Consider the following 57,671-nt stretch of genomic DNA (forward strand, 5'->3'; position numbering starts at 1 on the left):
ATCACCCCTTACCCATCACCCCATCACTTACCATGCTCGCCCAACCCCTCCCCACCCCAACCACCCACCCCATGCTGGCCGCCATCACGCCAGTCATCCTCACCTACAACGAGGCGGCCAACATTGGCCGCACCCTGCAACGCCTCACCTGGGCCAATCGCATCGTGGTCATCGACAGCTTCAGCACCGATGAAACCCTGGATATTCTGTCCCACTATCCCCAGGTAGAGGTGTATCAGCGCCAGTTCGACACCCACGCCACCCAGTGGAACTATGGTCTGTCTCTGGTAGAAACCCCCTGGGTGCTGTCGCTGGATGCCGACTATGGCCTCAGCGATGCCCTGGTGGAGGAATTTACAATGCTGAACCCCGCTGACGCGATCGCTGGCTACTCGATTCCGTTTCAGTACTGCGTGTTTGGTCGGCCGCTGCGAGGCACGATTTTGCCGCCGCGCATCGCCCTGTTTCGGCGCGATCGCGCCACCTACATCGATGATGGCCACACCCAGCTGCTGCGCTGCCAGGGGCCGGTGGCCAGCCTCCGATCGCCGATTTTGCACGACGATCGCAAGTCGCTGAACCGCTGGCTGTGGGCGCAGGATCGCTACGCCCTGCTGGAGGTGCAAAAGCAGCTGGAGAGCCCGTCAGAAAAGCTGGGCTGGAGCGATCGCATTCGCCGCGTGCCGGGCCTCTCGGCCCCGATCATTCTGGTCTACTGCCTGATTTTCAAGGGCGGCGTTCTCGACGGCTGGGCGGGCTGGCACTACGCCTTTCAGCGCATTGTGGCCGAGCTAATTCTGTCGATTCGGCTGATCGAGATGCGATCGCCCCGCTAACCCATCACCCCTGCGGATGCTTCAGGGTCGCCTGTAAGTTCTCAATTGTTCGGCGGGCCTGAAGCAGCTCCTGGTTGACTAGGTGGGTTTGCAGCAGTCTCCGCACCCGCTGGCGCAATACGGCCCAGTGGACGGGCTTGGTGACATAGTCGATCGCTCCCACCGCAAAGGCCCGCTCCACCGAGGGAGTATCGGCCAGGGCGGTGATAATTAGCACCGGGGGACAGCGATCGCCGTAGCGCGTTTGCAGCGCCTCGCAGCAGGTAAAGCCATCCATCTCGGGCATCAGGGCATCCATCAAAATCAGGTCGGGCAGGCGCTGCTGGCAAAAGCCCAGGCAGGCCTCGCCATTGCTGGCGGTTTCAACCCGGTAGCCTTCGGTGGTCATGGCGTGGGCCAGCAGCCGCCGCAGATTGCGCTCGTCGTCTACGATCAGCACCGAAGGCTGGGCATCGTTTGCATCAATTCTGGCAGTTGGCATGGATTGGGCTGGCCATAAGGGACTGGAGGGCCGACATTACCTCACTGAAGGTTTGCTCAATGTCGGCCAGGGCGGCCTGGTGGTCTGCCGCCGACATTTGGGCGTAGCGCAGCTCCAGGTTTTGGCAGAGGGTTCCCAGGGAGAGGGCACCCAAATTCAGACTCATCGATCGCAGGGCGTGGGCCTGCTGCCGAATCTGATCGCCATTCTGCTGGCAAATCGCCTGGCGCAGCTGCCTGAGGCTTTGGGTGGCATCTTCTCGGTAGTTGTCGACCAGTTCAGCCACCAGGGCATCGGCGTCGGCCCCGGCCATATCGCGGATGGCGTTGAGCATGTCTGGATCTAGCAGCGGTGGCAGAGAATGGTCAATTGGCTGAGGACTGGGCGGCTCCGGCAGAGCGGCCCAGCCCGACGGCTGGTAGCCCTGGGTTTGGCCGTAGCGCACCAGGCAATCCGCTAGGGATGTCAGCACGATGGGCTTGCTCAGAAAATCGTTCATGCCGGCCTGCCGACACTGTTGCTGAACGTCCAGGTTAGAGTGGGCCGTCATCGCCACAATCCAGGGACGCTCTGGGCTGATCTGGGGCAGTTGACGAATAGCTTCGGTGGTTTGGTAGCCGTCCATCCCCGGCATTTGAACATCCATCAACACCAGGTCGTAGGGGCGCTGTTGAATCAGGTCAATGGCATCGATGCCGCTGGCCGCACAGTCGGGCTCATAGCCCAGCCATTGGAGCATTTTGGTGGCTACTTTTTGGTTGACGGCCAGGTCGTCCACCACCAAAATGCGCAGGGGCAGCTGGGGGGCCAGGGCCTGGGGCATCACAGCCTCAGCCGTTAGCCGGGTGATATTATCTGCCTCAAACGGGGCGGCATCGTGGCCCCCCCGGCCAGGAATCACAGGGACTTGAATGGTGAAGTAAAACGTCGTGCCGACGCTGAGTTGGGTATCCACCCCAATCTGTCCGCCCATGGCTTCTACCAGGTTTTTGCAGATGGCCAGCCCCAGCCCGCTGCCGCCGTAGCGCCGGGCCACGGAGGCATCGAGCTGGCTAAAGGCTTTGAACAGAGCGTCTCGGCTTTCGTCAGGAATCCCAATGCCGGTGTCTTTGACGGCAAAGTGAAGCTCTACGGTGTGGGCCTCAGCAAAGGACTGCTTCAGGCTCACCGCCAGGGTGACGCTGCCTTTTTGGGTAAATTTGACGCCGTTGTTGACCAGGTTTAAGAGCACCTGCCGCAGGCGCGTTACGTCGCCAACCACGCGCTCTGGCACATCGGCGGCAATGTGCGATCGCACCACCAGCCCCTTTTCCTGGGCCATGGGCGTGATCAGGTTGACCACATCGTGGACACAGCGGTGCAGGCTGAAGGCCCGGCGCTCCAGCTCTAGCTTTTCGGCCTCAATTTTAGAAAAATCGAGAATGTCATTGATCAGCGACAGCAGCATCGAACCGCTGTTGTGAATCGTATCCACAAAGTCTTGCTGCTCGCCATCTAGAGGCGTCAGCCGCAGCAGCTCAGTGAGGCCAATAATGGCGTTGAGCGGGGTGCGAATCTCATGGCTCATGGTGGCCACGAAGTTTGACTTGGCCCGGTTGGCCGCTTCTGCCGTTCGCATCGCAGCTTCAATCTGCTGCAGCGCCTGCTTTTGCTGGGTAATGTCGCGGTACTTCCAGAGGTGCCCTTGATAGTCCTGGTCAATAAAGATAGGGATGTAGTCTCGCTCTAGGGTGCGGCCATCCGCCAGCTCAAGCTCTTCGCCAACTACGAGTTGACGCCGCTCCAGCACCTGGTGAATACCCTTTACTACGGCCGCCGGATCGCGAAACAGAGACGCAGCTTGCCTTAGCAGTTGTTCACAGTCTGGCCCTCTCAGGGCTTCAGGCGACAGAGGTAGGCCAAAAATTTTACAGAAGGTTGGGTTGGCTAAAATAATGTGGCGACGCTCGTCCTCAACTAAAATACCGGTTTGGAGATTTTGGATTAGCGTTGTCAGCCGCGAGGTAGTGGCCCGCAGCTGATAGTCGGCGAGCTTTTGCTCGGTAATGTCGCGCACCTGCCCCAGACAGCCTAGGATGTTGCCAGATGGGCCAATCAGTGGACTGTAGCGCGCTTCAAAGAAGCCTTTACGCCCGGTTTCTGGCACCACAAAGGCCCGATTTTGAGCCACCACCGACTGCCCGGCCATGGCCATGGCGATCAGTTTGTCCTCCCCTGTGTCCTTGAGAAAGGGAAAAACCTCCCAGGCCACTTGCCCGATCGCTTTACTGCGAGGGAGCCCTGAGAGCTTTTCCATTGGCCCATTCCAAACCTGGTAGCGGTAGTTGGTATCGAGGGCAATGATGCCGTCGACGGCGCTCTCGATCAGTCGGTCTGAAAACTGCCGCAGCTGCACCTGCTGAATGGCGTGGAACAGATGCTGGGTGAGCTGGCGCAGAAACGCCTCCTCCAGCGGACTCCAGTGGCGGGGGTGGCTCTGCTGGGCCACCAAGAAGCCCCAAATTTCATGATTCTCGGTGGCATCGTCTTCCCACTGAAAAGACCGCTGCCAGTCAGAGCTAATGTAAATCGGAATCAGCAGGCTGGCTTGGATGCCCAGCGCCGCCAGCATGGTTTGCTCGCAGGGGGTGAGATCGCTATCGGCCAGATTGTCAATGGCCCGCACCTCTTGCAGGGTGGCCTCGGCTAACCACTGCTTTAGGCAGGGGGTGAGGTTGATCGAACCGTCGGGCAGCGGCGGCAGGCCTGGCTTAGCGGCAATCGCCATGGCCCTGGCTTGGCTTTCGGAGTTCAGCTGGTAGATCACCACCCGGTCGGTTTCCAGCAGTCTTTGCACGTCCTGCACGGTGTTTTGGAGGATTTCATCCACACTTTCAGCCTGGTACAGCCGCAGGGCTGTGGTAGACACCAGGTTGAGAAATCCCATGGGGCTAGACGGTTTCATACTGCACCTCGGGGAGCAACAAACCCTGTTCAAAGGTGCGCACCGTAGCGGCGTCTAGGGTGCGATTGTGGCGCAGGCAGTCGACCAGCAGCCGCTGCATTTGGTAGTAGGTCTCCAAGGACGGGCAGGGCGATAGATCGACCAGGGTGGTATCCCATTGGCGGTGGGTGGCAATGGTGTGACTGAGCGATCGCAGCCAGTCTGCCCCTGAGGTTTCGCACCAGCCCGCCAGCGCCGTCGGGTCTTCCAGGGCATCGAACAACTGCCCTTGCAGCCGTTGCAGGTCGTGGGCAAAGCCCTCCGTCAGTGCAAACCGCTGGTGCAGATCCATCGCAAACACCAGGTCAAAGCCCGCCTGCAGCGTGGGGTCGCTCAGCCACCGCTGGCCCCGGTGCAGCAGCCGAGTCAGCGCCTGATCGAAGGCCAGCGAAGCAGGTAGGTCAATGCCCAACTGGGCATCGAGCGCCAGGGCTAAATCGAACCCGTGGTTTAGGCGTAGGCCCAGATAAAAGCCGCGCAGAGCGGCCAGGTGGTGGTGCGTGGCCGATCGCTCGGCTTGAGTTTGCGCCCAGTCGAGCAGAGGGCGCAGTTCGGGATGGGCCGACACATAGCCCTGGCTCTGCTGCCAGAGCGATGCCCACAGCGTTTCCGCCTGGGGTGCCATTTCCACCGTCAGCACAATCACCTCCCGCCAGCGGGTCTCGGGCAGGTGGGCCGCCAGGGCGGTCCAGTCGCTCTGCCCCGCCAGGGCGATCAGCGCCCAGCGGCGGGCCGTAAGATACTCCTGAAAACTCAGGTGAACAAAGGCATAGCTGCCCAGCTCCCGCTCGGTGAGCATGCCGTAGTGCTCGATCAAAACTTGCAGGACGGCTTTGCTGTCGGCCCAGCGCCGCTCCGGGGTGGTCGCCTGGGTGTCTCGCTGGGCCAGGGCGCGGGCGATCAGGCCGAGGAGTTCGGCCTCGTCGAGCAGAACGCTGCCCTGCTCGAAGCTGCGGGCCGCCACCTCGCAGAGAATGCCCAGCAGATCTACGCTAGAGAGCTGCTGCAGCGGCTGGCTGCGGCTGATGCCCCGCTGCTGATCCCACTGGCCCAGCAGCAGATCGAGGGCCTGCTGATACAGCTTGCTGCGCTGGTTGGGAAACTGCCCCGAGCTGTGAAAGACCAGACACATCAGGTGCAGCAAAATTGGGGTCAGAGCCATTTCCCGCAGGCGATCGTTGTCGGGGTGGTGCAGCGCCTCCAGGCAGGTTTGGGCCTGCTCTGGTCCCTGCTTTGGCCCTTGCCCTGGTCGGTTGGCGGCAAACCACCGCTGCACAAATTGCTCAATTTGGGCGGGAGCAAACTCGGCCAGCTCTAGGGTGACTAAGCCATTGAGCTGGGGCATAGAGCCACCGCTGCGCCCCGATAGGATTACCCGCAGCCCGGGATAGGTGTCTAGCAGTGCCTGGATCTGCTGCGTCACCAGTCGATGCTGCGGCGTGGGCAGCTCGTCCCAGCCATCCAGCAGCAGCCAGAGCTGGTGCCGCTGCCACAGCGCCTCAATTTGGGTTGGGGTGAGGCCAGAGGCTAACCAGCGCTGGTTCAGGTACTGCTGCACGTTCAGTTCGGCGGCAGGCACCAGGGCCAGCTGCCGCAGGCGCAGAAAAACGGGCAGGTAGGGCTGGTTTTCGGCCCTTAAATGCCCGTCGCCAATGTCCAGGGCCAGCTGCTGGAGCAGGGTGGTTTTGCCCGCCCCAGGCCCCCCCATCACCAGCACCCGAGAGTGGGGTGCGATCGCCGCCCTGGCCGGGAGCTTGGGCGTGTTTGAGGGTTGCCCCAGCCGCTGGTAGGGGCGCACGTAGGCGTCGGTATAAATTTGTGCCAGGGTGATGGGCTGGTGCAGGTCGAGGGGCAGCTCTAGCAGCTGGCACTGGGCCTGGGTTTGGGCGACCAGGTGCGATCGCACTACCGCCAGGTCATCTTCGCCCTCCAGATCGCTGCCTCCTGAATCGGCAGACCCAGGACTGGGGGTACTGGAGCCAAACGCGGCGCGATCGACAATATCTTCCCAATCGAGATCGAGGGTAAAGCAGATATCAATAAAGATATGGCGCTCTACCGGGCGACCCGAAAAGAACTTCCAGATCGGCTGCCGGGTCTGTAATCCCACCTCGGCAGACAGATATTCCTGAGTCCATCCTTTTAGCTCAAAGGCTCGTTTAGCCTGAGCAATTCCATTTTGAGAAGCTTTAAGCGATCGTTTTGCCATAGTCCCCCCAGAGGACTGAATACACCTGAAGCAGACGTTTATTTGCCCTCCTCTTAGCCCAGGTGCAGATTGCCATCGGCGAGAAAATGTCTGAACCTAAACCAGGTTGGGTATATATTCATCTCTCTTGAGAAGTTGAGAGAAACCGGAACAAAAGCTAAATAAATAGGCGAAGTTACGTAATTTCACAGGGGATTTTTTACCTTCAAAAAATTAATTTTAGCCCCTGCGTGATAATACGGTTTTTGTGTTCTATATGGCAGCCAACGGGTAGGTTAGGGCATTTCTCAGCGCCAGCGTTCGAACGTTTGAAGGTTCTCAACGTCTCTCAGTGTCCTAACTAACACGACGAAGGCTACAGGTATTTTTGAGGAAGTCAAAGTTAACAAAACTTCGGTGCAGCCACCGCCTTTGAAATTGGAAAACTAGGCCAGCGCTTCAAGATTGGCGACGGCAAGGCCGGTGGCGACTCGGTTTTTACATTTGGCAGCTTCCCTGACCGGCGCAGTGGCCGCAGCTATCCTTTGGTGTTGACCAGTGGTGCTACAAGATCAGCGGTCGAGCCGGAGGCAGATGGTTCAGGCCCAGGGGTGAATTACGGAGTGTAAATTAAGGGGTGAACTGCTCGAGGGGGTTGAGCAGTTCCTGAATTTGGGCGGCCAGCTGCTTGAGCTTGGGTGGTTTGCCCAGGTGCTGGGTAGCTCCGGCGGCTAGACAGCGATCGCGATCGCCCGCCGCCGCCAGCGCAATAATCGGTCGATTGGCCAGGTGTGGGGTATCGCGAAGGCGGCCAATTATCTCCGGCCCGTCTACCCCCGCCATGGGAATACTGATTACGATCAGAGCGGGGGTTTCGGCCAGGGCCAGGGCCGCTTCGCCATGGCGGGCCACCCGCAGGCGATACCCCTTAGCGGTCAGGTAGTTGACCATGGTGCTGAGCGTTGCTTCCTGGTCTTCGACCAGCAGAATGAGGGGTTGCTGGCCAGCGCCCGCCGGGGGCGGGGCGCTGGCGGCGGTGGCCGGGCTGGCGGTCCGTGGCCCTGTGCTCAGCTCGTAGGGCAGGTCGATGGTAAAGCAGCTGCCGACGCCGATCTCACTGGTCAGCCCCACCTGGCCGCCGTGCAGCTCGGTAATCTGCTTCACCAGAGTGAGGCCCAGCCCCGTACCTTCATACTGGCGGTTGAGGGCGCTGTCGATCTGAGTAAAGGGCTGAAACAGTTTTTGCCGATCGCTGGGAGAAATTCCAATGCCTGTATCTTTGACGCTAAAGCGCATCATGGCCTGAATTTTGTCGCCGTCCTGGCGCAGCTCCGGGGTGGCTGTCAGGCTGACGCAGCCCCCCTCGGGAGTAAATTTGACTGCGTTGGTGAGCAGGTTGATCAAAATTTGGCGCACGCGCCGCTCATCGAGCATCACGTTAGGCAGATGGGAAGGCAGCTCCCCCATCAGCTGAATGCGTTTTTTGTAGGCCTGCTGCTGCACAAAGGCCAGGCTCGACTGGCATAGAGGAACGATCGCGGTGGAAGTCAGGTTTAGGGTGAGCTGGCCCGACTCAATTTTGGCCACATCGAGAATGTCGTTGATCAGCGCCAGCAGGTGGGTGGCGCTGGTTTCGACGGTGGTGAGGGCCTTGAGCTGGCGCTCATTGACGGCGCCAAACACCTGCTCTTGCAGGCCTTCGGTCATGCCCAAAATGGCGTTGAGCGGGGTGCGCAGCTCGTGGCTCATGTTGGCGAGAAACTCGTCCTTGAGGCGGGTGGCGCGGATGAGTTCGGCGTTGGTTTGCCGCAGCTTCTCCTCGGCGCACTTGCGATCGGTGATATCCGCCAGGTAGCCAATGATTTCCTGGGGTTGACCGTCGGGGTCGTAGACCAGTCGGGCCTCATCCTGCACCCACAGGTAATGGCCATCTCGATGCCGAAAGCGATACTCTATAGCGTAGGAGCCCCGCTCGACAATGGCCGAAATGCTGGCCCAAACGCTGTCAACCTCGTCAGGATGGCAGTACTCACGCCAATCGGTGTAGTTGGCAATAAACGCCTCCGACTCATAGCCCAAAACATCCATCAGGTTTTGGCTGATAAACGTGGGTCTGTAGCTGCCGCTGGGTTCAAGGCTGTAGATGACGGCGGGGCTGGAGTCGAGCAAAAAGCCCAGGCGATCGCGCAGACGCTGGTTTTCGGCTTCAATCCGCTGGCGTTCGGCGTCGAGCCGCGCCCTTTCGCTGACGTCGCGAAAAATACCCTGCACCACCTGCCCCGTCCCCAGATCGATCGTGGTCGCGGTAATATCCACCGGAATTCGTCGGCCATCGGCGCGCAGAATGGGAATGTTAAAGGCCTGAAAATGGGGGGAATCAATCGACTCGCGAAAGAGGGCAATCAGATCTGCCCGGTGTTCTGGTGGATGCAGCTGGGATTGGTGCATCTGGGTCAATTGATCGCGGGAATGGCCAAACAGCTCCTCCGTTCGCCGATTTACCTCCAGAATATGGCCCTCCATATCGGCCACCAGGATGGCATCACTAGCCCCCTCCATCAGGCCCCGGTAGCGCACTTCGCGCTCCTCTAGGGCAGCGGTGCGCTCGGCCACCTGCCGCTCCAGCGATTGGTTGAGTTCCTGGAGCTGACGTTCGGCCCGGTCGCGTTCCTGCAGCGCCGCTTTCTGATCGCTGATGTCCCGCACCAGGGCCAGCACCTCATCGTCCCGGTAGGGCACTATCCGCACTTCTTCAATCTGCATTTTTTCTGCCGTGGACAGATCTTGCTCATAGAACTGGATGGTTTGAGTGCTCAGGGCCAGGGCGATCGCGTCGAGTCGCTGCTGGGCCGCCACCGGGGGCAGCGACTCGCTCACATGGGTGCCGACCAACTCTGACAAATTGCCCACCACATGAAACGTGGGGCTGCTGACAAACTCCAGGTAGATGCCATCTTTGCTCAACCGCGCTAGCAGATCGGGCAGGGCCTCGATCAGCGCCCGCTGGTGGGCTTCACTCTGCTGGAGGGCTAGCTTGGTGCGCTGGCGCTCGGCTTCGCTGCGCTTGCGATCGCTGATGTCGCGAATCAAAAACAGCACCTCGTCGTCACCGCAGCGCACCACCCGCAGCTCCTCGTCCTGGAGGCGATCGCCCCTCACCAGCTGCTGCTCGTAGGTCTGCATCTCGTGGGTTTCCAGGGCCTGGTGAATGGCCTTCATCTTGCGCTCAGCCGCCTCGGCGGGCAGCACCTCGGCCACGTAGCGGCCCACCCGGCTCTGGGAGGGAGAGACAATATCCAGCGGGTGGTTTTGGCTCAGCACGCCGCGGTATTGGCCATCGGCCCCCACCCGAATGAGCAGATCGGGCATGACCGAGAGTATGGCCCAGCTCTGGGCTTCACGCTGGGCCAGCAGGCGCTCGGCCTGAAGCCGATTTTGAGCGGAGGCAATGGTCTGGGCCAGCACCTGTAAGGTCTGCTGGGTATTTTCATCCCACCCGGCGGACCGACCATAGGTGAGAAACCCCACGCAACCCACCACGCAAGTTTTTTGAATGAGCGGAACAGCCAGTACCGCCTCGACATTAAACCGCTGCCAGCTGGCGCGATCGGTGGCCCAGGCGGCGGGCAGAGCCTCCACCTGGGCCACGTCGATCGCCTCTCGCCGCCGCAGCGCCGCCCTGGCCTCGGGAAACGCCGCTGCCGGAATGGCCGCAGGCATTGGGTGCGCTGCGGGACCGCCGGGACGGCACCACTGGTGGGTGACTTGCGTGGCGCCTGGGGTATTGGCGGCAGGCAGCGCCACCACGTAGCCGTGGTCGGCCTGAATGTAGGCTCCGATTTGCCTTAGAGCGCGGATCACCTCAATGTCAAACTGGGCGGCCCCCACCTCCACAAAACGACGGGTCACCTCCACCATCAGGCGGCAGAGGTCGCGCTGACGGATGACCGTTAGCTCGGCCTGTCTGCGGCTGGTCACCTCCAGCATCACGCCCAACCACTGCACATCGCCGTTGGGACGTGGCTCCGGCTGGCCGTGAACCTGTATCCATTTGAGCTTACCCGTGGGGGTAACGATGCGCCACTCGTGGTGCAGGGGGGTGAGGGTGGCGGCGCTGTGGGCAATAGCTGCCTCTACCGCTTCCCTATCCTCCGGATGCCACAGGGCGGCGATCGTGCCACAGTCGGCCAGGGCCGCCTCGGTGGAAACTTCGAAGAGGCTGGCCCCAGTGCTGCTTAGATAGGTAATAGCGCGATCGCCGCTGGCCCGCTGCACCGCCGTGTAGAAGGTGCCCGGCTGGGTCTCCACCAGCCTTTGGAACCGGGCCTCGCTGCCCTGTAGCGCCTGCTCGGCCTGCCGCCGCTTAGCTCGGCGGCGAGCTTGCCGCACCTCCCGCCGCACGATCTCGGGCAGGCGGACCAGACGGTCTTTTGTAATGTAGTCTTGGACACCGGCTGTAATCAGGGCCACAGCCTGCTGGTCGCTAAGGGAGGCCGAGACGACGATAAAGGGTATATCTAACCCCTGCTCACGCACGATGGCCAGCGCCATGGGGGCATCAAATTCCAGCAGATCAGGGGTAAAAAGAATCGCATCCCAGCAGCGGCTGGAGAGCCTGTGGCCCAGATCTGCGGCGGTTTGCACCCGCTCCCAGGTCACCTCTAGGCCATCTCTGCGCAGAACCTCAACGGTCAGCAGCGCATCGACTTCGGCATCGTCAACAATTAAAACCGCTAAAACTTCAGTCATCTTGTCTTTGCAACGCTTGAAGACAAACCAACCCAGGGCGATATAGAGGGGGCCTCATGCCTAGATATAGTACCCGTCCCCTGCTTGCAACCCCTGCTGACCACGTGACCAGCCAGCTTAATTGGCTTAGTTAAGTATTGCCCGGTAGCCCCTCTTGGCCAAGTGGGCTACCGCCCCATCCGCTGCCCTAGGCCTAAAATCACCCGCATCCCCCCTGCTTTCCCAGTCAGGCAGATCGGGCGATCGCTGTTTGCGTGAATGTCTCGCGATGGTCGTCTACAGCGCACCCGTGAAACCAGTCAATTGTCGATTAGCGATCGCTTTGCATGGCAGACGAGGTTGGGTCGAAATGTTTTGGAAAGCGGGTTGCCTGAGGGTCATAGTCGGCACCCCGAAGATCGGTTTCGGCCAAAATAGCGTCGCGCAAATCAGCACCTATTAACGAAGCGCCGCGTAGATCAGCCCTGGTTAAATTGGTGTCATGCAGGTCGGCGTAGCTGAGGTCGGCCCCCCGTAAGTTAGTCTCGCTCAGGTCAGATTCGCTCAGGTCTGAATGGCTCAGATCGGCTCCTTTCAAATCTAAGCCAGTGAGGTTTAAACCACTCAATCTAATCCCTTCAAAGTTTCGCTTGCCAGCTGCGTAAGCCTGTCTGAGTGCCTGACTCGTCGTAATTTCAGCCGTATCATCAAAATTACTCATAGATTGCTTAGATTGATCCAGTCACTTTTGCCCCCTTATGGTGCCAGCATAGCGAGGCGGTTTTTCTCCTCCCCTGAGAACTTAATCAGACTTAAAGACTGCGGGTTCAGGGGAGTGGGTCCATTGGTATCTATGCACCCATCTGACTGATCGTGATGGCGTTAACCCTCATCCAATACCGGAAATGCTTCTTCAGTGCGCCAAAGGCCGCTGTGATTGGCCACAAACCATCTGCGGGTTTTTGGCATCGGGTCATCCCACACCAGGCCAGCGTCCACGGGGGCGAATCCCTTGCCACATAAGCAACGAGCATGGCAGGATTCGAACCTGCGACCGCTAGAACCGGAATCTAGTGCTCTATCCACTGAGCTACATGCCCTTAGGCTGAACTATTTTAGCACCTGCTGGAGGCATTGAGCACCGAGACCTCAGCCGCCGGGTTTCTGCGCGGCGCTACGGCCTGGGGCGCAGGCCAAGGTTGAGGCCAATCAGCCGCTCTAGCCGACGGGCTGATAATTCACGGGGCAAAACTGACTCGCTTACATCGCTAAGATGTTAGGGTGCTGCAACAGGCTTGCAGCCGCAGAATTTTTGATTTTCTCGTACTTTACCTACCGCCCATGACTCAACCCACTGACACCGCCGACACCCTAGACGCGGCTGCCGCTGCCCTCAACCAGGAGTCAGAGGCGACAGGTCTTTCTGAAGATCAGTACCGCCGCAAAATGCAGCGGCGGCAGGAGGTGCAGCAGCAGCGCATCGCCGATCGCACCGTCGAAAAGGGGCTGGTGATTGTCAACACGGGCAACGGCAAGGGCAAAACCACCGCCGCTTTGGGCATGGTGCTGCGCTCCCTGGGCCACGGCTACAAGGTCGCCATTGTGCAATTTATCAAAGGCGCGTGGGAACCGGCGGAAAAGGCGGTGCTGGCGCAGTGGCCCGATCAGCTCACCTTCCACGCCATGGGCGAGGGCTTTACCTGGGATACGCAGGATCGCGATCGCGACACCCGCACCGCCCAGGCCGCCTGGGACACCGCCCTCAGCTACATTCGCAACCCCGAGTACAGAACCATTCTGCTCGACGAGGTCAATATTGCCCTCAAGCACGGCTTTATCTCCGTAGAGCAGGTGCTGGCGGGGCTGGCCGAAAAACCCGCCATGACCCACGTCATACTCACCGGGCGGGGTGCACCCCAGGCGCTAATCGATCGCGCCGACCTGGTCACCGAAATGACCCTGGTCAAGCATCCTTTCCGCGAGCAGGGCGTCAAAGCCCAGCCCGGCATCGAATACTAAATCCCCCCTTTCTCCCTACGGGAGACGCTAACGCGAACGACTCCGCTCAGGGACCAGCACCCATTCACCCGCCCACCCATCCACCCATCCACTCGCCCACCCATCCACTCCCATGGATCGCTACGCCACCCTACGCCGCATTCAGGGCCTCGACCCGGAGCGCGACCACCAGGAGATTTGCTGCCTGCTGGCGGGCTACGAGTTTCCGTGGGATGTCACCCGCGCCCTGGAGGTCGCCCTGCTGCGCACCTTCTGCATTCCCAGCGTGTCGGCCCTGCTCGATCAAACGGGGGAGTTTCGCCACCACGCCCAAAAGCGCTACGACGACACCGGCATTGTGGTATCGGAGGTGCTCAAACACGGCTATGACAGCCCCCGAGGCGAGGCGTTTCTTCAGCGCATGAACCGCATTCACCAGCACTACGCCATCGGCAACGCCGACTACCTCTACGTGCTCTCAACCTTTGTGTATGAGCCGATTCGCTGGTGCGATCGCTTTGGCTGGCGGCCCTTTTGCCAGCAGGAGCGGCTGGCCTGCTACTACTTCTGGCGGGCAATTGGCGATCGCATGGGCATCCACAACATTCCCTCCACCTACGAGGCTTTCGAGCAGTTCAACCGCGAGTTTGAGGCCGAGCACTTTACCTTCGCCGCCACCAACCAGCGGGTCGCCGATGCCACCCGCCACATGCTGCTGTCGTGGTTTCCGGCCTCGGCCCGCTCGGTGGTGAACTGGGGCCTGCCCTGCCTGCTCGATCCGCCCCTGCTCACTGCCCTGGGCTGGCAGCCCACTCCGGTAGCGGTGCAGCGGTTTGCAGGGGCCGTCCTCAAGGCCCGCAGTCGCCTGCTGCGCCGCCTGCCGCCCCGCACCACGCCCGATTTCTTTGTCGATCAGCCCATCCGCACCTACCCCGAGGGCTACAAGGTAGAGGATATTGGGCCGAATAGCCTGCGATCGCGGCTCTAGCAAAACCTCCAACGCTAGCTCTGGGGGTTTTGCCCTATGATGGGAAGCCAAAACCGCTAGGGGTAGACTTTATGGCGTCAGACTATCAGCCCTCGCTGCTCTCCGAGGCCGACCTGCGGGCGGCGGATGTGTCCTGGGCTTACAACCGCCCGGTGGGGTCGGCTATGGCCGCTGACGAACTCCAGAGCTGGAAGCAGCGGGTGGCCCAGTACCAGGCGGCGGTGAGATCGGCCCCCCCGGTGGCCCAGGGCACCCTGTTTGAACTGGCCGAATCCTCCCCTGCCAGCACCCTCGACCCCTTTGCGCTGCCGCCCCGCAATGCCGAGTTCTGGCGCGGGCAGTTTCAGGAGTCGGGGGTGCCCGCCCTCTACTTTGTGGTCGATCACGAGGCGGCGGTGCTGCTGTATGTGGGCGAAACCGTGAAGTCAAACCAGCGCTGGAAGGGGGTACACGACTGCAAGCGCTACATTCTCAGCTACGTGGAGGCCCACCGCGCCCATGGGCTGGCGGTGGCGGTAAATATTGGCTTTTGGCCCTTTGCTGAGCGCGATCGCAAGGCCCGCCAAACCCTGGAACTAGAGCTAATTCAGCGCTGGCGATCGCCCTTTAACAAAGAGAACTGGGTGGCCTGGGGCACCCCCTTCGTCGGCGGCAAGCTAGAGGCCTGAAAATATCCCTGATTGGGAGTGGCAAGTAGAATCTAGTATGAGACGGCGGGCAAAAGAAACAGAAAATGTCCCTGATGCAGAGTAAGAACCTAATTTTGAGCCGCTCACCGCTGCCCATGCTGACGAACTTTTCTTAATTCTGACCACATCCTCTGTTCTTGCCTTTATCGATCCGACTGGAGATCCGCCAACCCTAGAAGCACTTAGGGAAGAATACGCTATTCGTGCCAGGGGACCCTCAGATTTAACCGCCCCTAACGAACGATGGTTCAATATGGCCGTACGTCTAAAGACCCCTCCGTTTTTGCCAATTGGTCGCCTTGAGGCAACAGGGTACGGCGAGTGGGGTGAAGTGGCGTATCTGTTGGGTGAAGCCTGGTGGGGAAAAGGTTTAGCCTTTGAAGCGATGCTCTGGTGGCACGACTATCTCGCCGCTGCTGTTCCCCAAACGCTTTGGTGGGCAGCGGTACATCCAGCAAACCATAGGAGCATTCGACTCCTGACAAGGCTGGGGTATAAGGAGACGGAGTTTGACCAATCGCCACAACTTCGCTCCTATGATGCGGGCGATCGCTGCTTTGTCCGCCCTACCCCTGCATCTCATAGGTCCATTCCCTAAGCTGCGCTAGAGAAGCGAATCTTGAGGTAGTCGTCCTCCATTTTGGCTCCCGACGGCTGGAGGGCCGCCAACGCCTGGGGCAGCACCAGGTTGCGGCGGTGGTTGCCGATGCGAATATTCAGCTCATCGGCAGACTTGCTCAGCTCTACCTTGTCTTTGGCGATGCCGGGCAGGTAGAGTTCCAGGCTGTAGTTGCCCTCCTCCTGCACGACGCGCAGGGTGGTTTCTTTGTAGTAGACCTGGGCCGGGTCTTCGTCGGCGTAAAGAGTGTCTTTGAGGCGGTGCAGCGCCTCCAGGCCGCACAGCTCTTCGGCGAACAGGGGCACCTCCTTCACCGGCAGCGGGTGAAAGTTCTCGTGAATTTCTTGCTTGTACTGCTGCTGCTTGTCCTTCATGCGCTGGAAGAACGGGTCCTGCACCTCGTTGGGGATAATCCGGTTGGCGATCACCAGGTCGGTGCCGACGTTGTAGAGGCTGAGGTAGGCGTGGGCGCGCAGCGATTCTTTGATCACCATCTTTTCGGGGTTGGTGACCAGGCGCACCGAAGTGGTGCCGGCATCGGTGAGCACCTTCTCCAGCTCAATCAGCTGCTCGTAGAACTCGTAGGGGGCGTCCATCACCTCTTTGGTGGGCAGGTTGAAGCCCGCCACGGGGCGAAAGAAGGGCTGCACCAGGGGCCGCAGCACCTCAGAAACCGCCTGGAACGGCTTGTAGAGCTTGCGCATGTACCAGCCCGCCACCTCCGGCAGGCTGAGCAGGCGCAGGGCGGTGCCGGTGGGGGCGGAGTCGATGATCAGCACGTCATACTCGCCTTCGTCGTGGTGGCGCTTCATGCGCACCAGGCTAAAGATCTCATCCATGCCGGGCAGAATGGCCAGTTCCTCGGCCTCGATGCCCTCCAGGCCTCGGGCCTGGAGGACGTCGGTGATGTAGCGCTTCACCGCGCCCCAGTTGCCCTCTAGCTCCATCAGGGCGTCTAGCTCGGCTCCCCACAGGTTGGGCTGCACCAGGCGAGGGTCGTGGCCCAGCTCCATGTCAAAGCTGTCGGCCAGGGAGTGGGCCGGGTCGGTGCTGAGCACCAGGGTTTTGTAGCCCAGTTCTGCGCAGCGCAGGCCCGTGGCTGCCGCGACGGAGGTTTTGCCTACGCCGCCTTTGCCGGTCATTAACAATACCCGCATGTGGGTGTCCTCGCCTTTTTCCTTAGGGTTCCCTATTTCTCTAATCTATAGGGTTTTTGAGGTTTCCGCAGGGTGGGATAGGGCGCAGGTTGGGAGGCGATCCCCGAAATCGCTACTTTTTCTACGCTTGAAGGTTTTTAGCGGAAACCATTCCTGTGGTGGGAGCGAACGGTTATTCGCCTAAGCAAGATATTTATGCTTAATCCAGGGTTTGAGGACGACGTGGGGATGATTTAGTTGGATGACGGCGGCGCATAACTGGGAAGAATAGCCAGACCTGCCGCTGGGTGCATTTCGCTGCCCCCAGACCCCCACGACCAGGGCCGTTCCGCCGCCCTGGACCCAACGGAAAGGAATAGTAGATCATAGGTTTAAACGTCTGTTCTGCAAACGGGTCTGTCAGTGACGTTCAGCTGGGTAGAGTGGGCATTGCCCACCTTCATCTCTAGCTTCCTAGAATTATTGTCTTGAGCGCTGGTCGATCGCTTTCTTCATCTGCTGGGTAGTGGCTCAACCTACTCTCGCTCTCCTAAGCCGCGATCGCATCCATCAGCTCCTCCGCAATATCGAAATTGGCGGTGACCGACTGCACATCGTCGAGGTCTTCGAGGGCGTCCATGAGTTTGACCAGCAGGCGGGCCTGGTCGGGGTCATCCACCAGAACGGTGTTGTTGGGCAGCCAGCGCAGCTCTGCCTGGTGGACGGTTAGCCCCTGGGCCTTGAGGCTGGTGTCGAGGGTTTCTAGATCGGCGGGGGCGCAGAATAGCTCGGCGGCGGGAATGTCTTCGTCGCGGCGACCCAGCACCGTGGTCAGTTCGTAGGTTTCGGCCCCAGCCTCCAGGGCGGCTTCCAGCAGCGTTTCTTCGTCGCCGGGGTGGAGAATAGTGACCACCCCCTTTTGTTCAAACATCCAGCCGACGCAGCCGGTTTCGCCCAGGTTGCCGCTGCTCTTGCTGAAGGCGGCGCGGAGGTCGGCGGCGGTGCGGTTGCGGTTGTCGGTCAGCGCCTCAATCAGCACGGCGATGCCGCCGGGGCCATAGCCCTCGTAGCGGATGGCCTCGAAGCTATTGTCGGCACTGAGATTGCCGGACCCTTTGGCGATCGCGCGATCGATATTGTCGTTGGGCACCCCCGCCGCCTTGGCCTTATCGATGGCCGTGCGCAGCTGAAAGTTGCCCGCCGGGTCGCCGCCCATACGCGCCGACACAATGATCTCCCGCGACATCTTGGCGAAGATTTTGCCCTTGACCGCATCCACACGGGCCTTTTGGCGCTTGATGTTGGCCCACTTGCTATGACCTGCCATACCTCACAGAGGGGTGTACTGCATGCTTGATTTTATCGCCTTAGCGGACAGCTGGGGAGCGATAGCCTTCTGCATTCAAGGGCTTGGCATACATGGCATACGAATTCGTAACCTTTAAAAAATAGGGTTAAGCGTGAGCTGAGGCCAATATCTCTTTTTTAGGTATCTAGGAATGCTACTAGTGGCGCACTATATCCCTTACTCAGGTAGCTACGATTACAAAATACCGTTTCCAGCGAATAGCCATTACGCTTCCGGGACGAAAATTCACACAATCAACGCACAGAAGCATTAGAAATCCGATTGGTTATACTAGCGGCTAAAGCTGAGCCAGGCCAAACGAAGAACTAGCCAGACTTCCCCGAGAATATAGCGAGATGAATAAATCGAACAGCCTGAACAACTAACCAAAGAGAAAAATGTCAAGCCTGAAATATCACGAGAAGCGCCAACTAGAAAAACTATTTAAGATGGAAAATGGATACTTGCTGGATTTTAGCAATCGCACTTTTCAGGAATTTATGCAAGATGTCGCGGGTGTGGATATCTATTCTCTGCAATATGACTATGAAAGTGGATCCAAAGCGAACCGACTTAGGGCATTCTGGAACAATGAGTCTGACGAGGCTGTAGTCCCTGTCCTTGAAGCTCTTATAGATTTATCCTCCGCAGATGCTAACTCCAGCCAGGTTGAAGCGGCACGTCGTATAGTTAACCGTCTGCGATCAGAGACAGTACCACCCTTTGGTAACTCCGTGTCAGGTCAGGAGTCCGTTTTTACTACACCACTTGAACAGAGTTCAAATGCAAGTATCTACGATGTTGCCCTGTCATTCGCAGGTGAACAAAGGCCATATGTGATGCAGGTGGCCGAGGCGCTTCGCTTGGCAGGAGTCAAAGTGTTCTACGACGAATATGAAGACCTATGGGGAAAAGACTTAATTGTCGAACTGGAAAGGGTCTACCGATCTGGATCGCGCTATGTTGTGGTGTTTGTATCGCGAGAGTACATATCAAAGGCTTGGACAAATCACGAGCGCCAAAGTGCTCTTGCTGGCCGGATTCAGCGTCAAGATGACAGTGTGTTACCCGTCCACTTTGATGATACTCAGTTACCCGGTCTACCTCCGTCAATCGGGTATCTTGATGTTCACAATATGCGTTCTGAAGACCTTGCCGCCAGAATTCAAAGGAAGATTAGAGAGACAAGTGAGTTTTCATCGATATAGGATCAATCTAGACCACGGCTGCCTTCAGCGCGGCCCCAATCAGCCCCACCTGGGGATTGAGCACGATGCGCACGGGCACCCGGTCGAGCAGGGGGCTGACCCGGCCCTTGTGGCTAAAGGCTTCTAGAAATGTGCCCTCTTTGATTAGGGCCAGATTTTTGGCGGCAATGCCCCCGGCCACGTACAGCCCGCCGTAGGGCAGCAGCTTGAGGGCCAGGTTGCCCGCCTCGGCCCCGTAGGCAGAGACGAAAATTTCCATTGTCTTTTGGCAGAGGCGATCGCGTCCCTCGGCGGCGGCCTGGGCAATCACGGCGGCGGGGTCTACGGTTTTGGTCGAGAGGCCGGTCTGGCGCTCCCAGGTGGTAATGGCTTCGGCGATCGCGGGAGTTTCGGTGGCAAATTCGCGATCGCGCAAAAACTGGTAGATCGCCACAATCCCCTGGCCCGACACCACGCGCTCCACCGACACCCGAGAGATCTGGTGCTTATCGGTCAGGTAGCGCATGAGCTGAAACTCCAGCTCGGAGCGGGGGGCAAAATCGACGTGGCCCCCTTCGGAGGGAAACACCAGCGGCTGCCCGCCGGTCGCCAGGGCAAACCCCTGCCCCAGCCCGGTGCCCGCCCCCAAAATGGCCACCGGAGCGCTGCTGTCGGGGTCTCCGGCTTGCAGGGTATAGATGTCTTCGTCGGCCAGGCCGAAAACCCCGTAGCCCACCGCCTCGAAGTCGTTGATCAGCTCTACCCGGTTGAGGTTTAGCTCAGCGTTCAGGCGATCGCCCTCCAGCGACCAGGCCAGGTTGGTCAGGCTGGAGGTGTTGTCTACAACTGGTCCGGCGATCGCAAAACAGGCCCGCTCGGGGGGATGCTCCTGCCTGGCCTCCTCGTTGGCCTGGTGCAAAAACTCTTTCACCATGGGCACCAGGTCCGGGTAGGCCTGGCTGGAGTAGGTGCACTCAAACTTGTTTTTGAGCGTGACCTGGCCCGATTGGTTGGGCTCACTGGTCTGAACCAGGCGCAGAATGGTTTTGGTGCCGCCAATGTCACCGGCAAGCAGATAGGTCATGGCTGGGGCGTTCTAATGGGCTGACAATGGTAGCGGGTAGCTCCTGATTTAGCTTACCGCTGCGAAAGCCCTCTAGATCGAGCGTAACGTAGGTGAAACCGCAGGCTTGCAGCGCCTTTACCAGCGCTTCAAGGTCCGCAGCGGCTACAAAATCCTTAATATTCTCGGCTGGAATTTCAATGCGGGCAGTGTCGGCCTGCGATCGCACCCGGAGCTGCCGCAGACCCAGGTGCCGCAGGTACAGCTCGGCCTGACCCACCCGCCGCAGCTTCTCTAGGGTAATCGCTTCGCCGTAGGGAAAGCGCGAGCTGAGACAGGGCTGGGCCGGTTTATCCCACCAGGGCAGACCCAGGGCGCGGGAGATCTCGCGCACCTCCAGCTTGGTGATGCCGACTTCGGCCAGGGGCGAGCGTGCCCCCCGCTCCTGGGCGGCCTGAATGCCGGGGCGGTAGTCGCCCAGGTCGTCGGCATTGACGCCATCGACCACGTAGGGGTAGCCCCGCCCCAGGGCCAGGGGCTTGAGGGTGTCGTGCAGCTCGCTTTTGCAGAAGTAGCAGCGGTTGACCGGGTTGGCGGCGTAGTTGGGGTTCTCTAGTTCGTGGGTGGCGACTATTTCGTGGGCGATGCCGATCGCCGCCGCCTGCACCCGGGCTTCCTCAAGATCCGCAGGCATCAGCGAGGGCGAGTTGGCGGTGACGGCCAGGGCGCGATCGCCCAGCACGTCATAGGCGATCTTGGCCACCAGCGTGCTGTCTATGCCGCCCGAGTAGGCAATCAGCGCCCGGTCCATCGCGGCAAAAAGGGTTTTGAGCTGGTCGAGTTTGGGCGACACCATGGGCTGTGAGCGGAGTTTTGTGTTCAACGGTAGTTCGGGATTGGATGGGGGTTCCCTTCTATCCTAATCGGCCTAATCGGCCCTATGGGCCACGGGGGGGAATCGAGCTGCTCAACGACGATGCGGCGCGATCGCGCCCTTTCTAGCACCGCTGAGATGCGGTCTGGGGCCGCATCCAGCCACCAGTGGCAAGTAAACACTCGCCCTTATTCCCAGGATGGGGCGACCCAATCCTGTATTATCGAATGACCGTTTTTCCAAGATTTTTAGAACCTTAGATAATATTAGGAGTCTTCTACTGTGACTAAAGTTAAAATTGCCACCACCGCCGATGTCAGTACTGACAAAGTTCTAAAAACTAGTGCCGGCGATCGCTCTATTCTCGTGGCCAAGGTTGGTGATAAGTATTGCTCGGTCGCCAATAAATGCCCTCACCTCGGCCTTCCCATGGCCAAAGGCAAACTTGAAAATGGCACGATTACATGCCCCTTCCACGGCTCTAAGTTTGAAATGTGTACCGGCAAAAATGTCGAATGGGTAGAGTCAATTGCCGGTATCTCTTTGCCTGGGGTGGCCAAGAAAATAGTGTCCATGGGTAAAACACCCTCCGATGTGGCCAGCTTTAGCGTTACCCAAGAAGGTGACGATCTGTTTGTTGATATCTAAAAAATTACCGCCACGCCTTTTACCTGGTAAGCGTCCCTAGAACGATGCTGGCTGAGCGAAGTCGGCAGCCTTTTGGCAGGCTTCGCCAACGGGGGACGCCTCCCGGAGGGAGAACGCCACAACCCACCCGAGATGCCCTCTAATCAGCTTTAGAGGCGGCCAGCCGTGCCAGTGGTGAGGCCACGGCAAGGGCTAGGAATCGGCCAGGTTGGTGGCTCTGTGACCGAAAAATGGAGCACCGTTTCGCTAACGCGTTTCACGAACGCTTTGGACTAAGTTAGGCTGTCGATTGTCAGCCCCTTACCCCAGAGCTACCCCATGGAGACACCTTCAACCTACACACCGCCCAAAGTCTGGCAGTGGGAAACCGAGAGCGGCGGCACCTGGGCCAGCATTAATCGCCCGATCGCTGGCCCTACCCACGAAAAAGAACTGCCGATCGGGCAGCATCCGCTTCAGCTTTACTCCCTGGCCACCCCCAACGGGCAAAAGGTGACGATCATGCTGGAGGAGCTCCTGGCCCTGGGCATTGCCGAAGCTGAGTACGACGCCTACCCGATCGCCATCAACAAGGGCGATCAGTTTGGCAGCGGCTTTGTCGCGGTGAACCCCAACTCCAAGATTCCGGCCCTGGTCGATCGCAGCACAACGCCCCCCACCCGTGTCTTTGAGTCGGGGTCGATCTTGCTCTACCTGGCGGAGAAATTTGGCGCGCTGCTGCCCACCGATCCGGCCCAGCGCACAGAATGCCTGTCCTGGCTGTTTTGGCAGATGGGTTCTGCACCTTACCTGGGGGGTGGCTTTGGGCATTTCTACAGCTACGCCCCAACCAAAATTGAATACGCCATCAATCGCTTTACCATGGAGACCAAGCGCCAGCTGGACGTCCTCGACCGACAGCTGGCCGATAGGCCCTACATCAGTGGCGATGCCTACACCATCGCTGACATCGCGATTTGGCCTTGGTACGGCGGGCTGGTGCTGGGCCGTCTCTACGATGCGGCTGAGTTTGTGGAGGCCTCGTCCTACACCCACTTGGTGAAGTGGGCAGAGGAAATTGATGCCCGACCAGCGGTGCAGCGCGGACGAATGGTAAACCGGACCTGGGGCCCGCCCGAGGAGCAGCTCCACGAACGGCACGCGGCCAGTGATTTTGAGCATCGAACCCAGGACAAACTGGAAGCAGCCAGCTAGCCATGGCCTGGGATTTGCGCTGAAATAGGCGATCGGCCAGAGCCGATCCATCGAAAATGTCCGCCCGCGCGGAACAGACGCTGAGAATTGATTGGCGTGAGGATCCCCTGGCCCATACCCCAGCGATGCAACGTTCAGTGGCTAAGGATTGTTTCGTAGACCTGTCCGGCCCGTTCCCAGGTAAAGGTGGTTTCAATCAGCTCGCGCCCGCGCGCCGAAAGGGTGGTGCGCAGATCTGGCCGGTCGAACATCTGGCCGATCGCCGTCACGTATTCATCCACCGTGTTCGCTCGCAGCGCTCGCTGGGGCTGGTCTACGGCGAGACCTTCGAGGCCGCGATCGCTGGCCACCACCGGCACCCCCGCCGCCATTGCCTCCAGGGTTTTGTTCTTAATGCCAAAGCCGATGCGCATGGGCACCACGCACACCGTCGCCCGGTGCAAATATTCCGCTACCGATGGCACTTTTCCGGTGACGGTGACGCCGGGAAGGTTGCCCAAGGCCTGGACTTCCTCCGTAGGCTTGTTGCCCACCAGGTACAGCGTCGCGTCGGGGTAGCGCTGGCGCAGGGGCGGCAGAATCTCCTGGGCCAGAAATTTGGCGGTGTCCACGTTGGCGATGTAGTCCATCGCGCCGACAAACACCAGGCTGTGGCCGCCGGGGTCGGCGCGGCGGTAGGGAAACTGCACCAAATCAACGCCGTTGGGCACCACATGGAGGGGGGTGTGGCCTGCGATCGCCGTGAAAAACTGGCGGTCTTCTTCGGTGGTGATCACCAGGTCGGTGAATTTTTGGGCGTAGCGGCGCTCGTAGCGGCGCAGCAGGGGCAGATTGAGGCGATCGCGCAGGGGCTTTTCCGCCGTGCCGGTTTGCAACTGGTTGACCAGCGTGCCGTAGAGCGAACTGTGGATGTCCACCACCACTTTGGGCACTCGCTGGCGGTAGCTGGGCCGCACAAAGACTTCGTTGACGCTGTGCTCGCAGGTGATGGCATCGCAGTGGCCACCTTCAACCCAGTTGTCGATCCACTGCTGCATGGAGGGGCTGGCCAGGTAGGTGGTGCTGGGGGGCGTGCCCGTGGCCAGAAAGTGGGCAAAGCGGCTGACTTTGCCAGGTATGCCAGGTCGCAGGTCGGCGGCAGTGGGACGGGGAAAGCAGACCAGCTTGGTGACACAGGCGGACAGAGTGGCAACCTCGTCGTCGGATACCTCCGGCGATCGCTGCGTCACCAGCGTCACCTCATGGTTTTGGCTCAGGTGCTTGAGCAGGTAGAACGTGCGAATTTGCGTGCCGCCCAGGGTGGGCGGGTAGGGAAACGTGGCGGAAATCATCAGGATTCGCATTCAACTGGTTCCTCCAGGGGGGCGATCGCGCGGGCGGCGTCAGAGAGCTGGGCCTGGGCCTGCCCCCGACTGCGGGCATGGGCACACCACAGATCCAGCGGGGTAATCGCCATCTCTAGGGCGGTGCCGCGTCCGGTAAGCAGCTTAACGGTGGCCTGAGGCAGTTCCTTAAGTCCCCAGCGCAGCAGGCGGTAGCGGGTTTCTTGGGTAGTGAGCGATCGCGTCAGTTCAACTCCATGTAGCTCATGGAGATAGCGATTTGAGCAGCCGTAGCGATACCACTGGCTTTTCAGGCCTTTCAAGCTATCTCGATGGCGGTGATACACCACGGCATCGGCAGCGTAGACGAGCTGCCAGTCGGTTTCCTGCTGAATGCGCCAGCACAGGTCGGCGTCCCCGCCCGTGGTCAGGTGGGGACGAAAGCACCCGACTGTACCCAATATTTCTGCCCGCACGGCCAGGTTTGCGGTTTGGCCGTAGGGCAAAAAGGCGTGGTTGAGGGTGTTGTGCTGGGAAAGGGTGCCCTGGCGATCGGCGTAGCGTTCGAGCCAGTTGCGGCTGGGCAGGGCCTTGATTTCTCCTGCAACCAGCCCGATGGAATCGTCGGCGAAGGGCTGCACCAGGGCGGCCAGCCAGCCGGGTTCTGGCTGGCAGTCGGCGTCTGTAAAGGCGAGAATTTCCCCCTGGGCGGCGGCAATCCCTGCATTGCGGGCAGCGTAGGAGCTTTGGATGGCGCTGTAGGTGAGGGCGCGGAGGCGAATGCCCTGGGCAGCGGCGGTTTGGGCGGCGGCTTGGAGGATCTGGAGGGTGCGATCGCCGCTGCCATTGTCCACCAGCAGGTACTCAACGCGATCGGCGGGATAGTCTTGCCCCAGCAACCGCTCCACCAGTTCGGGCAAATCGGCCTCGCCGTTGTAGATCGGCACAATCACCGTCACCAAGGGATACACCTTCGGCTCGGTCTCGCTGGTTGTCACTGTGGGAACGGCCATGAGCTGCAACCAAAACTGGTTCCAGTATGCCCATCGCCTGGCTGGATGTCCCGAAGCGGAATCTAGCCCCGAAGCCGCTATACTGCTGAGCGCAACCCGTTGTTGGCGCTATGCGTTCTCGTATTCAATACCCATTCTTTATCGGCCTGGCGATTGCTCTAGGGCTATTTGGATGTGCCCCTGTGCCTAGTCAGGTCGATACGGCGGATGCTGATGCTATCCCTGAAGCACCTGCCAAGCCTCCGATTTATGAAACCGTTAGCCTGCCTGCGGCCACGGTACATGTGGTGACGATTCCGGACCCGGTGCGCTATCCGGTGCGGGTGGCGGTGGTGGATGAGCTGGCGCGGGTGGATGCGATCGCAGCTCAAGCCTGTGAACCCGAAGGATGCGTGGCGGCGGCAATTAACGCCGGCTTTTTTGACCCCAACAATGGCCTCACCACCTCCTACGTGGTGCAGAATGGCGCGCTGGTGGCTGACCCAACCCAAAATGAGCGTCTGGTGGGCAATCCAGACCTGGCCAGCTATATGGATCAGATCCTCAACCGTTCCGAGTTTCGCCGCTACGACTGTGGCGGCACCCCCAGCTACGACATCACCTTGCACCAGGAAGCCGTTCCAGCGGGCTGCGAGCTGGTGGATGCGGTGGGGGCTGGGCCGCAGCTGCTGCCGCAGGATACGTCGGTGGAGGAGGGTTTTGTCGATCGCGGCGCTAACCGCGACGCCCTGGGTAGCCAGTCGCCCAATGCGCGATCGGCGGTGGGGATTAAGGCTGACGGTAGCGTGGTGTTGGTGATGGCGGCCCAGGTGCCGGGGGTGTCGCCCAGCGGTGTGACGATGGCGGAGATGGGGGAGATTTTGGGCGATCGCGGCGTAGTCAAGGCTCTGAACCTGGATGGCGGCAGCTCGTCAACGCTGATTTACCAGGGCACCGCCCACTATGGTCGGCTGAATGCGGAGGGGGAGCTGGTGCAGCGCCCGGTGAAGTCGATTCTTTGGGTGGAGAATCCTCGGTAGGGGCAAACGGTGGTTTGTACCAGCGCAAGGTCTGCGGTTCTCGCCCGGAATTGGGTGCGGCAACGATTTGGGGATAAAGCCAGATCTACCGCTGGGGGCGTTTCGATTGCCCCCAGACCCCCTCGACCAGGGCCGTTCCGCCGCCCTGGACCCAACGGAAGGATGGGGCTTTGCATGGCTAAATGTGGGGAATTGGTCTTTCGCAGTCTGTGGGTGGTCGGTGGGGCGAGCGTTACCTGCTTGGGGTGCGATCGCTCTACAGAATCACATGGCAAATATCCTTTGCAATGTTTCGCCCGGCTCGTCGGTCGCTAGGGGTTTTTGAGAAAAAAACGGTGTAGCGATCATCCTGACAAAAGACAAACTTGTAGTGACTATTGTCAGCCACCAGCTCAAACCCCAGCCTCTTTAGAGCCTGCTTCATTTTCGGATTCATACTTGTATAGTCTTTAAACAGGCTATTGATCTCTGCTTTAATTTCCTCTCGTAAAGAGCCAGAGGAATTGTTGTTAACAACATCAGTAATTACATGCTGGGTTCTGCTGCCACTATGCACGTTGAGGAGTGAATTTCTGAGAACTTCCACCACTATGCTTTTAATTTCTTCTGAATACAGATCGCGCTCTAGAATTGTTAAATTTATGAAATTACCTTGGTTTTCTGTGGCTACTTCTGTTTGTTTTCTTTGGCTTTCCTGGAGTAAAGAAATGGTGTTTTCCAGCTCCTCAATTTTTGCTTTGTATTGCTTAGCTTCATTCTCTATCTCTTTTTCAATCTCATTATAGAGATGGTTGGCAGATTGCCTTTCGTTCTGGTTTGCCAACCGCAGCTGATACAGTTCACTGCGTAAATTTTTGACCTGCTCATTCAGATCTCTGACTGACGCATCACGATTGGCAAGAGTCTCGCGCATCTGCTCAAGCTGATCACGCCTTTGATCGGCCTCTTGTTGGCGGGTTCTGAGTTGCTCCGCCGTTTCCTGATTTACTGCGTGCAATTGATCGAGTTGATTGTTCAGGGCGTTTATTTTGGCTTGCAGTTGCCTGACCTGTTCATTGCTTTCGACAAGGATTTTGCGCGTTGACGCAAAACCTCTGATTGTTGTGTTGGCTGCGTTTAGTTGTCTTTGCGCTACAGAAGTTTCCAGTCTTTGGCGCTGGAGCTGTTTCAGCGTTAGTGCATTTGTGGTAATTAATACAATCGCTAGTAGGAAGAGAAGATATATCATTGGTAAGGCCAGATCGACCAAAGATCTTTTGCTTGATCTTTATTATGAATAATGGTAGCGGTCTTCATTCGTTACGCACGAGTATAGCCCAACCAAACCCAGGGCAAGGGCCGCCACCCCACTCATTTACCCGCCCCCAAACCATGCCCCTCAAATATTCAGCGGTGGTGGAAGGCAGCCGGTGAGTGGTATTCGTTGAGAGGTGTTTAGCTTGCGATCGCCTGAGTGCTGGCGACCTCAATCTTCACCGCTGGTGACTCCAATCTCGCCACTGGCGTAGCGAAATCCTCTGGGAGGGATTGCGCTTTTGGCCTTGGGACTTCTACCGTCGCAACGAACGCAACGTTCGCTCTAAATGACCACCTTGCAGGGGGTTCCGGGCAGCTTTTTCACGGCGATAACCCGACCAGCCCAGGCCGCTCGCAACTAAGACTAATGTTCCAACCAAAACAAACGTTTGAGGCCAGAGATAAGCCTGTACCGGAGAAAAGAGACCTAACAGAGTATGCACGCCCAAAGTACCGAAAACCAGGGTAAGGGGAGCCCAGCAAAACCAGGGAAACGCCAAAATGCTCAGCGGATAAAGCCACCTATTCTTTGGTCGCCCATAAATTCTCGCCCAAGCACCTAGCCCCAGCCCAGCAACAGCGCCAGCAACAGCGCCAGCGTTAGCGACAGCGATAGCGTCAGCGTTAGCGTCAGTGACAACAAAAGCGCCAGCTGAAGCGACAGCTAAAACGACAGCAACAGCGCCAGCAACAGCGCCAGCAACAGTACCAGCACCAGCGACAGCACCAGTGACCGTACCAGCAACAATGAAAGCGACAAAGACAGCTAAAGCGCCAGCAACAGTGATAGCGACAGCACCAGTGAGAATGTCAACAGCAACGACAGTGACGAAGACAGCTAAAGCGCCAGTGATATAGTCAGGAACAGGGACATGACCAGAACGAACTCCATTGTCTATTAAAATGCCAAGCAGTATCTCTACTTCAGGAATGACTATTTTACGCTGATAGAGCTGCTTAAGTCCATTACTGAATCTGAACATCAACAAATTAGAGATGCCTAAGCTCCAAAACATGTTGGACTCAAAAGGTTCTTTGTTGTCCTCTAACAAAGATAGCCAAAAGACAATAACTATCCAGATACATAAACCTAATATCCCTACAGCCTGAAATTCATAGTAGTGAAAAATCAGCCAACCCATCTCGAAAATAGCAATCCCGGAAAGGATGAGTGAAATTCCTAAAACACCAAGGTTATATCGCTTACTTGCCCTTAAAGTAAACTCAATTTTATTGAACAAGCCATCCCAGTGACTTTGATCTACTGAAGGCAAAGATGAAAAACACTTCAATAAACTCAGGCGATTGAGAGTTCCTACGCCCAGCATCATTTCAAACCACTGAGGCGGTGCCTGAACTTTTTCCATTAGGGTGTTGTCAACTTTAGCCAGAGATTGTAATTGCTGAGGATTGAGTAAAGCAGTTTCCTGGGCCAAGAGTGTGTCTGCTTCTGGGGGCCAACTATCAAATGTGGCTTTGACCTCATCTCCCCATATCTCGCGAACCGATACACCACAGAGAGCGATAACAAATCGGGGATCGAACGTTTCGACATGAGGATTCCTATCTTGAAAGATAACTGGAGAGGGATCTACTAGATAAGTAGAAATCACACTGGTTAAAGTTAAGAACCCAGACGAGTGATCACTCAAGAATGGTTTCCAAACCCATGAAAGTTTGTAATTATTTTTTTGGTCATCAGGGCACACAAAGAATTTTAGCCCTTCTTCAATGGATGGCCTTTGCATAAGACTGGCGAGTGACCAGGCCGCTTGAGTTTTTATATAACTTTGCTCAGATCTAAAAAGTGCATCGGCTAGTACCCTACTTGCTTCTGGTGTACCAATGGCAAAAAGATCGTCTAGGATGTTAGCAGCCTGTTTTAAGTCATTGTCAGTTATTATACGTGCTAAGGCTGGTACTGCAATATCACCCATCTTGACTAAAGATGACCGAGTTTCCTCACGGTAGTTATTTGTCAAAACCTCTGCCGCCATCGGCAAATTGGTCATGGCTAAGGCACGAGCAGTGCTAAATCTTAATGACGATGAGCTGTTTTCAGATACAAGAGTATTAGCAAGAAATATAAAAACTTCTCTCCCGCGCGGTCGTAAATCAGCCGCGACTGCTCCAAAAGCAGCATACAGAGCTTCTTTATCTTGATATGTTGATAGTTGCCCTAACTGCTGTTTGAAGTGGGCAATAATAATTGTGGATAAATTTGGATCGACTTCTTGCGCATCGGCTAAACACTCAAATCCAGTCAATGGGTCAGCGTTGTAAATAGCCTTAATTAATCGAGTGCTGTCTCCAGACAGACCGCACCAAAGCTTCACCACTTCTCGCCAGGCCGTAGGCTCCTGCTCAAAACGCTCAATCAGCCCATTGACATCATTCTGCAGTGCCACCGCTGCAAAAAATTCCTGCACAGTCAAATGCGCAAACTGATATTTGTCGCCGCTATCGATTTTGAGGAACAGGCCGCTTCGCTCGACGATTTCATCCAAAATGAGTTTGGCAGAGTCGGGGCTCAGGTTCAAATCAGGTAAAACGGACCTCAGTTCGGCTAAAACAGTTTCGTAGTCAATGCTGCGACGATCTTGGCGAGCCTGCATGCCCTGATCCTGGTTATAGAGGGCTAAGTGCTGTAGAATTCGGCGCTTGTCGTTTGCCCGATACTGGTTAAAGTCTTTCTGCCACTGGTCGAGCAAAATATCGGTAGATTTTTGATAGAACTCGGCTCGCGAGTGGGGCAGCACAAACGGTGTGTCGGTATAGAGGTAGGCAATAATCGTCAGCAGCAGCGGGTTGCGAGCCAGAGCCATAATCCTGGGGCGATCTTGCAGGGTCTGCAATAGCTGATTGATCGACTTTTCTGGCGGCATGTCTTGCTGCCAGCTTTCGAGAAACCGCCGAATCTGCTGATCGCTAAACTCGACCACCTCCAGGCCCTGGTCAGCTGTAGCGTCAAACTCACCGCCATAGACTTGGGTACGGCAGGTAACAATGGCGCGGCAGTCACTATGCTGATTTAGCAAATCATTAATGCGCCGGGTAACCGTAGAGCGAGCATCGCGACTGACTTCATCCAGGCCATCGAGCAGCAACATCAGCTTGCCGCTTTCCAGACTTTGCTCAATGAATCGCCTAGCCTTGGGGAAGTCATTGCGCTTAAAGGCATCAACCAATTCATCGATAAGTTGTTCTGCCGTTAGCTTGGGGTCATTAACGCGGTGCAACTCCAGCAGCACCGGAATTGGGCGATCGGCTAGCAGGGTGTGCAGTCGCCCGGTGCCGTAGGCCAGAGCCAAGTTTCTCAGCAGCATAGTTTTTCCAGAGCCCGGCGGGCCTTTTACGACAATGCGCTTGTGATCTTTTAAGCACTGATAGGCATCAACCTCTGAGTCTTCCTCCTCCCCCGCCACTTTCAGCGGCACGAAGATCTCCTCCATGCTCAATGCAGAGTAATTGACTCGAAAGGGAATTTTGAGTTCTCTATTGGTTTCAAATACTTTAGTGCGGTAGCGGCGCAGTGCTACCGCCTCAAACAAAGGCGTCCCGGCGTATCTGGCGTAAAACCAGTTATCAATCTTTTGATAAACACCTTTGATGAACTGGGTCACAGAATCCTTAAGGACTGCGCCGATGATCCCTGCCACTAAAATCAGGCTGCCGATTACAACCCCATCTTTCGGCAGCAGACGTCTTAGCAGCCCAGGCTTGTTAGCCTCTTCAGCTTCAGAGTAAGCCTCGTCGTATACCTGCCGAATCTCAAACGAACTGACGCCAAACTCGTTATTCGTGTAGGCATCGCTGAGTATGGTATCTGTCCCATCTTTTCTAGATATGCCATTTTTCTGGTCTTTTGCCGCTTGCTGCTCAATTACCTGAATAAACTCGGCTCGCGTGGTGGGTGCCGGTGTTTGGGCCAAGATGGCGAGTGGAGCAGACAGACCAATCGTTACCAGCAGAGAAATGATAAAGAATGCGATGTAGAGTTTCCGGGTCAGGTAACTAGACAGCTTGAGCAAGCTGGCGCTGAGGTCTTTCATTAGGGCGTCTGGAGCTAAGGTAGGGAGGCTGACGTTCAAATCTTATGTAATCTCTACCAGAGTTAGCAGGTAGATTCCGTACCTTTGATGATGTACGTGCTCAGAGATACCCTGCTGAAGGCCCCATTAATTTGGCCTCATCGCTTCCTTAACCCGTAACTGGCACTCCGCCAACTCCGCTAAGGCAATCTCTGTCAGTCCAAATAAGGGCGATGACTGCTGGCGCTGCTGGTCAATAGACAGATATACACGCGGAGGAAAATGGTAGGGACGCGAATTTTAGCCAGGGAGGGGCGATCGCGGCACAATCCGGCTCTCCAGCGGCGAGGCTGCATCGATGCCGGGCAGTTGCGATCGCGCCCATTCATCGTCCCGACGCTCCAGCGTCATCTATATCAGGGTGCAGGAGCGCCAGGGGCGTCGTCCCCACGCTCCGCGTGGAGACGAGGGGAAACTCTGACGATTGCTTTCCACCAGCCTTTCATTTCTATGTAACGGCCCCCTGGCACTCTGCACCAACCTCGCGTCACTCGATGCCAGCCTTCTGTCACTCAATAACAACCTAGCGTTACTCGATAACAGCTTCCCGTCACTCAATGACAGCCTTTCGTTATTCGATGCCAGCCTCTCGCTACTCAATGACAGCTTCCTGTCACTCGATACCAGTTTCTCGTTACTCGATGACAGCCTCTTGTTACGCTGCACCACTACGCTAAAAATATTCTGTTTAAATCAAGCGGCGACGGTTTTTGAGATTTACTCTAAAGAGCAACCTCTAAGGGTGCAGCTACGCTATGCAGGATAAGAGCAAGAGCATAACACTAGGTCAGTTGGAGTACTGGGCCAAGGTTGTGGCCATTGCCGGGGCCATTTTGACAGCGGCGATCGGAGTCTATCAGTTGAGCGCATCGGTCAGCCAAAGCCGCGCCGAACTGGCCTGGCGAAAAGCCGAAATGTCGCGTCAAATAATGACCGAATTTCAAGCCAGCAGCGCGGCTCAATCCCTGCTGATGATGGACTATGAAGACAGTGTGAGAGAGTTTACGTCCGCAAAGGGAGAGAGCTTCTTGATTGGAGCGAATGATGTCTATGCCGCACTGGAAAAAGATGACGCTGAGCTGACAGCCAAGGATTTTTTTATTATCGATCGCTTTGACGAACTGCTGTATTTTATGGGTCAGCTTGAGGCGGCGGCCAACTCAGGCTTAGTAGATGTCCGGGATGTTCGTTATCCTCTTAGCTGGTACGTCAAGCAGAGATTTTGTCCACAGAAAAGCCAGATCGAGGCTTACATAATGGATTATGCCGCTCCAGAAACCCTGGCGTTTTTGGAAGGTTTACCGGAATGGCAATCCTGCTCACTTTAACGGCAAAGATTATTGGAAGAGCGAGAAGCCAAGCCAGCTGGATGCATGCTGCTTTGCGCACCTTGCAGTTAGAGGCGCTCGATACCGTGAGCGGTGCATTGCGGCCAAGGCCAAGAGCCTGTGGGCTTTGCGCCAATTTTGTAGCCGCTAATGCACCCTACGCGCGGGTCTATGATCGACTGGACCCACCCCGCCCTGCGGGCACCCCGCCCTGCGGGCACCCCTCCCGAGAGGGGAAGGGGTTATCCCAAACTGAGGTTGCCGTCAATCCAGCTGTTCTTCGCCGATGTCGGTCAGGGCTATCGGCACATGGTGAGTCGGGTCGCGCAACTCTTCCACCAGGGCCTGAATGTCGGCGGGGGGTGGCGGGGTCAACCGCGACACCACCAGGGTGACGACAAAGTTGAGTATCATGCCGACGGTGCCGATGCCCTCTGCCGAAACATTGAAGAACCAGGTGGGCATGCCCGCGAACTTGACCCCAACGATGTAGAAAATCGTAAATGCCAGGCCGGTAATCATCCCGGCGATCGCGCCTTCTTTATTAGTGCGCTTGTCAAAAATGCCGAGAATAATCACCGGGAAGAAGCTGGCGGCGGCCAGACCAAAGGCAAAGGCCACCACCTGGGCCACAAACCCCGGCGGATTGATGCCGAAGTAGCCCGCAATGGCGATCGCAAAGCCCACCATCACCCGACCCACCATCAGCCGCTTCGCCTCCGAGGCGTGGGGGTTCACCATGCGGTAGTAGACGTCGTGGGCAATGGAGCTAGAAATCACCAGCAGCAGGCCCGACGCGGTAGACAGGGCGGCAGCTAGGCCGCCCGCTGCCACCAGGGCCACCACCCAGGGCGCCAGCTGGGCCACCTCGGGGTTGGCCAGCACTATGATGTCGCGATCGACGATGATCTCGTTGCTGGCTTCCTCGGGGGTGAGCTGAAAGCGGCCATCGCCGTTCTTGTCCTCAAACTGCAACAGGCCGGTGTTTTCCCACTTGGTGGCCCAGTCGAGCTGCTGCACCTCCGCCACGGTCTTGTTGTGCAGGCTGTCGATCAGGTTGTAGCGGGCAAAGCTGGCGATCGCAGGCGCAGTCGTGTACAGAATGGCGATAAACAGCAGCGCCCAGCCCGCCGAGTAGCGCGCCGCCCGCACGTTTGGCACCGTGTAGAACCGCACGATCACGTGGGGCAGGCCCGCGGTGCCCACCATCAGCGCAATGGTGATGAACAGCACGTCCAGCATCGACTTGTTGGCAAAGGGCTGGCTGTACTCGGCAAAGCCCAGATCTACCTGCACCGCGTTCAGCTTTTCAACGATGTCGCCAAAGGTAAAGCCCAGCTGGGGCACAAAGATGCCGGTCAGCAGCATCGAAATCGCGAAGGCGGGAATCAGGTAGGCGACAATCAGCACGCAGTACTGAGCCACCTGGGTCCAGGTGATGCCTTTCATGCCGCCCAGAATGGCAAAGAAGGCCACAATCACCATGCCGATGACGACGCCAGTGGACACATCCACCTGCAAAAAGCGGCTGAAGACAATGCCCACCCCGCGCATTTGCCCGGCCACGTAGGTCATGGAGACAAAAATGGCGGCCACCACGGCCACCGATCGCGCCACGTTGGAGTAGTAGCGATCGCCCACAAAGTCGGGCACGGTGTACTTGCCAAACTTGCGCAGGTAGGGAGCCAGCAGCAGGGCCAGCAGCACGTAGCCACCGGTCCAGCCGATCAGGTAAATCGAGCCGTCGTAGCCCAAAAACGAAATCAATCCGGCCATGGAAATAAACGAGGCCGCCGACATCCAGTCGGCAGCGGTAGCGGCCCCGTTGGCCACCGCAGGCACGCCCTGCTCAGCCACAAAAAATCCTTTGGTATCGCTCACCCGCGATCGCCAGCCGATATAGATATAGACAATAAACGAAAGGATGACGAGCACTGTCGTCCACGCTTCAACACTCATGGTAGTTATCCGGTGGTAGTAAGGTCAGATGCAAATGGGGGAATCCGGCCAGGCGGGTCTAGTTGACCTGAGGTTGGGTTAAGTTGGGGAAACAGACTCACCGTCCCCTCCTGGGAGGGGCTAGGGGTGGGTCTGTCTCGACGCTTGAGCAGCTCATCGGTGAAACGTGGCTGCTTTGGCGTCATCGTTTTGACCCACCCCGCCCTCCGGGCACCCCTCCCAGGAGGGGAAGATGTTATCCCAAACTGAGGTTAGTCAGGCTTTTTGCCGCTGCCGTTGCCGTACTTGCGATCGAGCTTGTCCATCTGAATGGCGTAGATAAAAATCAGCACCACAAACACGTAGATAACCCCCTGCTGGGCCATCCAAAAACCAAAGGGAACTCTACCCAGGTTGAAGCTGTTTAGGGGCTGCACAAACAGAATGCTCATGCCTAGGGAAACGACCGCCCAGACGATGAGCAGATTGCGGATCAGCGCCTTATTTTTGCGCCAGTAGATCTCGCGAGGGTTTAGATCATTCATGGCTGGTTTATTCCAGGGATTTTTTGGTTGACAAATGCGATGAACAAAGCTGGGCTCAAGCTTTGGTCTTAGCTCTGCCCGCATAAAATTGCGCCGATCAAGCAATATCGACGGCACATCCTTGCTGAATAGGAGGTATCCTACCCCGCGAGAATCCAGCAAAATCCCAAAGGTGTAAATTTCGTTACAGAATTTCTATTTGGGGCGGCCATTTATAGCTGTGGCCAGTCTGATTGAGACAAGTCTCTATGAACGTTTGAGCGCTCAATCGTTTGAGCGCTCAAACGTTCATAGGGTTTTTGGATGTCCTGACCAACGTGACTACGGCTATAGGAAATGATTTTTGACCCACCCTACCTCCTGATTGACTGACAAGCGTTCTGAGGTAGGTTGGGTTGAGCTGGCGAAACCCAACAAAACCCTTGCTAGTGTTGGGTTTTCACCCCTGGAGACGCTTCGCGAACACTTCGCTCAACACCAACCTACGGCGGCTACGGCAGCATAAGGGTTTCAGAGGTTTTGTCAGTCAATCAGCCCTACCTCTCCACCCAAACACCTAATCGCCGCTCAGGCGGGCTTCTGCGATCGCCCGATTGCGCTGTAAGTCCAGCTCTAGCTCTACCAGGTCGCTGAGCTGGGCGGTGAGCAGTTCAATGCGCTTGCTGGCGGCCACTTTGCGGTGCAGGGCGGCGCGGGCCAGGTCTTCGCGGCTGTTGTCCAGGGCCTTTTGGGCAACGCGGTGCCACTCGTCGGCCTCTTTGTAGGCGGCCTGCTGGTCGGCCAGGGTGGTGTTGTAGGCGGTGGCGATGTCGCCGAGGGCTTTTTGGAAATTGGCGCGAGCTTCTGCGGGGGTGGTGGTGTGGCGATCGCGATCGGCCAGGCGCCGCAGCTCCGGCAGGTTGAGCTGGTCAACGCGCAGGCCAAAGTTAGCGAGCTGGCGGCTCTCGCTGCGGCCCGTGGTGCACCAGGTGGCGAAGTGTTCGCAGTTGTTTTGCAGCAGGTCGTACTGGCGTTCGCCCAGGCGGCTGGTGGCCCGCTCGATCACGATCTCTGGCGTATAGATCAGGCTTTGCCGCACGGGGTAAACCCGGTTGCCCCACGAAAACGCGTCGTAGCTGGTGCGCGAAATTTCGGCTTCCTGCCTGGCTTTGCTGTAGTGGATAACGGTGCCATCGCCGCCGTCGATGCCGTGGTGCTGGTACAGGCCTGGCACCATCCCCAGGTCGCGCAGAACGTAGATTTGCTCACCTTTGGCCATAGATACTACTAGCTCATAAACCACTCTTTTCTGCAAGGCTACACACTACTTTGGGCGAAAGGGTTCCAAGAATATGAAGTAAATATTGGTCGTGTTTCTTACATTCAAAGCAATTACCTGAAAAAGAAGCAAAAAATCAACAGCATAAAAAACCTTCCAGGAACTTTCCCAAAAAGCATAATGAGACGACAAAATCAAAAGATACAAGAAATTCAAGAGAATGCCATATATTTCCAAAAAAAGAAGAAAAGTAAAAGTGATTATTGTCAATTGATAAATACTTACAGGCCTTCCCGAAATCTTTCTATTTTTGGTTAATCTATTCTTTATAAGATCTATAGCACCACCGTTGCTGGTTATCAGCAAAGTGATAGATGCTATAGAAAAACCAAAAAGTACGCCCAAAACGCTTAAAAGGCTACCTACAAGATTTGACATCTCATCTGTATAAGTGCCTGGACTCAGCACAAAAAAATACAGTAAGCAGGAGAACACAAGAGGCAATATCCAATCAAAAACAAACTCTCTTTTGTCAAGAGTTGCTGTGTAATCCCTTACAGGTACAAGGAATTCTAAATAGAGCCATTTACTAGGCATGTCAGCTTGCTCTACAGGTCTATGTCTCGAACCAGTTGAACCAGTTGAGATAGTATCTCTTCCGTCCTAATCTCTCCTGTTAGTATATTTGTTTCAAGCTCTAAGTGCTCTATTTTTTTAAGTATTTTAGTATCCAAAATAATGCCTGTGTTATTTTGATTCACTCCTTCGATTCGAATTCTATGGACTTTACTTCCATCCGCTGTCATTTTGTCAAATGCATCTTCAATGAATTGCTCAATTGTACTACCCCTTTCTGCCTTGACTCTGACAATTATTTCTTCTTGAACTGAACGAGTTCTATCCGAAAGATCATAGTAATCACTTCCGAGAAGTCTTTTGTCAGTATATATATTGCCAATGACTACCCTGCTCAATTGACGAAGCTCTTGCCGAAAATCCTTTTTTGCAATTATGGAGTGCTTGACGGTGTATTTTTTTTGAGTCCCAGAAATTTCATGAAATCTCGAGGCATATTCATCTAAGTAGTATTCAATCCGATTGATTGTCAAGCCGGGCTTCACAGTTTCTAGCAAAACGATAATTTCGTCATCATAATATCGAAATACTGCATGAACCTGACTGCGCTCTCCTTCATTAAGCTCTTTGGGATTCTCTCTCTCCTCCAATGTTTCTCTCTTAACCAGCGGAGGGTTTGCTCCATAACTTGCCCTCTTAAACACAAGTCTTTGGATGTCCTTCTCGCCAGGTGTATCCTGAATGTCTCCTAAAAAGTAATAACTTTTTTGATCTATTTCACGACGGCGCATAGGCTTTTTTAAGCCGTTTATATAGCTAAGTACATCTTTAATAACGCCCGTATCTAAAGATTTTGTTTGATCTGAGTTTAGAGATAACTTTAGAGAGTAAAATTCTATTTTTCTTGTTATGGGCACTTAACTGCTTCTCCATAAATACTGTTGTGACACATGCTAAATCTTCCAGTTTGGAAAGAGTGTCGGTTCTAGACTTCTTTTCAGAGTTATTGCAGCAGCCCTGCTAGTCCCTAAGGAATATAGGAATACACACCCTTAAAATTTTAGCTCTCTTGTTAGCAAGTCTATGGTAAGACGACCTCCGGCGGTCGGAACTATTATCTGAAAACCATCGTGATCTATCTCTGGATTGCCCGCCAGCCAGAAGCCCTGAGCGGCCTGCTCTACCACCTCGGCCCGAGATTGACCAGTGATTTCCACAATATCGTCAAAGCTGTGCTGGGCTGCGACCTCGCCCTCTGGCCCCATCACCATAATGGCGTAGGGGCTGGCCACGTTAATCCATTCATCCAGCAGCACCACCGTGCCTGCGTCGTTGACCAGGGCGAGGCGGGGGCCGTAGCTGTGGGGCAGGGTGTGCGACCAGACCTGCTGGCAGCGATCGCCCGTCGCCTCAAACAGGCTAGCCGTCGTGCGCCTGGCTCCCGAGGCATCTTGCCCCAGGGTCAAAATCAGATGATAGTTTCCCGCCGCCGACACCAGATGGCGCAGTTCTGGCGGGTAGGCAATGGTGTCCTGGCCAAGCATAGGCAGCGATTGCGACAGCGGGCTCGACTGGGGCTGGGTCAGCGGGGGGAGCGCGGTGGCGATGGTTACGGCTTGGTCAGGCAGGGCGATCGCGGGCTGGCCCCAGAGTATCGCGCCAGCCAAGGCGCCGCCCATCAATGCCCCTAGCACTATTGCCTCCGGGGCTGCCAACCCAAATATCCCGCCAGCAGCAGCGCCGTAACCAGGCTCATGGCCGGGCCGTTGGGAATGGAGCGCGGGGGCGCCGGGTCGACAAAGGCCGCTTCGGGTTGGAGAGCGAGATAGGTGACCGGGGGCAGAACGGCTAAAGGGTCGCCGGTGGGCGTTAGGTCGGGGGATGGCGCGGCCCCTACCGCAGGCGGCGCGGCGGGTGGGGCGACCGGAATGCTGTCGGCTGAAAGCTGTGGGTTAGAGCGAGTCAGGCCGCTGCCTCGGGCCACGTCAATCTGGCTGCTGGTCAGGCGATCGAGGCGGGCACCGTCGGGGGTAATGTCACCGACGGTGCTGGGCGTATTGCGAATGCCGCCGTCGGTCATCAGGTTATTTGCGCCGCCGGCCCCAAAGCCAGTGTGCGTGAGGCCCAGGTTGTGGCCAATTTCGTGGGCCACCGTGTCGAGGCGGCCAGCGTCGTTGTTGAACCCGAGAATACTGTCGTTAATTAAGACGCCATTTTGGTCAATCCACCCCAGACCCAAGGTTTCAAACTCGTCTGAGGGAAAAATATTGTCCACAAACCACATGCTGATGGGGCCGGAGGTGCGAGTCGAGAGCGGGTTGCGCCCAAAGGCTCCGGCCCCGCCCGCAAAGGAAAGTTCGGCAAATTCATCCTGGTTGTCGATGGTGAGAAAGCGGCTGGCGTTGAGCCGGTTGGGGGCCAAAAAGCTGATGTCGAGGTTGGCCTGGGCCCAAATCTTGCGGGTGGCCTCCTCAAAGGTGGCCAGGTCGGCGCAGACGAGGCCAAAGTCGTCGCACACCTGAATCGGCTGAATGCTGACAAACCGAGTCGGGCCGCTGCTGCCGCCCTGCTCCTCAACTCCGCAGGAGACCAGCGCCGCCGAGAGGCCGCAGACGAGCAAAAACCGGGGCTGAAAAGGCGCGTTTACCATTGAGGGTAGAGAAGGTTGGCTCGGCAAAGCTTTCAGACCACCATACCGCGGGCAACCGTAGAATCAGGGAGATCAGCCAAAAATTTTCTGTAAAATTCCCTTTTTTTGACGCTGGCCGAGCACCAAATGTTGCAGCATTTGCCCTTGCCAAAGCGGCAAATGGTCGCTAGCCTGCTGGAGCTGCGCCACCTGGGCGAGGTCGGAGGCGGCTTCGGCCCCGCCGCCGGTCAGCCAGCGGGCAATGGGGTGATCCCACCCCTGAAGAAACTCGTCGAGCATAACCCGGTGGCTGTCGTCGATGGGGAAGGGGGTTTCGCTGGCCTCCGCCTGGGTGGTTTCGTGCAGACCTTTGCGAGGTTTGGTCTTGGCGGCCAGGGCTTTGGCGGTGAGCGATCGCCAGGTTTCGCTCAGCAGGGGTGGCAGCACCGCCAGACTGGCCGCCTGGGCCATGTCCTGGGCCAGGGCGATCAAGTCGCAATCGCCGGTTTGATCGCCGTAGCTGGCAAAGTCGGCCAGCAGGGGCCGCAGCAGCTCGCGCTCTAGCACCGTGGCAAGGCCCGCGATCGCCGGGTCGGTAATCGGATCGCTAGCGGTAGCCAGGTGGGCTACGGCCAGGGCCAGATCGCTCTGGCTCTCGGCGCTGAGGCAAAACCAGACGCGATCGCTCAGGCCCTGGCGCACCTGCTGCTTGGCGTCGTCCAGCTTCAGGGCTGGAGCGGCCGCCGCCGAAGCGGGAGCCACGGGCGGCGAGGCGGGCTTGGCCGGTGGCTGAACCGCTGGCGCTGGCGCATCTGGTTTTGCCGGGGCGGGTTTGGTGGATTTGACTGAAGCCGTTGGCACCGAGGCCGACTGCACTGGCATAGCCGGAGCTGGCGTTTTCACCAAATCCGCTGTCTTAGGCTGAACAAAATTACTAGGATTACTCTGTATGCGATCGGCCTGGGGTGGCATGTCCTGCCTGTGCGCGGCCCTCAGGGCCGCATTCTCAGCCTGCAACTGGTCTAGCTGAGCGTCTTTCTGGCTCAGCAGGGCATCCTGGGCGGCCAGCTGAGTCTCGGCTTCGGCCAGCCGCAGCGCCAGTTGCTGTAGCTCCACCGCCGCCACCCCGGCCCGCACCAGGTTGCCGTAGTGGGGTTCGCTGAGGTCTACGGGCTTGGCCGACTCGCCCGGCAGGTAGAGCCAGCCCTGGGGGTCGCCCCGTTTCACCACCAGCCTCTGGCCCTCGGGGTTGCCGATGGTGAGGGTGGCGGTGTCGGCGACGGTGGTGGTGGTAGCGCCATAGCGGCGGTTGCTGAAGGTAAACTCGGCGGCCTCCGGGGTTTCTGGCTGGGTAGAGGGAGCTGGGGCGGCGGCCGCTGGCGGCGGGGCGAGTGCTGGCGCGATCGCCCCTGGAGACTCCTCCTCAATAGCCTCTACAGCGTCCTCTACTGGGGGGGCCATCTCCGCCTGCGGGACCGCTGGGCGATCGTAAACTTCAGCTTCTCGAACCTCCAGCCGTGGCCCCACACTGCCCGCCAGAGAGCCATTCCCCGATGGATTGGGCAACGATAAATTGGGCAGCGATGGGCCGACCCGCGCAGGCCGCGTAGAGTTCGCGTTTACCCCGTCAGCGGGGTCAAAACCCGCCGCCGGACGCACCCCCACCAGCTCTAGCTCGACGCTGGTGGTGCCCTGCCATTCGTTTTGCTTCAGCTTGTAGGCGACATCGAGGCGATCGGGCAGGGGGTAGTACTCGCCCCAGCGCCAGGCGATCGCCTTGATCGTCTGGTCGCCGCCCGTTTCTCCCAGCACCAGCTTCAGGTGGTCGCGGTTGCGGCCCACGGTTTCCTGCTTGATGACCCGCAGGTTGGGCGTCCAAAAGACTGGGTCGGGGTTCTCAATGCCGCAGGGGTGCAGGTGATCGATCTGGTCGAACAGCCCCTGGTGAATATCGCTGAGCTGGGCCTGGGCGTCAATTTTGACCAGGGGCTTGAGCAGATCGACCGAAAGCGTCTGGCAGGTGTAGTGGGACAGCCGCGTGGTCACCTGGCGCAGCCGATTGGCCAAAAATGAAAAGCCCCCCGCTGCCCGGTGGCCGCCAAACTTTTCCATCAGGTCGTGGCAGCTTTGCAGGGCGGCAAATACGTCAAATTCTGGAATGCCCCTTGCCGATCCGCGAATGACCTTGTGGTCGTCATCCTCGTAGGTGCCAATGAAGACGGGCACGCCGTAGCGCTCCACCAGCCGCGAGGCCACAATGCCGATGACGCCGTGGTGCCAGCCCGGCTGCACGACGACCAGCACGCGATCGCGCTCAATATCTACAGTGCCCAGGGCTCGCTGTTGCTCACACCAGGCGATCGCCTCCTGCTCAATGCTCTGGCACAGCTCCTGGCGGGTGGCGTTGATCTGCTCGCACTGCATGGCCCGCTCCAGCGCCACTCCCACATCGTCGGTGGTGAGCAAATCGATCACAATCTGCGGTTCGCTGATCCGGCCCACGGCGTTGATCCGCGGCCCCAGGCGAAAGCCAATGTGCTCGGGCTTCAGCGGTTTGCTCTGGTCGGCCAGCCCTGCCACCTGAATTAGCGCCTGAATGCCGAACAGGCGCGACCTGGGCAGCAGGCCCAGCCCCCGCCGCACCCAGCGCCGGTTCACCCCGGTCAGCGGAGCCAGGTCAGCGATCGTGCCCAGGGTAAACAGCTCCAGCAGCGGACCGGTGAGATCTTGGGTGCGGCCCAGGGCCTGGGCCAGGCACACCGCCAGAATGTAGGCCACCCCAACCCCCGCCACCCCCCGGTAGGGCGAGGTTTCGGGCAGCAGCTTGGGGTTCAAAATCGCGTTCGCCGGGGGAATCTCGGGCGGAATATCGTGGTGGTCGGTGACAATCACCGCCAGGCCCAGTTCGCGGGCGCGGGCGATCGGGGCCACTGCCGCAATGCCGTTATCCACCGTGAGAATGATGCTCACCCCCTCGGCGTAGCAGTCCTCCACGATGCGGGTATTGATGCCGTAGCCCTCGGCCATGCGGCTGGGGATGGTATAGCTGACGATTCCCCCTAGTGCCCTGAGCGCCCGCAGCAGGAGGGCGGTACTGGTCATGCCGTCGGCGTCGTAGTCGCCGCAGATCGCGATCGCCTGCTGCGTAGTCATCGCCGTTACCAGTAGCTCTAAACTCGCCGCCAAATCGGGAAACTCCGCCAGGGGCGACGGCAGCTTCTGCCGCTCGGGGTCGAGAAAATCGGTCGCCTGGGCTGGGGTGGTAATGCCCCGGTTGATCAAAACCTGCGTGAGCAGCGGCGATAGCCCTGTAACCTGGGCCAATGATGCGGCTAACGATGCATTTGCCGTTGCCACCTGCCACCGCTGTCGGGGCAAGCCAGTTGTTGCAGAGGGCGAAATCGCAGAGTCGGTCACAACACAGGGGACACTAGATCATGTGCACTTATCATAGCGGGAGATGCTGGTTTGGTTAAACTCGGCCTGCCGCCGCAGCGATTCGTAACCCAGCCAGTTTAGAGCACTATGCCAGATATAGCCGACAGAGCAAACGTCTTTTAGATCAGCAAGCACTCGTCAAAAACTGGGTTTTGAGCACCGTGCTGCGATCGCCGATCAACCTTGTCAAGCAGTGGCTGAGGAGCTACCTAAGGAAATTTGCGATAGATGTCTTGGCGATGGCGCACTCGGCGAAACTCAATGACCTGGTTTTCTTGATCAATCCGTAAGCCCAAACGGTAAGACCCAAAACGGACTTAATAGAAGTCATCGTATCCCTTTAGCTTTTCAACTTTGCCAGCGCTAAAAGGATTTTTCTGGACCGCACTACCAAACACAAATTCTTCGATTTGCTGCCTAACTCTTTCTGGAATTTTCGCTAGCTCTTTATAAAACGTTTTTGTATATCTAACCTGCCAATCCATCAGCCTTCCTTGGCTAGAACTGATTGATAATAGGCTTTACCTGCTTCTGCATCCAGCCATTCATCATCGTCAACCTCTTCCATAAGTTGACCTAGGACTTGATCTTCTAACCAGTCCATTAGAATCTCGGGTTGAGTATTTAAAAGCTGAGCTAGCGTAAAAATTGATACCTGAGGTTCCTCAGAAAAAAATAGAACACCAGGAATACTCTTAGCTTTTAAAAACCTTAGGAATAGGTCTGGCTGAGTGCCCAGTATCGAAGCCGAGGTAGAAAGATCAAGCGTTAATGATGTGATCATTGCATCTAAGCTCGATGGACATAGGAGAGCTATCAACTAAAAAGAAGATTACTCAACATTTATGGTGATTAATGGGCGGAGCGAGACTCGAACTCGCACAACCGAAGTCGCCACATTTTGAGTGTGGTGCGTCTACCAATTCCGCCATCCGCCCTTGGATGAACCCTCATTATACCGATCTGGCTGGCTTTTCACCAGTGCAAAATAATCTTGGCTGCTGGCCCAGCGATCGATCTCTCTGGCTCGCAGCACCGGCACCGGGTGGGTCAGCCCCTGGGTGCGCACCTGCTTCATGGCATCGCCCAGGGCATCGGCGCTGATGGCATCGTAGGCGTGGGCCTGATCGATAAAGGCATCCACATTCAGCTGATCCACCAGCGAGGGGGAGCCACCGCAGAGCTTCATCATCAGGGAGGCGACAGTGCGGGGGTCCTGGGCCACCAGCAGGGCGGCGCGATCGCAGGTAAACTCCGCACAGCGCACCCACTCCATCAGCTGGTTTTGCAGGCTCTGGGCTAGCACCTCGCCCATGGGCAGCTGCCCGGCGGCCAGGGTAATCAGGTTGGCCAGGGTGAGGTAAACGCTGTGCTCACACTTCAGGTGACCCAGCTCGTGGGCGATTACCGCCTGGGTTTCGGCAGGGGTGAGCAGTTCGAGCAGCGCCGTGTGGACGACGATGAAGGGCTGCTCGCCGCGCATGGCAAAGGTGTAGGCGTTGGGCACTGGGTTTTGGCGCACGTAGAGCTGCGGCACCTCTAGGTCGAGAATTTGGCAGGCTTCGACCAGCGACTGGTGTAGATCGGGCAGCTGGCGATCGCTCACCTGCAAACTAGAGGCCAAATGGTCGAGGTGAAAGAACCGCTCCGCCAGGGGAGCCAGGGCCATCCGCACCACCACATCTAGCCCCGGCAGCTGCTTCAGGGCGCGGGTGGCTTCAAGATCGAGGGGATGGCGGAACTGGTCGGCGCGCAGCCCAACCAGGAGGGTTTTGCCGGTCATAGTTTGGGGGCTATTCAGTGCTTTCTATCGTAGCTTGGGGAAACAGGCTTGGTGGCTGGCCCGCTTCCGTTGTCCCCCCAAGTTCGCTACTATACGTCTCTGGCTGCTGTGGCCATTAGTCTGCCCCAAGGAACCGTTGTGACGCCCCAAGAATTTAGTCTGCTACTCGTTGCGGTAATTGCCAGTTCCCTTGGGCAGCTTTTCCTCAAGCTGGGCGCTTTGCAGCTGGGCCAGGTCACCAGCGCCAATGCCCTCCACCTGATTCTGAGCATGGCCACGACGCCAACGGTGCTGCTGGGCCTGTTTGCCTACGGGGTGGGGGCCGTGGCGTATATCCTGGTGCTCACGCGGGTCAACCTCAGCGTGGCGGCTCCGTCGGCGTCGTTAATATACGTGGCCTCGGTCGTCATGGGGGTACTCGTTTTTAAGGAAGATCTTTCCCTGGGTCGCCTGGTGGGGCTGGGGTTGATTATGGCTGGGGTGGTGTTAGTCGCCTCTCGGTAACGGCCATCAACACTGCGCTGGCCCACATCCCGCGCTTGATAGTGGCCAAAGCAGGGCCGACAATAGTGACAACCTCGGCCAGGCGATCGCCGAGGTGAGGTCAAACTCCCCGTAAGTTGCGAAGCGTTTGGAGACTCGATTGGGCATCCATGCCGGAAGCGCCCCAGTGCCATGATTGTGACCGTAGCCAGCTTTAAAGGAGGCGTGGGCAAGACCACCACCGCCATTCACCTGGCGGCTTTTTTGCAGGGCTATGCCGAAACGCTGCTGATCGATGCCGACCCCAACCAGTCGGCGCTGGCCTGGGCCAGCCGGGGAGAGCTGCCGTTTTTGGTCGTTGACCAGTGGCAGGCGAGAGATCTGCCCAGCCCCCACGGCCACGTGGTAATCGACACCCCGGCTCGGCCCGTTGCCGACGATTTGGCCCTGCTGGCCAGCACCTGCGACCTGCTGATTTTGCCCACCACCCCCGACATTTTGGCCCTCGACGCCCTGGCCCTGACGGTGCAGCACCTGGCCGGGCTGCCTGTCGCCCCCTACCGCATTCTGCTGACAATGATTCCGCCCCACCCCAGTCGGGCCGGGGCCGAGGTGCGAGAGATGCTGACGGCCACCGGGCTACCGCTGCTGTCGGGAGGCATTCGCCGCTACGCCGTTTTTCAAAAGGCCGCCCTGGCCGGTACGGCAGTCTACGACGTGAAAGACCCTAAGGCCGAACTGGGCTGGCAGGACTATGTGGCGATTGGTAAGGAGATTTTAGCCCTCTCGTTGGAGATTGAGTGATGGGGGAGATGGGGGAGATGGGGGAGATGGGGGAGATGGGGGAGATGGGGGAGATGGGGGAGATGGGGGAGATGGGGGAGATGGGGGAGATGGGGGAGATGGGGAGATGGAGGTGACATAGAGAACTCTTTTCTGCATCTTTGCTTATCCACTACTTCCCTACCTTCCCCACCTTCCCTACCCCCTCATCCCCCCATCCCCCCCATCCCCCCCATCCCCCCATCCCCCCATCCCCCCATCCCCCCATCCCCCCATCCCCCCATCCCCCCATCCCCCCACCCCCTACGCCAACCCGCCCCTTTCCCTTCGGTTCTCACCACCTGGGATGGATGAGAGACTCGTTAACAGTTCGTTACAATAAGCCCATGGATGGGAAGCGCGTCTCAAGAGTCAGCTCCCTTTCCTCAGGTTTTGATTACGAGGTGCCCTATGAACGGCAACTTAAGGGTTGGGAATCTATTTGGTATTCCCTTTTATGTGAATGTGTCTTGGTTTTTGGTGCTGGCCCTGGTGACATGGCAGTACGGTAGCGGGCTGGCCGCTGCGTTTCCGCTGCTGGGTGGGTCGCTGCCCTGGGTGCTGGGTCTGGCGGCAGCGCTGCTGCTGTTTGCCTCGGTACTGGCCCACGAGCTGGGTCATAGCTTTGCGGCCATGCAGCAGGGAATTGGGGTGAACTCGATTACGCTGTTTCTGTTTGGTGGTTTGGCGGCGCTGGAGAAGGAATCTGATACGCCGAAGGGCGCGTTTCAGGTGGCGATCGCTGGTCCGTTAGTCAGCTTCGCTCTCTTTGCCCTGTTCTCTGTGGCCGGGCTGGTGCTGCCCCTCTCTGGCCCGATCGCTGGTATTGTGGCGCTGCTGGCCTACATCAACCTGGCCCTGGGTGCCTTCAACCTCATCCCCGGCCTGCCGCTGGATGGCGGCAACGTGCTGAAAGCGCTGGTGTGGAAGATTACCGGCCAGCCCTACAAAGGTCTGGTGTTTGCCAGCCGCGTGGGCCAGCTGCTGGGCTGGACGGCGATCGCCCTGGGTGCCGCCTCGATTGTGGGCCTCAGCCCCGTAGGCAGCATTTGGACCCTGTTGATTGGTCTGTTTCTGCTGCAAAACGCTAACCGCAGCGCCCAGTTTGGCGAAGTGCAGGGCCGCCTGGCGGGTCTGACTGCTGAAGACGCCATGGCGCAGGATAGCCCCCTGGTCGAATCCCATACGTCGCTGCGGGAATTTGCCGACAACGCTTTGCTGGCCGCACCTTCCGCCTGGCGCAAGTTTTTGGTGGTCGACGAAGCGGGGCTGCTGGTGGGTACGGTGCTGGTGGATGACCTCAAGCGGGTGCCCCGCGAGCAGTGGGCCGACACCACCGTTGCGGCGATTATGGAATCCGCTGGTGACGTTGTGACTGTGGGCGTTGAGCAGCCGCTGATGGAGGTGATCAAGACCCTGGAGACCCGCAATATTCCGGCGCTAGCGGTGATTCGCAACGACGGTTCCCTGGCGGGCCTGCTAGAGAAAACCTCGATTCAGGCGCTGCTGCAATCGCCCCAGGCGGCATAGCTGCGGCTTATCGCACATTAGCTCCAACGCAGATCAGATTTGTCTGGTCTGCGTTTTTTTGTGCGATCGCGCTGGCTCCAGCGAAGGTGAACTAATGGTGTGTGGGTAAACGCAGGCCTGTAGAGTGGGCACTGCCCACCCTACTTTAAGAACCCAGGGATTTAATTCACCACTAACGCAGCTGTCGGTAGCGGAGCAGGTAGCTAAATACCTCCCCCTGCTCTGGGGTAATCAAAATCCCCGAGTCGGGAATGGTCACCAGTCGGCTCCACTCTCGCTGCTCGGCATAGGTCAACACATGCAGGTGGTGAATTGCCCCCCGCACGCCATCGGGCGAACCGATCACTAGATGGCGCAATCGCTCGCGCCCTGGCTGGGCGTTAGGGGTGACAAGGCGCAGGGGATTGAGATCCCCGGTTTCTTGAAGAAACCGGGGATCTTGACGGGTAAAACACAACATAATCGGGTTCCTTTCCGATGAGACGACGGGGAAGAAACCCAAAAATTTGGCCGCCCCAGACATGTGCAGTTCAGGGCGGCCAGGTAAAATCAACCTTAGCCTCCGAGACAGCTAGTACCTGTCGACGGGGTTAGCCGCTGGTTGGTGCTCGAACACCTTCCAGTGGCGTTAGACCAAATTTTTGGGACGTTCAGACTGCACGCACACAGCCTTAGCTCAGTAAAGTACCCCATTCAGACGCCCAAATCAAGTCAAAATTGCTACCTGCTGAGATGTCTGTCGAATTTTCCCTGATTCTCTACCATTGTCCTTTGACCGCTTAGCTCTGGGAGTCTTTTCTATGACTCAGACCTCATCGTCGCTGGTACTTGGCGTTGACGAATTTCGTGCCCGTTGGCAATAACCCCCACTACGAACCGGCAGATGGGAAATGTTATGCCGCGTTAGCCTCGGCGGATTTTGGCAATGCCACCGATATATTTGCCCGCTTGCAGCTTTTTATGATTCAAGTTCATGACACTCTCGCAAAATCTGGTTCAGCAGAGCGGGTGCAATCCAAAAATTGGCTTCTCGCTGCAAACGCTCTATAGCAACTTGCATGGAAACTACTGCACCCTCGTGCCAACCTCTTAGCAAGATGCCTAGAACGCCTGTAATGGCTAAGTCCAAAGACCTTGCAGATTGTCGGGCTTCTTTTTCATCGAGCAAAATTCTGTCAGCCGATACCTCTATAGCTAAGGCGATCGCTTCAGATTCTCCCTGATGAAGTTGCCTTCGCAGTAGAGCAATGAGGGATACATTGCTTACCGTTTGGGGCACGAGCTAGCCTTCATCTATGGCTTCTCGCAAGCGGCTAGAACCGGGTAAGGCTTGATCTACTTTCAATTCTGCAAGAACAGCCTGAGGGATCAGAATTTGCCCAAACTGCTGGGGTAGCAGAAACAGATGGTCAATGATCGCCAGGTTGAGCAACGGTGAGGTGTTACTGACGACGGGCATATTCTATATCTTCTGCGAGTTCGGTTTCAGAATAGTGCCGAGGGATCTGGCGCTCTCCTAAAAGCTGGCTAAATTGCCAGTGGTCTAGGTTGGCTAGTTCGCGGGCTTTGCCAAAGGATAGTAGCTCTTGGGCGTAGAGGGCGAGGGCTAGTTCTTTCAGCAATTCGGCTTCCATACGGCTCTCCGGTAGCCGAATGGATTGAATGATGGATTCAGGAATGGAAAGTTGCATAGTTCTAGATTGTTAAAATATGCCGCCACAAAAAGCTGCTTGTTTAAGCATAGCTGAGGACTCGTAAGGTGGCTTTATGGGTATCTCCTGTATCACCAACCAATACCCTCTGATGCGAACTGCGGAGCGAATACGGCGATAGTGTTTAGCCAGGGTGGGGGGATCTCTGTCCAGTGTACTGAAGCGATCGCTGAATATCTTCAGGCTCTAGATAGGGGTAGTCTTCGATGATTGTCTCTGGTGTTTGGCCATTGGCGACCAGGTTTAGAACTAAGGAGACAGGCACTCGCATGCCGCGAATGCAGGTTTGCCCTGCCATGATTTTGGGGTTAAAGATGATGCGATCGAAACTCTTAATGGTGAGTGGTGCATTGCGGTCTAGGGGAGATCTAGCTTTTGCAGAATAAGGTTTCAGCCGCGAATGCACCCTACGGTTGGAACAACTATAGCAATCCGGAATGATTCGTGAAATATATCAGTATAATTACTGAGGATCCAGAATTCTGATGCGAGGTGTGATGGTCATGCCCACCCCCCAGACTAAGCTCAGCAAAACCATTGCCATTGAAGAACTCAAGGCCTTTATCAGTGCTGAACGTGATGGTCGCCAAGTGAAGAAAGCATTGGCCGTCAAACTGATCTATCAGGACTATGGCTATGAGGCCATCACCGCGATTCTCGATGTATCGCTGGGAGCCCTGAGCAAATGGAAACAAGCCTATGAGCGGGACGGCTTAGCCGGGTTCCGCCCTCAGCATAAAGGTCGCAGGAGTTATTTGACCCCGCTAGAGCGAGAGGCCGTATTGCAGTGGTTACAGGCTAAAGCGATCTGGGAACTGAGTGAGCTGGAGTATCATCTGGCCGAGACCTACGACGTGGTGTACGAGTCTAAGCAAAGCTACTACGACTTGTTTGAAGCGGCGGGTTTGAGTTGGAAAAAGACCAGTAAAGTGAATCCAAAGGCGGACGCTAAGGCGGTGGCCGCAAAAAAGCCGAGATCCAGCGGCTATTGGCACGTTACCGAGACGAGATCGAAGCCGGGCAGTTGAGAGTGCTCTTTGTCGATGAATGTCATCTCATGAGTGGTGACCTTCAAGGCTACGTGTGGGGACGAACGGGGGAACGGGTTGAGGTGCCTATTGTGAACGAACGAGAGCGTCAAACGTATTATGGAGCCTTAGATTTGCTCAGCAAGCGCCTGATTGTTCAAGGGCACGAGAAAGGGAATACGACCAACACCATGGCGTATCTCAAATTTTTGCAAACGCAATGGCCAGAGCAACGGTTACTCTTGCTCTGGGATGGGGCAAGTTACCATCGCTCCCAAGAACTCCAAGACTTTCTAGGCCAAATCAATGCTGGATTAGAGCCCAAAGCCTGGAAAATCCATTGTGTTCGATTCGCACCCAACGACCCGAGTCAAAATCCCATCGAAGATGCTTGGCTACAGGCTAAAACGTGGCTAAGACGGATGTCAGGGCTGCGTCCCTGCTTCTCGGCGCTCAAAGCCCTCTTCGAGCAGTTTTTTAGGCTAGAGGTGTTTAATTTCCCAAAAATGCATCGATACGGATCCTTTTCATGAACCAAATAGGACTGCTATACTACGGGTGTTTTGATGCCACGCCAATCTCGCGATCTCAAATCTGGCTTTTGCTACCACATCACCACCCGGTGCAATAACCGCGACTTTCGCCTGACCCGGTTTGAATGCAAACAGGTTTTGCTGGGGGCCATTAAGCGATGTCGAGACAAGTTTGGCTTTAAGCTCTATGCCCTGTGCATTATGAGCAACCATGTGCATTACCTGCTAGAGCCTCAACAGCCGGAAGATTTGCCACTCATCATGCACTGGCTGAATTGGTACACAGCCATGTGCTTTAACCGCTTGTTGAATCGCACTGGTCACTTTTGGGAGAAGCGTTATCACAGCACCGGCTTTGCGATTACGGATAAACGGCGAGCCCTGAATACTCTGCGCTATATCCATGCCAACCCGAAGGCTGCAAACATGCAGCAGGGATTCTTTTACGATTTCAGCAATTACGGTAGTTATGATCGGCTTACCGAGGATGGTATCACTCAGTGGCATCCAGCCTTTTTAGCCTTGGGCACAACGCTGGAAATATGTGCAGCAGCCTATCGCAAGTTTTGCAAAAAATACAGGCCGAAACCCAAACCCGAGCGCAAAAGCCACTGGGGTAGCCAAAAACTGGCGCGACTACGGCAGAAGATGAAGGCGAAAAAGGTTAGCCCTGGGCAAAAAAGCCTGTGGGAGAGCTGGACTTTATCGCTAGATGAGATAGTGCCGGTAGGTAGCGAAGAAATTTGTGCTGGCGAACTGTCTCACCCCTGACATTGCCGCTGCGCGATTCACGGATACAACCTGACTTTCGGTGCCAGGTAACGGATCTCCCAAACACCTCATTTTCCGTGTGGAGGCGGTCTGAAATAAATCTTTTGTATCGGGCTGAAGCGCTTATCTGCTACAGTTTACAATGCGCGATGCGAGAGAAGAATCCCACACACAACAGTCCACCCAACCTCGAAATCAAACCAACGGCCCACCTTGGACCAGGGAGGTGGCCTTTTGGTGCCGAAGTATCAAAAGTTAAGCGATCATAGGAAAAACTTACCTGTCTCCAGCCTACTCGTTCTGCAAAAAGGATAAACGTATCTAAATCGTCTCCTTTCAGCCTAACACCACACCGCAGCAAAATACGGCGTATGAGAGTAGGTGTTCTTTCTGTTACGCTGCTGACCCATGAACGGTGGTCACTCTCTAAGCGTCCACCTACCTCAATCCAAATTTGTTTCTGAACGCTGAAGCCAAACTGGCTCTGGCTAAACTGCACCCAGAGGTCGTCGATGGCTAGCAAGTCATCACAGGGAAAGTTACGAATGTCATCAACGTTGAGATAGCCCTGGCTTTCTCGACTGGCCACCTGCAACATCACTTGCAGGGTTTCTTCATCTGCTTTGCGCCACTGGTGCGCTGCCAGATAAGTAGCCAATTGAGCGTATCGAGTCGGCACCCAAAATCGCACCAGCCGAATGCCGCTCTCCGCCAGGTGCTGGTCAGCTTCGATAGGGTGCTGTCTCAGTTCTTGGTCTGTGGGCAAGCGATAGCAAGCGGTCGTTTCGCCAATCGTAGCCGAGGGTAGATACGTGCCTAGCCAGGCACAAAAGTGATACGCCTCTTCTCGGCTGATGCCCCTAGCCGGTTGACTGGCTTGACCCGGTGGAACCTTCCTATAAGTCACGGGCAGAGATACTTTTGTTGATAAAAGTGCTTTTACCTCGGAATGCTCTAGAAAGCGCTGATACTCTGCCCAGGTCACGTAACTGTTGTCAATTTGAAGGGCATCGTCAACCCGAACGAACCGCCGCAAACGGCGAGTTAGCTTCACATCAACGGCCAAATTAAACTGTCCTGGGTTAGTCGATGTTAGTCCTGCCTCCAAAGCATTCAGCAAGGCCTGCCGTACATCAGGATCGACTTCAGCACCTTCTTCAACACAGTCGTAGGCCAGGGCCAGAGCCGAGAGCGATTCACGAGTTAGGGCCGCTTCAATCAGCTCTGTGGCATTACTCTGGGCGGCGTACAGCCGAATGGTTTCATCCCACCAGGCGTCTTCAAAATTAGCGACGAGCAAATGGCTACGGTGGGTGTCTTTAATTTCGGCTGCGGCCAGATATTCTTGCAAACTCTTGTGGGCAAATTCATACTGTCCACGCTCGCGTTCGACTAGCAGACCGCTCAGATCTTCCGCCTGTTTGATAAATGCGGCTCCATCGGCATCTTGCCCGGCCACCGCCGCCAGCTTTGCTTGAATGAGCTGAGTTGCCAGGGGCAGCTTAAACTCACGGGTTTTTTGCTCCATGAGTCCCAGCGCCAGGGTTTGCAATACCGACTTCTGCTGGTTCACGGTTAAGGTGGCGGTCAACCCTTTGGCATCAGCCCTGCGCCCCAGCAGCACATCGCAAATCTCGGCATATAGCTCTAGCCGACTGCCGGGCAAGGCTCCCCGAAACCGATGTACGGTGGCAATCATAGTTAACAGCAGCGGGTTCACGGCCATCGCTGACAGTGGGGCATTGTGGCTGATGCGACCAATCAAATCATTCGCTTTTTGGTTGGCCTCGGCCTGCACGGCTGGGGTATTGCGGCCCAATCGGCTTTTGATCTCGTGCTGCCGATACCAGCTCTGCACAAACTGTTTGACATCGGCAAAGGTAAAAGGTTGCACCTCTACCATGGCTCTGATCCGCTCCACTGGGGCGCTGCGGTAGCCAAAAGGGCGTGATGTAACAATAAAGGGCGTCGGATAGGTCTGCATCTGGCGATCGACCCAGCGGCTAACCTGCTGACGTTGGGCCTCGTCTGCTACTTCATCTAGCCCATCCAGCATGACCAGGCATCGCCCTTGTTTGAGCTTGCTAGCAAACCAAGACGATCTGGGCTGAAGCTCTTTAACCAGGGGCTGCTGGTGAATAAGTTCGGCCAGTGTAGGAGGCTGGTCACTGGTAATCTTGTCTCGCACATCCCTGAGATAGATCAGCACCGGAATCAGGGCTGGAGCCTGTCGGTGCTGCTGACGCTGGCGATTGTGAGCATAGGTGAGAGTCAGGTATTCCAGTAAGGTAGTTTTGCCTGATCCCGGTGGGCCAAGAATCGCCAGCCGGCAATCGGTACGGTCTTTACCTGCTTGAGCTAAGAAATCCCAGATGTCTAGACGGTTGACATTACTTCTTGGCAACAGCATCCCGGCTGAAACTTGATTCAGGCTTTCAGGTGCCACCTGCAACGAGACAAAAACCTTATCGAGATCTAAAACAAAGTCGCCCTGTGTCTTTAGCCCCTTGGTGCGATAGTCGCGGTAATGGTCGATAAGGCTGGTGTAGTAGCGCCTTTTGAACCGATCCGTCACACTCCACCAGAGACGGGGCACCCAGCTAGCCAAGACCCAGTCCAAAAATTGGTCAAAGTAGGGCAGCACCTTGCTACCGATCTTGACCAATAGCCAAACCCCAAATGCAATGCCCAGAAAGAGCCTAAACTCGGGCCAACGAGATTCTCTAGCGTGGTCGGCAGCAATGGCCACAAAAATGCCAGGGAGTCCCCAGCCCACCAGCTTGTTGTCTAGAAACTTTTGTACCGGTTCCCACCAGTCAGGCTGATTGCCGGGGGCTTGTTGGATCATGGCAAGAAACTTGAAGGGGCTTGTGCCCAATTTTAGCTGGCTGCTCGTTTAAGAAGACGATCACGCCTCAAGGCCCGGTCTTAAATCATTGCGCCTCAGCAAGCTCAACACCTCCCTCTGCTCTGGCGCGATCGCCTATTGCAGCACTCCACCGCTTTATTGTCAGAGCTACATCCTTTAGTGTGAGGCCGCAATGCTTTAGTGCAGCGGCGCAACATTCGATTGTTAGGCCGCAACTCTTTAATGCGATCGCGCAACTTCTTATTGTCAGGCCGCAACATCTTAAGTTGTGGCGCGACAATGCTGCTGCGATCGCGCAACCTTTTAAGTAGTCAATACACAATGCTTCTGTCATAGAGCAACTTCGAATAGTTACCCGCTGCACCCTTACCTGCTCAATGCACAATGCTTCTGTCATGGCAGCAAATCAATCATTCCCCCGCTGCATCGCCACTGTTGGGCCAAACCTCGCTGCGACCCGCTACAACATTCATCCAGGCTTCATCAAAACTGCTAGTGTTTGGTCACAATCTTTCAAATCGAGGCCGCGATCGGCTTCTTGCACCGGGCAATCTTGGCAATAGACGAGACAACGCCTCGCCCCAACCGTCGTCTCGCGCCGCCTGACCTAACCTTCGTCACTATCCCCAACGCCCGCTATCCCTCCTGAGAACCATTCAGGCAGGCGGTTTGGCTCTGCTCGCTATAAACCCATTACCACAGGTGTATCCACCATGCCCGTTGTCAACATCGCCCGTCGCTTGCCCGTCAAAACTATCAGCAACGATATCGACTCCCTCAACGGCCTCGGCACCGTCGAAGGCTATATCCCCGTTCGCACCGATGCGTCGCCCGCAGCCCTCAAGACCAGTTTCAACACCATGCTAGCCATGCAGCAAAAAGAAACCGAGCTGCAAGCCATGGTCAAAGCCGCCGCCGATGCCGCCCGCCAGGCCGAGTGGGAGTTTCACAACTCCATTTTGGGCATGAAAGAAGCCGTGCGGGCTCAGTTTGGCCCCGACAGCAACGCCGCCCAGGCCGTCGGCTACAAGAAAAAGTCTGAGTACAAGCGCCCCCGCCGTCGCAGCGCCTAGGTGCCAGCGTTCTTGACCGTAGATTTCCCCCTGATGTCTGGCCCGTAGTTCTCCTATGGGCCTTTTTATGGGCAGACCTTTTGCCCTTAGGGTGGGCATTGCTCACCATTGCCCCTTTGCGCCAGGCATCCCGATTCTTTGGGACTGTACGTGAGCAGCGTTTGCCAACAGCTCGATTTGGCGCAGGGTGTGTTCCCGGCCCAGGCTTACTCTGCGATCGCGCAAAATCTTTGCCCTGGCCGAAACGCACCCTACGCCTCAATTCAGCTAGGCCGCCGAGCAGAGTTTGCGCTCAACTCAGTCGAAGCCCAGCTCTTGCTTTAGCTTGGCCAGCGCGGTGGCGCGGGTTTTTTGCAGGGCCGCCGCCGCTAATTCGTCGGTGTTGGCAGCGATCGCGCACTGGGGGTAGTCGGTCTCGATCATCAGCCCGTACTCCAGCCCCTCGGTCACCGCCTGGTACGAGGCTTCGATAATGTTGGTGGAAACCCCCAGGGTGGTCCAGCGCTGGGTGCCGTTGCTCGACTCGACTAAAACGCGGGTTTTGGCCGCCGTGCCCGCGCCGCTGTCGATAATGCGCACCTTGTAGTCGGAGAGGTGGAAGTTTGCGATCGCCGGATAGAACGTCAGCAGCGCCTTGCGCAGGGCCGTATCCAGGGCTGCCACTGGCCCATTGCCCTCGGCGGCAGCCAGAATTTCTTCTTCCTTTACCATCACCTTGATGGTGGACAGCGACTGGCTGCTGTGGTCAGCGCCGTTGCCCTGGTGCTGGCAGTTAATGTAGAAACCCTTGAGGTCGAAAAAGCGGGGGCGATCGCCCAGGGCTTCGCGCATCAGCAGCTCAAAGCTGGCCTCGGCGGCCTCGAACTGGTAGCCCTCGTGCTCCAGGGTTTTGATCCGGGTGAGCAGCTGGCGCGAGGCCGGGTTGTGGCGATCGAGATGGATGCCAAAGCTGCGGGCCTTGGCCAGCACATTGCTCAGCCCCGCCTGGTCAGACACCACAATGCGGCGGCTGTTGCCCACGCTGGCCGGGTCGATGTGCTCGTAGGTTTTGGGCTCGCGCTCCACGGCGCTGACGTGAATGCCGCCCTTGTGGGCAAAGGCCGAGCGGCCCACGTAGGGGGCGTGGTCGTCGGGGGCCAGGTTCACCACTTCGCTGATAAAGCGGCTGGTTTCGGCCAGGGTTTCGAGCCCGGCAGGGGCAATGCAGGGGTAGCCCAGCTTGAGCTGCAAATTTGGAATTAGGGTGCAGAGGTTGGCGTTGCCGCAGCGCTCGCCGTAGCCGTTGATGGTGCCCTGCACCATGGTGGCCCCAGACTCCACCGCCGCCATGGCGTTGGCCACCGCCGTGCCGCTGTCGTTGTGGGTGTGAATGCCGAGCTGGGGTCGGGGAGCGGGGAGGTTTTGCAGCCAGGTATTGACGGCAGCGACAATCTTGCCCACATCCTGGGGCAGGGTGCCGCCGTTGGTGTCGCACAGCACCAGCCACTCGGCCCCGGCCTCTACCGCCGCCCCCAGGGTTTCTAGGGCATAGTCAGGGTTCGCCAAATACCCGTCAAACCAGTGCTCGGCGTCGTAGATTACCCGGCGGCCCTGGCTGCGAAAGTAGCGAATGGTGTCGTCGATCATGGCCAGGTTTTCGGCCAGGGTGGTTTGC

General features: G+C 57.2%; 44 protein-coding genes, 2 tRNA genes and 3 pseudogenes (1 of these 49 cut by a window edge). 17 read left to right on the top strand and 32 right to left on the bottom strand.

What is annotated here, in order from left to right:
* The first annotated feature begins 71 nt into the window (after nucleotides 1-71).
* Complete coding sequence (locus tag LEPTO7104_RS0122300) at nucleotides 72-836, top strand: glycosyltransferase family 2 protein (protein ID WP_026072978.1); 765 nt, start codon at nucleotides 72-74, stop codon at nucleotides 834-836.
* A gap of 4 nt (nucleotides 837-840) precedes the next feature.
* Here LEPTO7104_RS0122300 and LEPTO7104_RS0122305 read toward each other — a convergent pair whose 3' ends face one another.
* The 6 genes from LEPTO7104_RS0122305 to LEPTO7104_RS0122330 all read right to left on the bottom strand — a co-directional run bounded on the left by LEPTO7104_RS0122305 (nucleotide 841) and on the right by LEPTO7104_RS0122330 (nucleotide 12,316).
* Complete coding sequence (locus LEPTO7104_RS0122305) at nucleotides 841-1,317, bottom strand: response regulator (RefSeq protein WP_017300812.1); 477 nt, start codon at nucleotides 1,315-1,317, stop codon at nucleotides 841-843.
* Complete coding sequence (locus LEPTO7104_RS37245; protein ID WP_083887114.1) at nucleotides 1,298-4,261, bottom strand: ATP-binding protein; 2,964 nt, start codon at nucleotides 4,259-4,261, stop codon at nucleotides 1,298-1,300. The genes LEPTO7104_RS0122305 and LEPTO7104_RS37245 overlap by 20 nt, the downstream gene beginning before the upstream one ends.
* The gene (locus tag LEPTO7104_RS0122315) at nucleotides 4,248-6,509 is read right to left on the bottom strand and encodes an NACHT domain-containing protein (protein WP_017300814.1); all 2,262 of its coding nucleotides are present in this window, start codon (nucleotides 6,507-6,509) and stop codon (nucleotides 4,248-4,250) included. Before LEPTO7104_RS0122315 ends, LEPTO7104_RS37245 begins: the two co-directional genes overlap by 14 nt.
* Nucleotides 6,510-7,118: 609 nt before the next feature.
* Nucleotides 7,119-11,237 carry a PAS domain S-box protein gene (locus LEPTO7104_RS37250; protein ID WP_017300815.1) on the bottom strand — a complete coding sequence of 1,373 codons (4,119 nt, stop codon included), beginning with the start codon at nucleotides 11,235-11,237 and terminating at the stop codon, nucleotides 7,119-7,121.
* Nucleotides 11,238-11,547: 310 nt separating this feature from the next.
* Complete coding sequence (locus LEPTO7104_RS0122325; RefSeq protein WP_026072979.1) at nucleotides 11,548-11,937, bottom strand: Alr5209 family pentapeptide repeat protein; 390 nt, start codon at nucleotides 11,935-11,937, stop codon at nucleotides 11,548-11,550.
* A gap of 306 nt (nucleotides 11,938-12,243) precedes the next feature.
* Nucleotides 12,244-12,316: transfer RNA gene (locus LEPTO7104_RS0122330), tRNA-Arg, on the bottom strand.
* Nucleotides 12,317-12,557: 241 nt separating this feature from the next.
* Between LEPTO7104_RS0122330 and cobO the strand changes: the two genes are divergently transcribed.
* The 4 genes and pseudogenes from cobO to LEPTO7104_RS43720 all read left to right on the top strand — a co-directional run.
* Nucleotides 12,558-13,235 (top strand): cob(I)yrinic acid a,c-diamide adenosyltransferase, encoded by a 678-nt coding sequence (gene cobO / locus LEPTO7104_RS0122335; RefSeq protein WP_017300817.1) that lies wholly within the window; start codon nucleotides 12,558-12,560, stop codon nucleotides 13,233-13,235.
* 112 nt (nucleotides 13,236-13,347) lie between these two features.
* Complete coding sequence (locus LEPTO7104_RS0122340; RefSeq protein WP_017300818.1) at nucleotides 13,348-14,202, top strand: oxygenase MpaB family protein; 855 nt, start codon at nucleotides 13,348-13,350, stop codon at nucleotides 14,200-14,202.
* A gap of 71 nt (nucleotides 14,203-14,273) precedes the next feature.
* Complete coding sequence (locus LEPTO7104_RS0122345; RefSeq protein ID WP_026072980.1) at nucleotides 14,274-14,870, top strand: hypothetical protein; 597 nt, start codon at nucleotides 14,274-14,276, stop codon at nucleotides 14,868-14,870.
* Between the two features lie 106 nt (nucleotides 14,871-14,976).
* A pseudogene (locus tag LEPTO7104_RS43720) lies at nucleotides 14,977-15,489 on the top strand (GNAT family N-acetyltransferase); the annotation flags it as partial.
* Here the strand turns inward: LEPTO7104_RS43720 and LEPTO7104_RS0122350 are convergent.
* Together LEPTO7104_RS0122350 and LEPTO7104_RS0122355 are read right to left on the bottom strand one after the other, a co-directional pair.
* The gene (locus LEPTO7104_RS0122350; RefSeq protein WP_017300820.1) at nucleotides 15,486-16,667 is read right to left on the bottom strand and encodes a TRC40/GET3/ArsA family transport-energizing ATPase; all 1,182 of its coding nucleotides are present in this window, start codon (nucleotides 16,665-16,667) and stop codon (nucleotides 15,486-15,488) included. The pseudogene LEPTO7104_RS43720 and the gene LEPTO7104_RS0122350 sit on opposite strands and share 4 nt — an antisense overlap.
* Before the next feature lie 529 nt (nucleotides 16,668-17,196).
* The gene (locus LEPTO7104_RS0122355; protein ID WP_017300821.1) at nucleotides 17,197-17,973 is read right to left on the bottom strand and encodes a YebC/PmpR family DNA-binding transcriptional regulator; all 777 of its coding nucleotides are present in this window, start codon (nucleotides 17,971-17,973) and stop codon (nucleotides 17,197-17,199) included.
* Nucleotides 17,974-18,392: 419 nt separating this feature from the next.
* Between LEPTO7104_RS0122355 and LEPTO7104_RS37255 the strand changes: the two genes are divergently transcribed.
* Complete coding sequence (locus LEPTO7104_RS37255) at nucleotides 18,393-19,202, top strand: toll/interleukin-1 receptor domain-containing protein (protein WP_017300822.1); 810 nt, start codon at nucleotides 18,393-18,395, stop codon at nucleotides 19,200-19,202.
* Nucleotides 19,203-19,209: 7 nt separating this feature from the next.
* Here the strand turns inward: LEPTO7104_RS37255 and LEPTO7104_RS0122365 are convergent, their stop codons facing one another.
* Nucleotides 19,210-20,265, bottom strand: coding sequence for a glucokinase (locus tag LEPTO7104_RS0122365; protein WP_017300823.1), 1,056 nt, complete (start codon nucleotides 20,263-20,265; stop codon nucleotides 19,210-19,212).
* Complete coding sequence (gene larE, locus LEPTO7104_RS0122370) at nucleotides 20,243-21,100, bottom strand: ATP-dependent sacrificial sulfur transferase LarE (protein WP_017300824.1); 858 nt, start codon at nucleotides 21,098-21,100, stop codon at nucleotides 20,243-20,245. The genes LEPTO7104_RS0122365 and larE overlap by 23 nt, the downstream gene beginning before the upstream one ends.
* A gap of 300 nt (nucleotides 21,101-21,400) precedes the next feature.
* On the opposite strand from larE, the gene LEPTO7104_RS0122375 reads away from it, so the two are divergent.
* Together LEPTO7104_RS0122375 and yghU are read left to right on the top strand one after the other, a co-directional pair.
* On the top strand, nucleotides 21,401-21,766 hold the full coding sequence (locus LEPTO7104_RS0122375; RefSeq protein WP_017300825.1) for a Rieske (2Fe-2S) protein: 366 nt from the start codon (nucleotides 21,401-21,403) through the stop codon (nucleotides 21,764-21,766).
* A gap of 318 nt (nucleotides 21,767-22,084) precedes the next feature.
* Entirely contained in the window at nucleotides 22,085-22,960 is an 876-nt protein-coding gene (gene yghU, locus LEPTO7104_RS0122380; protein WP_017300826.1) for a glutathione-dependent disulfide-bond oxidoreductase, read from the top strand.
* A 134-nt stretch (nucleotides 22,961-23,094) separates the two neighbouring features.
* Here yghU and LEPTO7104_RS0122385 read toward each other — a convergent pair whose 3' ends face one another.
* Entirely contained in the window at nucleotides 23,095-24,303 is a 1,209-nt protein-coding gene (locus LEPTO7104_RS0122385; protein ID WP_040695597.1) for a glycosyltransferase family 4 protein, read from the bottom strand.
* Nucleotides 24,291-25,295: a glycosyltransferase family 2 protein gene (locus LEPTO7104_RS0122390; protein WP_017300828.1), complete on the bottom strand. Its 1,005-nt coding sequence runs from the start codon at nucleotides 25,293-25,295 to the stop codon at nucleotides 24,291-24,293. Before LEPTO7104_RS0122390 ends, LEPTO7104_RS0122385 begins: the two co-directional genes overlap by 13 nt.
* A gap of 182 nt (nucleotides 25,296-25,477) precedes the next feature.
* On the opposite strand from LEPTO7104_RS0122390, the gene LEPTO7104_RS0122395 reads away from it, so the two are divergent.
* Entirely contained in the window at nucleotides 25,478-26,314 is an 837-nt protein-coding gene (locus LEPTO7104_RS0122395) for a phosphodiester glycosidase family protein (RefSeq protein WP_017300829.1), read from the top strand.
* A 256-nt stretch (nucleotides 26,315-26,570) separates the two neighbouring features.
* On the opposite strand, the gene LEPTO7104_RS37260 is transcribed toward LEPTO7104_RS0122395, so the two are convergent.
* Nucleotides 26,571-27,563 (bottom strand): hypothetical protein, encoded by a 993-nt coding sequence (locus LEPTO7104_RS37260; protein ID WP_155523736.1) that lies wholly within the window; start codon nucleotides 27,561-27,563, stop codon nucleotides 26,571-26,573.
* A 301-nt stretch (nucleotides 27,564-27,864) separates the two neighbouring features.
* A complete protein-coding gene (locus LEPTO7104_RS37265) occupies nucleotides 27,865-31,662 on the bottom strand; it encodes an NACHT domain-containing protein (protein WP_017300831.1) in 3,798 nt (1,265 codons plus the stop codon).
* 794 nt (nucleotides 31,663-32,456) lie between these two features.
* Here LEPTO7104_RS37265 and LEPTO7104_RS0122410 point away from each other — a divergent pair.
* The gene (locus tag LEPTO7104_RS0122410) at nucleotides 32,457-33,029 is read left to right on the top strand and encodes a hypothetical protein (protein WP_017300832.1); all 573 of its coding nucleotides are present in this window, start codon (nucleotides 32,457-32,459) and stop codon (nucleotides 33,027-33,029) included.
* A gap of 264 nt (nucleotides 33,030-33,293) precedes the next feature.
* Here the strand turns inward: LEPTO7104_RS0122410 and LEPTO7104_RS0122415 are convergent, their stop codons facing one another.
* From LEPTO7104_RS0122415 to LEPTO7104_RS38575, 12 genes are all read right to left on the bottom strand, one after another.
* Complete coding sequence (locus LEPTO7104_RS0122415) at nucleotides 33,294-34,988, bottom strand: sodium:solute symporter family protein (protein WP_026072982.1); 1,695 nt, start codon at nucleotides 34,986-34,988, stop codon at nucleotides 33,294-33,296.
* A gap of 251 nt (nucleotides 34,989-35,239) precedes the next feature.
* Entirely contained in the window at nucleotides 35,240-35,512 is a 273-nt protein-coding gene (locus LEPTO7104_RS0122420; RefSeq protein ID WP_017300834.1) for a DUF4212 domain-containing protein, read from the bottom strand.
* Nucleotides 35,513-36,068: 556 nt separating this feature from the next.
* Nucleotides 36,069-36,770 carry a lecithin retinol acyltransferase family protein gene (locus LEPTO7104_RS0122425; protein ID WP_017300835.1) on the bottom strand — a complete coding sequence of 234 codons (702 nt, stop codon included), beginning with the start codon at nucleotides 36,768-36,770 and terminating at the stop codon, nucleotides 36,069-36,071.
* Between the two features lie 45 nt (nucleotides 36,771-36,815).
* Nucleotides 36,816-37,367, bottom strand: a complete 552-nt coding sequence (locus tag LEPTO7104_RS0122430; protein ID WP_017300836.1) for a hypothetical protein — start codon at nucleotides 37,365-37,367, stop codon at nucleotides 36,816-36,818.
* A gap of 11 nt (nucleotides 37,368-37,378) precedes the next feature.
* On the bottom strand, nucleotides 37,379-38,263 hold the full coding sequence (locus tag LEPTO7104_RS0122435; RefSeq protein ID WP_155523737.1) for a hypothetical protein: 885 nt from the start codon (nucleotides 38,261-38,263) through the stop codon (nucleotides 37,379-37,381).
* A 135-nt stretch (nucleotides 38,264-38,398) separates the two neighbouring features.
* Entirely contained in the window at nucleotides 38,399-39,025 is a 627-nt protein-coding gene (locus LEPTO7104_RS0122440) for a hypothetical protein (RefSeq protein ID WP_017300838.1), read from the bottom strand.
* Nucleotides 39,026-39,039: 14 nt separating this feature from the next.
* On the bottom strand, nucleotides 39,040-39,996 hold the full coding sequence (locus LEPTO7104_RS0122445; protein WP_017300839.1) for a zinc-dependent metalloprotease family protein: 957 nt from the start codon (nucleotides 39,994-39,996) through the stop codon (nucleotides 39,040-39,042).
* A gap of 72 nt (nucleotides 39,997-40,068) precedes the next feature.
* Complete coding sequence (recJ, locus tag LEPTO7104_RS43285; protein ID WP_264308717.1) at nucleotides 40,069-43,392, bottom strand: single-stranded-DNA-specific exonuclease RecJ; 3,324 nt, start codon at nucleotides 43,390-43,392, stop codon at nucleotides 40,069-40,071.
* A gap of 338 nt (nucleotides 43,393-43,730) precedes the next feature.
* The gene (locus LEPTO7104_RS0122460; protein ID WP_017300841.1) at nucleotides 43,731-43,898 is read right to left on the bottom strand and encodes a type II toxin-antitoxin system RelE family toxin; all 168 of its coding nucleotides are present in this window, start codon (nucleotides 43,896-43,898) and stop codon (nucleotides 43,731-43,733) included.
* Nucleotides 43,898-44,197 carry a hypothetical protein gene (locus LEPTO7104_RS0122465; protein WP_017300842.1) on the bottom strand — a complete coding sequence of 100 codons (300 nt, stop codon included), beginning with the start codon at nucleotides 44,195-44,197 and terminating at the stop codon, nucleotides 43,898-43,900. The genes LEPTO7104_RS0122460 and LEPTO7104_RS0122465 overlap by 1 nt, the downstream gene beginning before the upstream one ends.
* Nucleotides 44,198-44,269: 72 nt before the next feature.
* Nucleotides 44,270-44,351: transfer RNA gene (locus LEPTO7104_RS0122470), tRNA-Leu, on the bottom strand.
* Nucleotides 44,330-45,196 (bottom strand): M48 family metallopeptidase, encoded by an 867-nt coding sequence (locus LEPTO7104_RS38575; protein WP_026072984.1) that lies wholly within the window; start codon nucleotides 45,194-45,196, stop codon nucleotides 44,330-44,332. The genes LEPTO7104_RS0122470 and LEPTO7104_RS38575 overlap by 22 nt, the downstream gene beginning before the upstream one ends.
* Nucleotides 45,197-45,334: 138 nt before the next feature.
* Between LEPTO7104_RS38575 and LEPTO7104_RS0122480 the strand changes: the two genes are divergently transcribed.
* From LEPTO7104_RS0122480 to LEPTO7104_RS0122500, 3 genes are all read left to right on the top strand, one after another.
* Nucleotides 45,335-45,700 carry an EamA family transporter gene (locus LEPTO7104_RS0122480; protein ID WP_026072985.1) on the top strand — a complete coding sequence of 122 codons (366 nt, stop codon included), beginning with the start codon at nucleotides 45,335-45,337 and terminating at the stop codon, nucleotides 45,698-45,700.
* Nucleotides 45,701-45,871: 171 nt separating this feature from the next.
* Entirely contained in the window at nucleotides 45,872-46,483 is a 612-nt protein-coding gene (locus tag LEPTO7104_RS0122485) for a ParA family protein (RefSeq protein WP_017300844.1), read from the top strand.
* Between the two features lie 429 nt (nucleotides 46,484-46,912).
* The gene (locus LEPTO7104_RS0122500) at nucleotides 46,913-48,031 is read left to right on the top strand and encodes a site-2 protease family protein (protein WP_017300847.1); all 1,119 of its coding nucleotides are present in this window, start codon (nucleotides 46,913-46,915) and stop codon (nucleotides 48,029-48,031) included.
* A 172-nt stretch (nucleotides 48,032-48,203) separates the two neighbouring features.
* Here LEPTO7104_RS0122500 and LEPTO7104_RS0122505 read toward each other — a convergent pair whose 3' ends face one another.
* The 4 genes and pseudogenes from LEPTO7104_RS0122505 to LEPTO7104_RS38585 form a co-directional block, all read right to left on the bottom strand.
* Complete coding sequence (locus LEPTO7104_RS0122505; protein WP_051158622.1) at nucleotides 48,204-48,491, bottom strand: hypothetical protein; 288 nt, start codon at nucleotides 48,489-48,491, stop codon at nucleotides 48,204-48,206.
* 498 nt (nucleotides 48,492-48,989) lie between these two features.
* A pseudogene (locus LEPTO7104_RS44020) lies at nucleotides 48,990-49,490 on the bottom strand (PIN domain-containing protein).
* On the bottom strand, nucleotides 49,474-49,722 hold the full coding sequence (locus LEPTO7104_RS0122515) for a UPF0175 family protein (protein ID WP_017300850.1): 249 nt from the start codon (nucleotides 49,720-49,722) through the stop codon (nucleotides 49,474-49,476). The pseudogene LEPTO7104_RS44020 and the gene LEPTO7104_RS0122515 overlap by 17 nt, the downstream one beginning before the upstream one ends.
* A 145-nt stretch (nucleotides 49,723-49,867) precedes the next feature.
* Entirely contained in the window at nucleotides 49,868-50,080 is a 213-nt protein-coding gene (locus LEPTO7104_RS38585) for a DUF433 domain-containing protein (RefSeq protein WP_040697303.1), read from the bottom strand.
* Nucleotides 50,081-50,285: 205 nt separating this feature from the next.
* Here LEPTO7104_RS38585 and LEPTO7104_RS43725 point away from each other — a divergent pair.
* Together LEPTO7104_RS43725 and LEPTO7104_RS34940 are read left to right on the top strand one after the other, a co-directional pair.
* Nucleotides 50,286-51,304 (top strand): IS630 family transposase gene (locus LEPTO7104_RS43725; RefSeq protein WP_155523829.1). Its coding sequence is split into 2 segments (ribosomal slippage): nucleotides 50,286-50,715 and nucleotides 50,715-51,304, totalling 1,020 coding nucleotides; the frame shifts between segments, so codons are not numbered across the junction.
* A 33-nt stretch (nucleotides 51,305-51,337) separates the two neighbouring features.
* Nucleotides 51,338-52,109, top strand: a pseudogene (locus LEPTO7104_RS34940) (transposase).
* A gap of 96 nt (nucleotides 52,110-52,205) precedes the next feature.
* On the opposite strand, the gene LEPTO7104_RS37270 reads toward LEPTO7104_RS34940, so the two are convergent.
* A complete protein-coding gene (locus tag LEPTO7104_RS37270; protein ID WP_017300854.1) occupies nucleotides 52,206-54,923 on the bottom strand; it encodes an NACHT domain-containing protein in 2,718 nt (905 codons plus the stop codon).
* 520 nt (nucleotides 54,924-55,443) lie between these two features.
* Between LEPTO7104_RS37270 and LEPTO7104_RS40350 the strand changes: the two genes are divergently transcribed.
* Both LEPTO7104_RS40350 and LEPTO7104_RS0122545 read left to right on the top strand, forming a co-directional pair.
* Complete coding sequence (locus tag LEPTO7104_RS40350; protein ID WP_155523738.1) at nucleotides 55,444-55,593, top strand: hypothetical protein; 150 nt, start codon at nucleotides 55,444-55,446, stop codon at nucleotides 55,591-55,593.
* A 64-nt stretch (nucleotides 55,594-55,657) separates the two neighbouring features.
* A complete protein-coding gene (locus LEPTO7104_RS0122545) occupies nucleotides 55,658-56,017 on the top strand; it encodes a hypothetical protein (protein ID WP_017300855.1) in 360 nt (119 codons plus the stop codon).
* Nucleotides 56,018-56,314: 297 nt separating this feature from the next.
* Here LEPTO7104_RS0122545 and cimA read toward each other — a convergent pair whose 3' ends face one another.
* A protein-coding gene (cimA, locus tag LEPTO7104_RS0122550; protein ID WP_017300856.1) for a citramalate synthase crosses the window boundary here: on the bottom strand, nucleotides 56,315-57,671 show its 3' portion. It continues 386 nt past the right edge of the window; only the last 1,357 of its 1,743 coding nucleotides appear in the window; its start codon lies beyond the right edge, outside the window; the stop codon is at nucleotides 56,315-56,317.

It is taken from the genome of Nodosilinea nodulosa PCC 7104 (assembly GCF_000309385.1).
Taxonomy (GTDB): domain Bacteria; phylum Cyanobacteriota; class Cyanobacteriia; order Phormidesmidales; family Phormidesmidaceae; genus Nodosilinea; species Nodosilinea nodulosa.

What these genes read in the sequence shown, in the direction of transcription:
- LEPTO7104_RS0122300 (WP_026072978.1), top strand. Translation starts at nt 72, where the DNA reads ATGCTGGCCGCCATCACGCCAGTCATCCTCACCTACAACGAGGCGGCC.
- LEPTO7104_RS0122305 (WP_017300812.1), bottom strand. Translation starts at nt 1,317, where the DNA reads ATGCCAACTGCCAGAATTGATGCAAACGATGCCCAGCCTTCGGTGCTG.
- LEPTO7104_RS37245 (WP_083887114.1), bottom strand. Translation starts at nt 4,261, where the DNA reads ATGAAACCGTCTAGCCCCATGGGATTTCTCAACCTGGTGTCTACCACA.
- LEPTO7104_RS0122315 (WP_017300814.1), bottom strand. Translation starts at nt 6,509, where the DNA reads ATGGCAAAACGATCGCTTAAAGCTTCTCAAAATGGAATTGCTCAGGCT.
- LEPTO7104_RS37250 (WP_017300815.1), bottom strand. Translation starts at nt 11,237, where the DNA reads ATGACTGAAGTTTTAGCGGTTTTAATTGTTGACGATGCCGAAGTCGAT.
- LEPTO7104_RS0122325 (WP_026072979.1), bottom strand. Translation starts at nt 11,937, where the DNA reads ATGAGTAATTTTGATGATACGGCTGAAATTACGACGAGTCAGGCACTC.
- cobO (WP_017300817.1), top strand. Translation starts at nt 12,558, where the DNA reads ATGACTCAACCCACTGACACCGCCGACACCCTAGACGCGGCTGCCGCT.
- LEPTO7104_RS0122340 (WP_017300818.1), top strand. Translation starts at nt 13,348, where the DNA reads ATGGATCGCTACGCCACCCTACGCCGCATTCAGGGCCTCGACCCGGAG.
- LEPTO7104_RS0122345 (WP_026072980.1), top strand. Translation starts at nt 14,274, where the DNA reads ATGGCGTCAGACTATCAGCCCTCGCTGCTCTCCGAGGCCGACCTGCGG.
- LEPTO7104_RS0122350 (WP_017300820.1), bottom strand. Translation starts at nt 16,667, where the DNA reads ATGCGGGTATTGTTAATGACCGGCAAAGGCGGCGTAGGCAAAACCTCC.
- LEPTO7104_RS0122355 (WP_017300821.1), bottom strand. Translation starts at nt 17,973, where the DNA reads ATGGCAGGTCATAGCAAGTGGGCCAACATCAAGCGCCAAAAGGCCCGT.
- LEPTO7104_RS37255 (WP_017300822.1), top strand. Translation starts at nt 18,393, where the DNA reads ATGTCAAGCCTGAAATATCACGAGAAGCGCCAACTAGAAAAACTATTT.
- LEPTO7104_RS0122365 (WP_017300823.1), bottom strand. Translation starts at nt 20,265, where the DNA reads ATGACCTATCTGCTTGCCGGTGACATTGGCGGCACCAAAACCATTCTG.
- larE (WP_017300824.1), bottom strand. Translation starts at nt 21,100, where the DNA reads ATGGTGTCGCCCAAACTCGACCAGCTCAAAACCCTTTTTGCCGCGATG.
- yghU (WP_017300826.1), top strand. Translation starts at nt 22,085, where the DNA reads ATGGAGACACCTTCAACCTACACACCGCCCAAAGTCTGGCAGTGGGAA.
- LEPTO7104_RS0122385 (WP_040695597.1), bottom strand. Translation starts at nt 24,303, where the DNA reads ATGCGAATCCTGATGATTTCCGCCACGTTTCCCTACCCGCCCACCCTG.
- LEPTO7104_RS0122390 (WP_017300828.1), bottom strand. Translation starts at nt 25,295, where the DNA reads ATGGCCGTTCCCACAGTGACAACCAGCGAGACCGAGCCGAAGGTGTAT.
- LEPTO7104_RS37265 (WP_017300831.1), bottom strand. Translation starts at nt 31,662, where the DNA reads ATGAAAGACCTCAGCGCCAGCTTGCTCAAGCTGTCTAGTTACCTGACC.
- LEPTO7104_RS0122410 (WP_017300832.1), top strand. Translation starts at nt 32,457, where the DNA reads ATGCAGGATAAGAGCAAGAGCATAACACTAGGTCAGTTGGAGTACTGG.
- LEPTO7104_RS0122415 (WP_026072982.1), bottom strand. Translation starts at nt 34,988, where the DNA reads ATGAGTGTTGAAGCGTGGACGACAGTGCTCGTCATCCTTTCGTTTATT.
- LEPTO7104_RS0122420 (WP_017300834.1), bottom strand. Translation starts at nt 35,512, where the DNA reads ATGAATGATCTAAACCCTCGCGAGATCTACTGGCGCAAAAATAAGGCG.
- LEPTO7104_RS0122425 (WP_017300835.1), bottom strand. Translation starts at nt 36,770, where the DNA reads ATGGCCAAAGGTGAGCAAATCTACGTTCTGCGCGACCTGGGGATGGTG.
- LEPTO7104_RS0122430 (WP_017300836.1), bottom strand. Translation starts at nt 37,367, where the DNA reads ATGCCTAGTAAATGGCTCTATTTAGAATTCCTTGTACCTGTAAGGGAT.
- LEPTO7104_RS0122440 (WP_017300838.1), bottom strand. Translation starts at nt 39,025, where the DNA reads ATGGGCGGCGCCTTGGCTGGCGCGATACTCTGGGGCCAGCCCGCGATC.
- LEPTO7104_RS0122445 (WP_017300839.1), bottom strand. Translation starts at nt 39,996, where the DNA reads ATGGTAAACGCGCCTTTTCAGCCCCGGTTTTTGCTCGTCTGCGGCCTC.
- LEPTO7104_RS0122460 (WP_017300841.1), bottom strand. Translation starts at nt 43,898, where the DNA reads ATGGATTGGCAGGTTAGATATACAAAAACGTTTTATAAAGAGCTAGCG.
- LEPTO7104_RS0122465 (WP_017300842.1), bottom strand. Translation starts at nt 44,197, where the DNA reads ATGATCACATCATTAACGCTTGATCTTTCTACCTCGGCTTCGATACTG.
- LEPTO7104_RS38575 (WP_026072984.1), bottom strand. Translation starts at nt 45,196, where the DNA reads ATGACCGGCAAAACCCTCCTGGTTGGGCTGCGCGCCGACCAGTTCCGC.
- LEPTO7104_RS0122485 (WP_017300844.1), top strand. Translation starts at nt 45,872, where the DNA reads ATGATTGTGACCGTAGCCAGCTTTAAAGGAGGCGTGGGCAAGACCACC.
- LEPTO7104_RS0122500 (WP_017300847.1), top strand. Translation starts at nt 46,913, where the DNA reads ATGAACGGCAACTTAAGGGTTGGGAATCTATTTGGTATTCCCTTTTAT.
- LEPTO7104_RS0122505 (WP_051158622.1), bottom strand. Translation starts at nt 48,491, where the DNA reads ATGTTGTGTTTTACCCGTCAAGATCCCCGGTTTCTTCAAGAAACCGGG.
- LEPTO7104_RS0122515 (WP_017300850.1), bottom strand. Translation starts at nt 49,722, where the DNA reads ATGCAACTTTCCATTCCTGAATCCATCATTCAATCCATTCGGCTACCG.
- LEPTO7104_RS37270 (WP_017300854.1), bottom strand. Translation starts at nt 54,923, where the DNA reads ATGATCCAACAAGCCCCCGGCAATCAGCCTGACTGGTGGGAACCGGTA.
- LEPTO7104_RS0122545 (WP_017300855.1), top strand. Translation starts at nt 55,658, where the DNA reads ATGCCCGTTGTCAACATCGCCCGTCGCTTGCCCGTCAAAACTATCAGC.